This window comes from Pseudomonas sp. MWU15-20650 (assembly GCF_023242475.1).
GTDB lineage: Bacteria > Pseudomonadota > Gammaproteobacteria > Pseudomonadales > Pseudomonadaceae > Aquipseudomonas.
Genome location: NZ_JALJFG010000011.1, coordinates 57,672 through 115,342 on the forward strand (window position 1 = coordinate 57,672; position 57,671 = coordinate 115,342).

General features: G+C 62.1%; 41 protein-coding genes (1 of these 41 only partly in view). 19 read left to right on the top strand and 22 right to left on the bottom strand.

What is annotated here, in order from left to right:
• The 4 genes from M5B43_RS11770 to M5B43_RS11785 form a co-directional block, all read right to left on the bottom strand.
• Positions 1–1,505, bottom strand: partial view of an iron ABC transporter permease gene (locus M5B43_RS11770; RefSeq protein ID WP_248750268.1) — the 5' portion only. The gene continues 52 nt to the left of window position 1, outside the view; 1,505 of the gene's 1,557 nt are visible here — the first part of the coding sequence; it begins with the start codon at positions 1,503–1,505; its stop codon lies beyond the left edge, outside the window.
• 45 nt (positions 1,506–1,550) lie between these two features.
• A complete protein-coding gene (locus tag M5B43_RS11775) occupies positions 1,551–2,564 on the bottom strand; it encodes an iron ABC transporter substrate-binding protein (protein WP_248750269.1) in 1,014 nt (337 codons plus the stop codon).
• 189 nt (positions 2,565–2,753) lie between these two features.
• Positions 2,754–4,112, bottom strand: coding sequence for an ATP-binding protein (locus M5B43_RS11780; protein ID WP_248750270.1), 1,359 nt, complete (start codon positions 4,110–4,112; stop codon positions 2,754–2,756).
• Positions 4,090–4,782: a response regulator transcription factor gene (locus tag M5B43_RS11785; RefSeq protein ID WP_248750271.1), complete on the bottom strand. Its 693-nt coding sequence runs from the start codon at positions 4,780–4,782 to the stop codon at positions 4,090–4,092. The genes M5B43_RS11780 and M5B43_RS11785 overlap by 23 nt, the downstream gene beginning before the upstream one ends.
• Positions 4,783–4,899: 117 nt before the next feature.
• Between M5B43_RS11785 and M5B43_RS11790 the strand changes: the two genes are divergently transcribed.
• The 5 genes from M5B43_RS11790 to M5B43_RS11810 all read left to right on the top strand — a co-directional run bounded on the left by M5B43_RS11790 (position 4,900) and on the right by M5B43_RS11810 (position 12,589).
• Positions 4,900–5,577: a response regulator transcription factor gene (locus M5B43_RS11790; RefSeq protein ID WP_248750272.1), complete on the top strand. Its 678-nt coding sequence runs from the start codon at positions 4,900–4,902 to the stop codon at positions 5,575–5,577.
• Between the two features lie 109 nt (positions 5,578–5,686).
• The gene (locus M5B43_RS11795) at positions 5,687–7,057 is read left to right on the top strand and encodes an efflux transporter outer membrane subunit (protein WP_248750273.1); all 1,371 of its coding nucleotides are present in this window, start codon (positions 5,687–5,689) and stop codon (positions 7,055–7,057) included.
• Positions 7,054–8,217: an efflux RND transporter periplasmic adaptor subunit gene (locus M5B43_RS11800; RefSeq protein ID WP_248750274.1), complete on the top strand. Its 1,164-nt coding sequence runs from the start codon at positions 7,054–7,056 to the stop codon at positions 8,215–8,217. The genes M5B43_RS11795 and M5B43_RS11800 overlap by 4 nt, the downstream gene beginning before the upstream one ends.
• Complete coding sequence (locus tag M5B43_RS11805; protein ID WP_248750275.1) at positions 8,214–11,291, top strand: efflux RND transporter permease subunit; 3,078 nt, start codon at positions 8,214–8,216, stop codon at positions 11,289–11,291. The genes M5B43_RS11800 and M5B43_RS11805 overlap by 4 nt, the downstream gene beginning before the upstream one ends.
• A gap of 26 nt (positions 11,292–11,317) precedes the next feature.
• A complete protein-coding gene (locus M5B43_RS11810) occupies positions 11,318–12,589 on the top strand; it encodes a HAMP domain-containing sensor histidine kinase (protein ID WP_248750334.1) in 1,272 nt (423 codons plus the stop codon).
• A gap of 6 nt (positions 12,590–12,595) precedes the next feature.
• Here M5B43_RS11810 and M5B43_RS11815 read toward each other — a convergent pair whose 3' ends face one another.
• The 7 genes from M5B43_RS11815 to M5B43_RS11845 form a co-directional block, all read right to left on the bottom strand.
• A complete protein-coding gene (locus tag M5B43_RS11815) occupies positions 12,596–13,945 on the bottom strand; it encodes a cytochrome c (protein ID WP_248750276.1) in 1,350 nt (449 codons plus the stop codon).
• 16 nt (positions 13,946–13,961) lie between these two features.
• Complete coding sequence (locus tag M5B43_RS11820) at positions 13,962–16,211, bottom strand: molybdopterin cofactor-binding domain-containing protein (protein ID WP_248750277.1); 2,250 nt, start codon at positions 16,209–16,211, stop codon at positions 13,962–13,964.
• Positions 16,211–16,666 (bottom strand): (2Fe-2S)-binding protein, encoded by a 456-nt coding sequence (locus M5B43_RS11825; protein ID WP_248750278.1) that lies wholly within the window; start codon positions 16,664–16,666, stop codon positions 16,211–16,213. The genes M5B43_RS11820 and M5B43_RS11825 overlap by 1 nt, the downstream gene beginning before the upstream one ends.
• A gap of 216 nt (positions 16,667–16,882) precedes the next feature.
• Entirely contained in the window at positions 16,883–17,215 is a 333-nt protein-coding gene (locus M5B43_RS11830) for an isochorismate lyase (RefSeq protein WP_248750279.1), read from the bottom strand.
• A 32-nt stretch (positions 17,216–17,247) separates the two neighbouring features.
• Positions 17,248–18,474: a histidine decarboxylase gene (locus M5B43_RS11835; protein WP_248750280.1), complete on the bottom strand. Its 1,227-nt coding sequence runs from the start codon at positions 18,472–18,474 to the stop codon at positions 17,248–17,250.
• Positions 18,475–18,513: 39 nt separating this feature from the next.
• Positions 18,514–20,349, bottom strand: a complete 1,836-nt coding sequence (locus M5B43_RS11840) for a (2,3-dihydroxybenzoyl)adenylate synthase (protein ID WP_248750281.1) — start codon at positions 20,347–20,349, stop codon at positions 18,514–18,516.
• A 25-nt stretch (positions 20,350–20,374) separates the two neighbouring features.
• The gene (locus M5B43_RS11845; RefSeq protein WP_248750282.1) at positions 20,375–21,520 is read right to left on the bottom strand and encodes an isochorismate synthase MenF; all 1,146 of its coding nucleotides are present in this window, start codon (positions 21,518–21,520) and stop codon (positions 20,375–20,377) included.
• Between the two features lie 161 nt (positions 21,521–21,681).
• Between M5B43_RS11845 and M5B43_RS11850 the strand changes: the two genes are divergently transcribed.
• The gene (locus tag M5B43_RS11850) at positions 21,682–26,025 is read left to right on the top strand and encodes an amino acid adenylation domain-containing protein (protein WP_248750283.1); all 4,344 of its coding nucleotides are present in this window, start codon (positions 21,682–21,684) and stop codon (positions 26,023–26,025) included.
• 76 nt (positions 26,026–26,101) lie between these two features.
• Entirely contained in the window at positions 26,102–27,421 is a 1,320-nt protein-coding gene (gene basC / locus M5B43_RS11855) for a putative histamine N-monooxygenase (protein WP_248750284.1), read from the top strand.
• Between the two features lie 58 nt (positions 27,422–27,479).
• Here basC and M5B43_RS11860 read toward each other — a convergent pair whose 3' ends face one another.
• Positions 27,480–29,621: a condensation domain-containing protein gene (locus M5B43_RS11860; RefSeq protein WP_248750285.1), complete on the bottom strand. Its 2,142-nt coding sequence runs from the start codon at positions 29,619–29,621 to the stop codon at positions 27,480–27,482.
• 229 nt (positions 29,622–29,850) lie between these two features.
• Between M5B43_RS11860 and M5B43_RS11865 the strand changes: the two genes are divergently transcribed.
• The 8 genes from M5B43_RS11865 (at position 29,851) to M5B43_RS11900 (ending at position 40,131) form a co-directional block, all read left to right on the top strand.
• Positions 29,851–30,369 (top strand): sigma-70 family RNA polymerase sigma factor, encoded by a 519-nt coding sequence (locus tag M5B43_RS11865; protein WP_248750286.1) that lies wholly within the window; start codon positions 29,851–29,853, stop codon positions 30,367–30,369.
• A 144-nt stretch (positions 30,370–30,513) separates the two neighbouring features.
• Positions 30,514–32,304 (top strand): ABC transporter ATP-binding protein, encoded by a 1,791-nt coding sequence (locus M5B43_RS11870; RefSeq protein WP_248750287.1) that lies wholly within the window; start codon positions 30,514–30,516, stop codon positions 32,302–32,304.
• Complete coding sequence (locus M5B43_RS11875; protein ID WP_248750288.1) at positions 32,298–34,067, top strand: ABC transporter ATP-binding protein; 1,770 nt, start codon at positions 32,298–32,300, stop codon at positions 34,065–34,067. The genes M5B43_RS11870 and M5B43_RS11875 overlap by 7 nt, the downstream gene beginning before the upstream one ends.
• The gene (locus tag M5B43_RS11880) at positions 34,064–35,008 is read left to right on the top strand and encodes an iron chelate uptake ABC transporter family permease subunit (protein WP_283099457.1); all 945 of its coding nucleotides are present in this window, start codon (positions 34,064–34,066) and stop codon (positions 35,006–35,008) included. Before M5B43_RS11875 ends, M5B43_RS11880 begins: the two co-directional genes overlap by 4 nt.
• Complete coding sequence (locus M5B43_RS11885; RefSeq protein WP_248750289.1) at positions 35,005–35,955, top strand: iron chelate uptake ABC transporter family permease subunit; 951 nt, start codon at positions 35,005–35,007, stop codon at positions 35,953–35,955. The genes M5B43_RS11880 and M5B43_RS11885 overlap by 4 nt, the downstream gene beginning before the upstream one ends.
• Positions 35,952–36,734 carry an ATP-binding cassette domain-containing protein gene (locus M5B43_RS11890; protein WP_248750290.1) on the top strand — a complete coding sequence of 261 codons (783 nt, stop codon included), beginning with the start codon at positions 35,952–35,954 and terminating at the stop codon, positions 36,732–36,734. The genes M5B43_RS11885 and M5B43_RS11890 overlap by 4 nt, the downstream gene beginning before the upstream one ends.
• Positions 36,731–37,714, top strand: coding sequence for a siderophore ABC transporter substrate-binding protein (locus M5B43_RS11895; RefSeq protein WP_248750291.1), 984 nt, complete (start codon positions 36,731–36,733; stop codon positions 37,712–37,714). The genes M5B43_RS11890 and M5B43_RS11895 overlap by 4 nt, the downstream gene beginning before the upstream one ends.
• 149 nt (positions 37,715–37,863) lie before the next feature.
• Positions 37,864–40,131 carry a TonB-dependent siderophore receptor gene (locus M5B43_RS11900; protein ID WP_248750292.1) on the top strand — a complete coding sequence of 756 codons (2,268 nt, stop codon included), beginning with the start codon at positions 37,864–37,866 and terminating at the stop codon, positions 40,129–40,131.
• Here M5B43_RS11900 and M5B43_RS11905 read toward each other — a convergent pair.
• A complete protein-coding gene (locus M5B43_RS11905) occupies positions 40,128–41,135 on the bottom strand; it encodes a LysR family transcriptional regulator (RefSeq protein ID WP_248750293.1) in 1,008 nt (335 codons plus the stop codon). The two genes, M5B43_RS11900 and M5B43_RS11905, sit on opposite strands and share 4 nt — an antisense overlap.
• A gap of 109 nt (positions 41,136–41,244) precedes the next feature.
• On the opposite strand from M5B43_RS11905, the gene M5B43_RS11910 reads away from it, so the two are divergent.
• Both M5B43_RS11910 and M5B43_RS11915 read left to right on the top strand, forming a co-directional pair.
• The gene (locus M5B43_RS11910) at positions 41,245–42,744 is read left to right on the top strand and encodes a CoA-acylating methylmalonate-semialdehyde dehydrogenase (RefSeq protein ID WP_248750294.1); all 1,500 of its coding nucleotides are present in this window, start codon (positions 41,245–41,247) and stop codon (positions 42,742–42,744) included.
• A 248-nt stretch (positions 42,745–42,992) separates the two neighbouring features.
• Positions 42,993–43,769, top strand: a complete 777-nt coding sequence (locus tag M5B43_RS11915; protein ID WP_248750295.1) for an ABC transporter substrate-binding protein — start codon at positions 42,993–42,995, stop codon at positions 43,767–43,769.
• A 159-nt stretch (positions 43,770–43,928) separates the two neighbouring features.
• Here the strand turns inward: M5B43_RS11915 and M5B43_RS11920 are convergent, their stop codons facing one another.
• Both M5B43_RS11920 and M5B43_RS11925 read right to left on the bottom strand, forming a co-directional pair.
• Positions 43,929–44,555, bottom strand: coding sequence for a PAS domain-containing protein (locus M5B43_RS11920; protein ID WP_248750296.1), 627 nt, complete (start codon positions 44,553–44,555; stop codon positions 43,929–43,931).
• The gene (locus M5B43_RS11925) at positions 44,555–45,688 is read right to left on the bottom strand and encodes an FAD-binding oxidoreductase (RefSeq protein ID WP_248750297.1); all 1,134 of its coding nucleotides are present in this window, start codon (positions 45,686–45,688) and stop codon (positions 44,555–44,557) included. The genes M5B43_RS11920 and M5B43_RS11925 overlap by 1 nt, the downstream gene beginning before the upstream one ends.
• A 260-nt stretch (positions 45,689–45,948) precedes the next feature.
• Between M5B43_RS11925 and M5B43_RS11930 the strand changes: the two genes are divergently transcribed.
• Positions 45,949–46,692 carry a hypothetical protein gene (locus M5B43_RS11930; protein WP_248750298.1) on the top strand — a complete coding sequence of 248 codons (744 nt, stop codon included), beginning with the start codon at positions 45,949–45,951 and terminating at the stop codon, positions 46,690–46,692.
• A gap of 72 nt (positions 46,693–46,764) precedes the next feature.
• On the opposite strand, the gene M5B43_RS11935 is transcribed toward M5B43_RS11930, so the two are convergent.
• The 5 genes from M5B43_RS11935 to xylA form a co-directional block, all read right to left on the bottom strand.
• Positions 46,765–47,037, bottom strand: a complete 273-nt coding sequence (locus M5B43_RS11935) for a hypothetical protein (protein WP_248750299.1) — start codon at positions 47,035–47,037, stop codon at positions 46,765–46,767.
• Between the two features lie 348 nt (positions 47,038–47,385).
• Positions 47,386–48,522, bottom strand: a complete 1,137-nt coding sequence (locus M5B43_RS11940) for a sugar ABC transporter permease (RefSeq protein WP_248750300.1) — start codon at positions 48,520–48,522, stop codon at positions 47,386–47,388.
• Positions 48,523–50,070, bottom strand: coding sequence for a D-xylose ABC transporter ATP-binding protein (gene xylG, locus M5B43_RS11945; RefSeq protein WP_248750301.1), 1,548 nt, complete (start codon positions 50,068–50,070; stop codon positions 48,523–48,525).
• Between the two features lie 5 nt (positions 50,071–50,075).
• The gene (gene xylF, locus M5B43_RS11950; protein WP_248750302.1) at positions 50,076–51,077 is read right to left on the bottom strand and encodes a D-xylose ABC transporter substrate-binding protein; all 1,002 of its coding nucleotides are present in this window, start codon (positions 51,075–51,077) and stop codon (positions 50,076–50,078) included.
• 191 nt (positions 51,078–51,268) lie between these two features.
• The gene (gene xylA / locus M5B43_RS11955) at positions 51,269–52,585 is read right to left on the bottom strand and encodes a xylose isomerase (protein ID WP_248750303.1); all 1,317 of its coding nucleotides are present in this window, start codon (positions 52,583–52,585) and stop codon (positions 51,269–51,271) included.
• Between the two features lie 139 nt (positions 52,586–52,724).
• Between xylA and M5B43_RS11960 the strand changes: the two genes are divergently transcribed.
• Complete coding sequence (locus M5B43_RS11960; protein WP_248750304.1) at positions 52,725–53,900, top strand: XylR family transcriptional regulator; 1,176 nt, start codon at positions 52,725–52,727, stop codon at positions 53,898–53,900.
• Here the strand turns inward: M5B43_RS11960 and M5B43_RS11965 are convergent.
• Together M5B43_RS11965 and M5B43_RS11970 are read right to left on the bottom strand one after the other, a co-directional pair.
• A complete protein-coding gene (locus tag M5B43_RS11965; protein ID WP_248750305.1) occupies positions 53,897–55,162 on the bottom strand; it encodes a carbohydrate porin in 1,266 nt (421 codons plus the stop codon). The genes M5B43_RS11960 and M5B43_RS11965 overlap by 4 nt on opposite strands.
• A 56-nt stretch (positions 55,163–55,218) precedes the next feature.
• The gene (locus M5B43_RS11970; protein ID WP_248750306.1) at positions 55,219–57,627 is read right to left on the bottom strand and encodes a glucose/quinate/shikimate family membrane-bound PQQ-dependent dehydrogenase; all 2,409 of its coding nucleotides are present in this window, start codon (positions 57,625–57,627) and stop codon (positions 55,219–55,221) included.
• Between the last annotated feature and the right edge of the window lie 44 nt (positions 57,628–57,671).

Sequence of the window (57,671 nt, forward strand, 5' to 3'; positions counted from 1 at the left end):
AGTGACAGCAGGATCATGATCAACGCGTAAGGCGCCGCTGCGGCGTAGTCGATCTCGCTGGTCATTGCCCAGAAACCGGTGGCCAGGGTGCGCGTGCCGTTTGGTGCCAACAATAACGTGGCCGTCAGTTCATTGGTGATCGCCAGGAACACCAAGGCGGCACCGGCCGCTGCTGCCGGTGCGGCCAGGCGCAGGGTGATCAACCAGAGCGCGCGCCCGGGTGAGCGGCCGAGGCTGCGGGCCATGTTTTCCAGCTCCACCGGGGCCTGGGCGATACCGGCGCGCAAACTCACCAGTGCCCGTGGCAAGAACATCAGCAGGTAGGCGAGCAGCACCGTAATTGTGGTTTGGTAGATCGGCCGGGCGAAATGGATGGTCACCGTGACCAACGCCAGGGCCACGACGATGCCGGGCAACGAACTGGTGATGTAGTTGCAGCTTTCCAGGATGCGCTGCAAGCGCCCCGGCGCCCGAATCGACAGCCAGGCAATCGGCACCGCCGCGCAGGTGGTCAGCACGGCGCCGGCGACGCCGAGCAGCACGGTTTGCTCCAGCGCCGGCAGTAATTCGCTGAACTGCCAGACCTCGCGGCCACCGGCGATCAGCCATTTGCCCAACGTGATCAACGGCACGCCCAGGGCCAGCGCACAGGTCACGCCTTGCAGGCCCAGGGCAAGCAGGGTGGTGCGCGGGCCCAAGGTGATGATGCGCTGTTCCCGGGCACTGCCGGAGCCGACCCGCGCATACCGCGCATGGCCGCGAGCAGCGGACTCCGTCACCAGCATGGCCAGGCAGCACAGGGCCAGGATCGCCGCCAGCATATTGGCTGCAGGGCCATTAAAGGTCGATTTGAACTGATCGAAAATCGCGGTGGTGAAGGTGTCAAAACGGATCATTGCGTACAGGCCATATTCGGCCAGCAAATGCAGGCCCACCAGCAATGCTCCGCCGCAGATCGCCAGGCGCAGTTGCGGCAGCACCACGCGCCGGAACACCGCCCAAGGCTTGAGGCCCAGGGACTCGGCCACGTCTTCAATGGCCGGATCAAGCCGGCGCAGTGTCGCCGCCACCGGCAGGTACAGAAAGGGGAAATAGGCAATCACCGACACCAGCACGCCTGCCGGTAAACCATGGATCGACGGCACCAGGCTGACCCAGGCGTAACTGTGCACGAACGCCGGCACCGCCAGCGGCGCGACCGCCAACAGCGACCATGCGCGTCGCCCCGGCAGGTTGCTGCGCTCGGTCAACCACGCCAGCGCAGTGCCCAGCACCACGCACAAGGGCAGGGTGAACAGCACCAGCAGCACGGTGTTGACCAATAACTCGCCCACCCGTGGGCGCCACACCAACGCTTCGATCTGCGCCCAGCCGATTTGCCATGACACGCCGATCACAAAGGCAATCGGCAGGAGTGCCAACAGCGACACCAGCACCGACAAACTTGTGACCCACGTGCCCCCGCGGCGGCTGAACAGGCCGCGGGCGCGTCGTTGTGGTTGCATGGGTATCGCCTGGGCGATACCGGGCAGTGGGGGTTGCGGCAGCAATCAGAGCAGTCCGGCTTGGGTCATCAGCTCGACCGCTTTTTTGCTGTTGAGTTTGGACGCATCGACCTTCGGGGCGTCCAGTTGTGCCAGTGGCACCAGCTTGGGGTTCGATTGGGCATTCTGGCCGACGGCGTATTCGAACGAATTGCCGTCCTTGAGGATGGCCTGGCCTTCTTTGCCGGTGATCCATTTCAAGAATGCCTGGGCCTGCTCCTGATGTTTGCTGGAGGCCAGCACACCGCCGCCGGAGATGCTCACAAACGCGCCCGGGTCTTGGTGCTTGAAGTAGTGCAGACGGGTGTTCTTGCTGTTTTCGCCGGTCTTGGATTGATCGACCAGGCTGTAGTAGTGATAAATCACGCCGCTGTCGATTTGGCCGGCGTTCACGGCTTTGAGCACCGCGCTGTTGCCACGGTAAATGGACGCGTTGGCTTTCATCGCCTTGAGCCAATCGAGGGTGGCGGCTTCGCCTTTGAGTTCCAGTACGGCGGCGACGATAGCCTGGAAGTCGGCACCGGCCGGCGATGCAGCCCAACGGCCTTTCCAGCTTGGCGCGGCGAGGTCGAGCAGGGATTTGGGCAGGTCGGCTTCTTTGAGTTTGCTCGGGTTGTACACAAACACCGTGGAGCGCGCGGCAATGCCGAGCCATTTGCCGTGAGCCGGGCGATAGGCCGCGTCTACTTGGGTCAGGGTGGTCGGTGCCACGGGGGCGAACAGGCCGGCGTTGTCCACCAGCACCATGGCCGGGGAGTTTTCGGTGAGGAACACATCCGCCGGGGAAGCGGCGCCTTCCTGCACGATCTGGTTGCCCATTTCGGTGTCGTCGCCGTTGCGCAGGGTCACCGGGATCCCGGTTTCCTGGGTGAAACCTTCGACCCACGCCTTGGTGAGGCTTTCGTGCTGAGCGTTGTACACCACGATGCCAGCCGTATCACCGGCATACACATGGCCTGCACTGACCAGTGCGGCGGCGATCAGGGCTTTCTTGACGAACGAAGGAAATCGGGTGGTCATGTGGCGGGCGCTCCGGTGTTTTAGGGATGCAGGAGAAGTCCGTAAAGGTCGCTTGATAGTAGACCAATAGGAATCATTTGCATGTTTGGGCGCGGCGAATGTAGAGGCGCAGATGAGAAAAAAACGTCAAATAAATGTGATGAGGATGGTAAAACGATCGTTCCCGGGCGGGAACGATCAGGCACGGCGTTACGCCTTGTTCACTAGCTCTACCCGGCACCCAGGCGCCGCGTCACTGACGGTCAGTTGCAGATCATGCAACCGCGCTACCGCCGCGACCATGCTCAGCCCCAGGCCATTGCCCGGTGTATGCCGGCTGGCTTCGGCACGGTACAGCCGGCGCAGCACGGCCTGGCGTTCGGCTTCGGGGATACCGGGGCCGTTGTCGGTCACCTGCAGCCCAACACCGGATGCTGTCGCCATGATGTTCACCCGCACCTGGCTGTGTTCGGGGGAAAACTTGATCGCGTTGTCGAGCAGGTTGCACAGGGCATCGAACAATAACTGCGCATCCCCGGCGAGGGTTGCCGGGGTCGGGCTGGTCGCGACGCTGAGGTGTATGCCGCGCTCTTCGGCCAACGGTTCGTACAGTTCGGCGGCGTCGGCGGCGATCAGGTTGAGATCCACGGGAGCAAAGTGGCTACGGCGCGCGCTGTTTTCGATCTCGGAGATGCGCAGCAGTGCCTTGAAGGTCAGCAACAAGCCCTTGGCTTCGCTCAGGGCGGCCTCGACGCTGGCGGCGTAGTCCGCAGGGCCCATGTCGCGCCGTTGGGCGCGTTCCAGGCCGGCGATCAGGCGGGTCAGCGGGGTGCGCAGGTCATGGGCAATGTCATCGCACACGCCCTTGACCTCGCTCATCAGGCGCTCCAGTTCATCGAGCATGCCGTTGACCACGCGCGCCAGGCGGTCGATGTCGTCGTTATTGCCGCGCACCGGCAGGCGGCCGGTCAGGTCGCCTTCGACAATGCCCTTGATGGCGCGGCTGACCTTGTCCAGGCGCCGGTGTGCCGAATAACCCAGTACCACCGCGCCGACCAGGCCCACCAACAACAGCAGCAGGCCACCGGAGATCAGGGCGTTGATCAGCAGCTCGTCGAACTCGCGAATGTCATGCACATCCTGCGCGACCAGCAGCAGCTTGCCGTCATCCAGGCGATGCACGATAAACCGCACCGGGCGGTGGTGCCCGTTGGCCCGCAGCCAGCGAAACTCCTGGGGTTTGTCCAGGGCCGTATACGGCGGCAACTCACGGATCTCGCCGGCAATGTATTGCCCTTGAGCATCGAACAAGCTGTGCGGCAGGCGGGCTTCAGTGTCTTGGGCGGCGTGTTTGCGCAGTTCGTGCAAACGCAACTCGGGGTCCTGGGCGCTGCGGTTTTCCACCTGGCGATACAACGCGATATCCGCCTCGGTCTTGAGGTAGAACGCGGTTTGCCAATAGATGTAGCCGAACAGCGCCAGGAACGAGCAGCCGAACAGGCCCAGGAACAACAGGCCGGTGCGAAAACTGATGGTGCGTGGGATTTCACTCAGGCGAACGGAGGACATAGCCGGCTCCCCGTACGGTGTGGATCATCTGCCCTTCGCCTTCGCCGTCGATTTTGCGCCGCAGGCGGCCGATGTGCACTTCGATGACATTGGTGCGCTCGTCATAGCTGTAGTTCCACACGGCTTCAAACAGCATGGTGCGGGTAATGACTTGACCCGCGTTGCGCATCAGGTGTTCGAGCAGGGCGTATTCGCGAGGGACCAGTTCGATCACCCGCTCACCACGCCGGACGGTGCGGCGCAGCAAGTCGACTTCCAGGTTGGCCACCCGCAGGTGCGTTTCCTGCGCCGGGGCCGAAGGTTCGCCGCGACGGCGGTTCAGCGCATCCAGGCGCGCGGTCAGCTCGATGAACTCGAAGGGTTTGGTCAGGTAGTCGTCGCCACCGGCGCGTAACCCGCGCACGCGCTCATCCAGGGCGCTCAACGCGCTGAGGATCAGCACCGGCGTGGTGGTGCCCGCCGCGCGCAGGGCGGTGAGCACGCCCAGGCCATCGACGCCACCGGGCAGCATGCGGTCGAGCACGATCAGGTCGAAGGGCTCGCTCAAGGCTTTGAGCAGGCCGTCGCGGCCGTTCAGTACGGTGGTTACGCTGAAACCGTAGTCACTGAGGGCCAGTTCGATTTCGCGGGCGGTGGTTGCGTCGTCTTCAACGACCAGAACATGAGTCATGGCAAGAGAACCGGTCACGTCTTCAGGGCAGAGGTGGCATAGTGTGGCAAAGCCTGCGGTGACGCCACGTTCCCGCTGGATAAATTAAAGTTTAGATTCGAGCCGGGGGACGCAACCGTGCGCATTCTTGTGGTTGAAGACGACGAACCGACCGCCACCTACCTGCTGCGCGGGCTCACGGAAAGCGGGCATGTGGTCGATGTCGCCGCTGACGGCACCAGCGGCCTGGGCCTGGCCCTGGAAGGTATTCACGATGCCTTGATTGTGGACCGGCGTTTGCCCGGCCTGGACGGTATCGAGCTGGTCAAGGCGTTGCGGGCGCGCCAGTCGCGGGTACCGGTGCTGATGCTCAGCGCCCAGTCGTCGACCCAGGACAAGGTCGAGGGCCTGCAAGCCGGTTGCGACGATTACCTGGCCAAGCCTTATGCCTTTGCCGAAGTGCTGGCGCGGCTTGATGCGTTGCTGCGCGGCCGCGACCAGCCGGGCAGCCCGGCGCGCACCCTGCAAGTGGGTGAATTGCTGCTCGATTGCGCGACCCGCACCGCTGTGCGCCAGGGCCGCACCATTGCCTTGCAACACCGCGAAGCCCTGCTGTTGGAAAAGCTCATGCGCCACAGCGGCCAGGTGGTGACGCGCGACATGTTGCTCGACAGTGCCTGGGACTACGACTTCGACCCTAACGATAACGTGATCGACAAACACATCCATCGTCTGCGGCGCAAACTGGACGAGGGCTTCGACTACTCGCTGATTAAGACCATTGCCGGTGCCGGCTATAGTTTCCAGGCTTCTTAAATAAAAGTTTATCGACGGACGAACGCCCTGGCAGGCGCCTCTGGCTATCTTTGCCGCATTCGTGGAGTGATCCACAGCGGCTTTAGCGGGGGAACGCGTGCCCAAGTCAGTGACAAGTACCTTTTTGTGGGCGGTCGGCCTGCTGCTCGGCGGCTGCTCGATGGTGCCCGATTACCGCACGCCCGGCTTGCCCCTGGCCCCGCAGTGGGAGGCTGCGCAGCCGGCGCAAGCGGCGTCGGGGGGCGCCTGGTGGCGAGAGTTCCACAGCCCTGAGCTGGACCAACTGATCGCCCGTGGCCTGGCCAGCAACTACACGCTCAAGGCGGCGGTCAGCCGTATTGACGAGGCGCGTGCCTCGGCGCAGGTAACCGGTGCGGCGCAGTATCCGGCACTCAACCTGGGCGGTAATTTCCAGCGCCAGAACAACTATGGCACTACGCAAAAACGCAGTGTGTTCGCAGAGGCCACCTATGAGCTGGATTTCTGGGGCAAACAGCGCGCCGCGGCGGACTCGGCCGATGCGCTGGCCAAGGCCACGGTCTTCGACGCGCGCACCTTGCGCATGACCTTGAGTGCAAGCATCGCCGACAGTTACTTCCAGGTCTTGTCGCTGCAAGAGCGCTTGCGCCTGGCCCAATCCATCGCCGACGACGCGCGCCAAGTGCTCGAGCTGGTCGAGGTGCAGGCCAGCCAGGGCGCCGTGTCCAACCTGGAAGTGGCGCAGCAGCGCAACGCCATGCAGACCTTTGAAGCGGCGATGCCGCCGCTGCGCCAGCAGCGTGACCAGGCCCTGTATCAATTGGCGGTGCTGGTGGGCGCACCTCCTGAGGGTTTCCACTTGCAGGGCGAGGGGCTCAAGGGCTTGCAAGTGCCGCAACCGGCCAGCGGCTTGCCGATAGGTCTGTTGCGCCAGCGTCCGGATATTCAAGCCGCCGAAGCTCGGCTGGTATCGGCCAATTTCGACGTGGGCGTGGCCCGTGCGGCGTTTCTGCCCAACCTGTCCCTGGACCTGCTGGGCGGTATCGACACGCTCGCCGGCGGGCAAATCTGGAGTGCCGTCGGCACCCTGAGCCAACCGTTGTTCCAGGGGGGCCAGCTCAAGGGGCAACTGCATTTCGATCAGGCCCATGTGCAAGAACTCACGGCCAGTTACCGCGAGTCGATCATCGAAGCGCTGCAAGACGTGGAAACCCAGCTCAGTGCCGCCCGTGAGCTGGACAAGAGCTACACGCTGAACCAGTCCGCCGTGGCCTCGGCCCGTGAAGCCGCGCGCCTGGCCCAGGTGCGTTATCGCTTGGGCTCCACCGACTTCCAGACGTTGTTGATCGTCGAACGTACCCAATACCAGGCCGAAGACAGCTTGCTCCAGGTGCGCCTGCAACATTTGCAGGCCGCCGTCGGTTTGTTTCGCGCCTTGGGCGGGGATTTTTCCGCCGCCAGCCTCGCTTCCCAATCTCCTGTACAGGTGGCTCAGCCATGAGTGTCTTGAATTCACGTCGTCGCCTGGTCATGGGCGCCCTGGTTCTGCTGTCGTTGGCGCTTGTCGCTGGGGGTGTCCAATGGATCCGTCGGGCCCAGGCCGCGCCGTTGCAGGTTGAAGCGAGTGCCGTGCCGGTGCACCTGTCGGCGGTGAGCCGTCAGGATTTGCCGATCTGGATCAGTGCGATTGGCAACGTGCAGGCCCTCAACAGCGTGAATGTGCGGGTACGGGTCGACGGTGAACTGCAAAAAGTCTTGTTCAATGAAGGCCAGATGGTCAGCGCCGGCAGTCTGCTGGCGGTGATCGACCCGCGGGTGTACCAGGCGCAAGTGGCTCAGGCCCAGGCACTGGTCGCCAAGGATCAGGCGCAACTGGCCAACCTGCGCGTCAACCTGGACCGCGCGAGCAAACTGGCCGCCGCCAAGGCCGGCCCGACCCAGGATGTGGACACGTTCCGCGCCCAACTGGCCGCGCAATTGGCCACCGTGCAGGCCGACCAGGCCGCGCTGGACAGTGCGCGCCTGCAATTGGAGTTCACCCAGGTCAAGGCACCCTTTACCGGGCGCACCGGCCAGCGCTTGCTGGACGTAGGCGCTATCGCCCACGGGGCTGAGGCCACGGGGCTGGTGACGATTACCCAGATGAACCCTATTTCGGTGGCGTTTGCCGTGTCCCAGGATGACCTGGCCGAGATCCTGGCTGAGAACGCCAAGGGCGCGTTGCAAGTGGTGGCAATGACCCGTGATGGTCGCCAGGCCCTGGCCAAGGGGCAATTGAGTTTTATCGACAGCCAGGTGGCCGCCGCCAGCGGGCAAGTGCAACTCAAGGCGCAGTTCGATAACGCGACCGGCCAGCTATGGCCCGGCGAATTGGTCAGTGCGCGCCTGTTGGTGCAGACCCGCCAGGACGCGACGGTGGTGCCGGCGGAGGCGGTGCAGTTCGGTCGCCAGGGTAACTTCGTGTATGTGGTGGGCGACGACCAGCGCGTACAGCCACGGTGGGTCGACGCAGGTGCTGTGGTCGACGGCAAGCAGTGGATACGCCAAGGGCTCAGCGCCGGGGAAACCGTGGTGGTGCAAGGCCAGTCGCGGGTGGCGCCCGGGGTCAAGGTGACGCCGGCCGATACCGACACTGCCGCACTCGTCGAGGCCCGGCCATGAAGGGCCTGGCCGGTTTGATCCAGCGTCGCGTGGGCCTCAGCCTGTTGGCGGTGGGGGTGATGTTGCTGGGCGCGTTTGCGTACTTTCATCTGCCGGTGGCGCCGTTGCCCACGGTGGACTTTCCAACCATCCAGGTCACCGCCAAACTCTCCGGCGCCAGTGCCGAGACCATGGCTTCGTCGGTGGCAACGCCCCTGGAACGGGCGTTTGCCGCCGTGCCGCAAGTCACCTCGATGACCTCCTCGAGTGCCGCCGGCAAGACACAGATTGTCCTGCAATTCGACCTCAATCGTGACATCGACGGTGCCGCCCAGGACGTACAGACCGCGATCAACACGGCCACCCCGAACCTGCCAAAGACCATGTCCAGTGCGCCGACCTTCAACAAGGTCAACCCCGCCGAAGGCACGGTGTTGTCGCTGGCGGTGACGTCTCCCACGCGTACCTTGCCGGAGCTGGACCGCTACGCCGACAACTACATCGCCCAGCGCTTGTCGCAAATGCCGGGTGTGGGCCTGGTGGATTTCCACGGTGAGCAGAAACCCGCCGTACGTGTACAGATTGACCCGGATGCGCTCGCCGCCCGTGGCCTGACCCTGGAGGACGTGCGCAGTGTCATCGGGGTCAGCACCCTCGACCAGCCCAAAGGCAGCCTCGACGGCCCGACCCGTTCCATCACCCTCGGAGCGACCGACCAGTTACTTGACCCGCAGCACTACCGTGACCAGGTCATCGCCTATAAAAATGGCATGCCGATCAAGCTGGGCGACCTGGGCCGGGTGATTGCCGGGGCGGAAGACACCCAGCAAGCCGCCCAGCTGGGGCGTGAACCGACGGTCATCGTCGATATTCACAAGCAACCGGGCTTCAACCTGTTATCGACCATTGCCACGCTCAAGGCCAAGTTGCCCGAACTCACCGCCTCCTTGCCACGGGATGTGCAGGTGCAAGTGGTCGGTGATCGCACCCAGACCATCGAAGCTTCGGTCAACGACATGCAATTTACCTTGTTGTTGTCCATCGCCCTGGTCGTCGTGGTGATCTTTATATTCCTGCGCAAGGCCACGGCGACGCTGATTCCCAGCCTGACCATCCCGTTGTCGCTGATGGCGACTTTCGGGGTGATGTACCTGTTGGGCTACAGCCTCGACAACCTGTCGATCATGGGCCTGGCGATTGCCGTGGGGTTTGTGGTGGACGACGCCATCGTGGTGATGGAAAACATCGTGCGTCACCTGGAGATGGGCAAGTCCCGCGTGCAAGCGGCGGTGGATGGACTGCGTGAGGTGGCGTTTACCATTGTCTCGATGACGGTGTCCTTGATTGCCGTGTTCCTGCCGATCCTGTTGATGTCGGGGATTGTCGGGCGCTTGATGCGCGAGTTTGCGGTGACCGTCAGCGTGGCGATCATCATGTCGTGCATCGTGTCGCTGACCCTCACGCCCATGCTCTGCGCCTGGCTGCTCAAACCCCATGCCACGCACGAAGAAGGCCGCTTCGCACGGGCCTGCGAGCGAGCCTTCGACCGCTTGCACGACGGCTACCGGCGCAGCCTGGATTGGGTGCTGGAGCACCAGCGCATCACCTTGGCGGTCGCCGTTGCCACGTTGGCTGCCACGGCGGTGCTGTATGTCGGCATCCCCAAAGGTTTCTTCCCGCAGCAGGATAACGGCCTGATCCAGGGCGTGGCGGAGGCGGCGCCGGATATATCGCCGCTGGCCATGCGCGCCCAGGTCAACCGTGCCGCCGAAGTGATCGGCCAGGACCCGGCCGTGGCGCGGGTGTACTTCTGGATCGGCCCCAACCCTACTGTGAGCCAAGGCAAGGTGATGATTAACCTCAAGCCCTTCAGCGAACGCACCGCCAGTGCCGCCGAAGTGATTCGTCGCTTGCAGCCGGCGTTGGATCGCCTGGATGGCGTCAAGGTGTTCATGCAGGCCAACCAGGATATCCAGATTGGTGGGCGCGCCAGCAAGACCCAGTACCAGTACACCTTGCAGGACCCGGATAGCGTCGAGCTGGACCACTGGAGCGGCGTGCTGCTGGCCAAGCTCAAGACGTTGCCGCAGTTGCAGCACGTGACCTCCGACCAGCAACAGGCCATCGCCCAATCGACCCTGGTGATCGACCGCCCGACGGCGGCGCGTATGGGCGTCACGGTGCAGGCCATTGATGATGTGCTGTATGACGCCTTTGGCCAGCGGCAGGTTGCGACGATGTTCACCCAGCTCGACCAGAACCATGTGATCCTCGAGCTCGACCCGAGCTGGCTGACCTCCACGGCCACCCTGGAACACCTGTTTGTGCGCGCCAGCGGCGGTGGCCTGGTGCCGCTGAGCCTGTTGGCGAGTGTGCAGACCGAACAGGTGCCGATCATCATTAACCACCAGGGCGTGTTTCCGGCCATCACCTTGTCGTTCGATCTGGCGCCGGGCCAGGCCCTGAGCGCGGCCGTGGACGCAATCAACCAGGCGGCCCTCGCGGTGTCGTTGCCGGACACCGTGGTTGGCAGCTTCCAGGGCACGGCCCAAGCGTTCCAGGACTCGTTGAAGTCGCAGCCGTGGTTGATCCTGGCGGCGATCCTGACGGTGTACATCGTGCTCGGTGTGCTCTACGAAAATGCGATTCACCCGCTGACAATTATTTCGACCTTGCCATCCGCCGGTTTCGGCGCGTTGCTCGCGCTGCTGCTCTGCGGCCAGGACCTGTCGGTGCTGGGCATGATCGGCATCATCTTGCTGATCGGTATCGTCAAGAAGAACGCGATCATGATTGTCGACTTCACGTTGCAGGCCCAGCAGCAGGGCCTGTCGCCCCGTGATGCAGTGCGCGAAGCGTGTTTGCTGCGCCTGCGGCCGATCCTCATGACCTCCCTGGCGGCGCTGTTGGGGGCGGTGCCGCTGGCGTTTGGGCATGGCGCCGGCTCCGAGTTGCGTCAACCCCTGGGGATCGCCATTGTGGGCGGGCTGGCGGTTTCGCAGATTCTCACGCTCTACACCACGCCCGTGGTCTATCTTTGGTTCGAACGGCGTCGCCGTAAGGTATTATCCGGCCCATTGGATATTGCCGTTTGAACGCGCTAGTGGAACCACGCATGGGTATGGATTTCAGGCAAAGCCTGGCGAAACGGATCGTGACGGTTTTTGCGCTGATGAGCGCTTTCGTCGCGGGGGTATTTGCAGCAGGGATTATCGCCACCGTGCATGTGGTGGAACACAAACTTACCAGTGCCGACCTGGGTGGCGGGTTGAACCGCCTGTTGCGCCAGGACGACGCCGCAGAATGGAACCACCGCCCGGAAAAAGACGAACTGTTTTTCGCCCAGGGCGAGCAGGGCGACATGGCCCTCGACCCGACGCTGGCCGGGCTGGCGCCGGGGTTCCAGGAGATTGAATACCAGGGGCAAGCCTACTACGCGGTGTCGCAGGTGGTCGACGGGCGCCAATACGTGTTGCTGCGCAATCAGGACAGCTTCGAGCAGCGCGAGCGCGTGCTGCTCGCGGTGGTGGCGGTGGGTTTTATCCTGAGCATCTTGTTGGCGATCCTGCTGGGCCGCTTGTTGGCACGCAAGGTGATGGCGCCGGTGATCCGCCTGGCGTTCCAGGTGCGCCATCGTGACCAGTTGCTGGACATGGCGCCGCCGTTGCACCCGGATTACGCAGTGGATGAAGTGGGTGAGTTGGCCCTGTCGTTCGACAAGACCCTGGGACGCCTTCGCGCGGCGCTGAGCCGAGAGAAGCTGTTCACCAGTGATGTCAGCCACGAATTGCGTACGCCGTTGATGGTGTTGGCCAGCTCCTGCGAATTGTTGCTCAGCGACCCGTCCCTGGATCAGCGTTCAGTGGCCCAGGTCGGCCGTATTGCCCGGGCCAGCGATGAAATGCGGCAACTGGTGGAAACCTTCCTGATGTTGGCACGCGCCTCGGATGCCCGAGGCAACGGTGCCCAGGCCACCTTGAAAGAGGTGGCGGATGCCCTTGTGGAGATCTGGGGGCGCTTGATTCGCGAAAAAGGCCTCGAATTCATCTATGTCAGCGAGCTCGCCTCACCCCAGCAGTACAACCTGACGTTCCTGCAATCGGTCCTGGGCAACCTGCTGCGCAACGCCTGGCACTACACCGACCGTGGCTTTATTCGCCTGACCCTGGGCGAACACGGCTTCAGCGTGGAAGACAGCGGCATCGGGATTCCCGATGACAAGCGCGAGGCGATGTTCCAGCCGTTTGTCAGGGGCGAGCAAAGCCGCGGGGAGGGGTTGGGGTTGGGCCTGTCGTTGGTTCAGCGTATCTGCGGCATCCAACAGTGGAAGGTTGAACTCACCGCCAGGCAGCCCAATGGCTGTTGTTTTTCGGTGGACCTGGCGGCGGGGTAACTTCTTTTAGCGCATGTGCAGGATGATCGGGCTGCTGCTGGCCGGGTCGGTATGCCCGCGCAGCGTACCGACTGCTTTGGCATCCACCGCGCCACCCTGGTTGCCCCAGGTGCTGCGCACGTAGGTCAGGACCTGGGCGATTTGCGCGTCGGACAACTGTTCGCGAAAAGCGGGCATGCGGTAGGCGTCCGGCATGCCGGCGGCCACGATGCGTTGCGAGCCGTTGAGGGTGATGTTGATCGCCGAAGCACTTTCCTTTGCCAACGCCGAGGTCGCGCCGGCCAAGGGCGGCATCCACTCGGGCTGGCCCTTGCCGTCAAGGCCGTGGCAGGAGGCGCAGCGGGTCACGTAGGTGTGTGCGCCGGGCGTGTCCTGCTGGGGGGTGTTGGCGGACACGGCCTGGTACTGCCAGGGTGTGCCGTCGCGCTGTGGGTCGCCGGGCAGTGATTTAAGGTAATGGGCGATTGCGGCCAGGTCGTCGTCGGCCATGAACTGGGTTGAGTTGTTGAACGCTTCAGTCATCGAGCCGTAGACCACGGCATGCTGGTTGCGCCCGGTCTTGAGGAATTGCACGATCTGCGGCTCGCTCCAGCGCCCCAGCCCGGTGTTGGCGTCTTGGCGCAGGCTGGGGGCGTACCAGCCGTCGAGCAGGGCGCCGGCGAGGAACGGCGCGCCGGATTCGTCCAGGGCTTTTTCGTTGAAGGCCAGGCCGCGCGGTGTGTGGCAACTGCCGCAGTGGCCCGGGCCCTGGACGATGTAGGCGCCTCGGTTCCACAACGCATCCTGGCCAGGCTTGGCGGCGTAGGGGGCGGTTGGGGCGAATACGCCATTCCACAGTGCAATCGGCCAGCGCAGATTGAGTGGCCAAGGGATATCGCTGGGAATGTTGGGTTGGTTGGCCGGTTGCACGCCTTTCATGAAAAATGCGTACAGCGCGCGCATATCGTCGTCACTGAGCTTCACATAAGAGGGGTAGGGCATGGCCGGGTAAAGCCGCCGACCTCCCGGCGCCACGCCGTGGCGTACCGCGCGGTCGAAGTCGGCCAGGCTGTAGGCGCCGATGCCGGTGTTGCGATCCGGGGTGATGTTGGTGGCGTGAATCGCGCCCAGGGGCGTGGCCATCTCCAGGCCACCGGCAAAGGGCGCCTTGCCCGGCAGGCTGTGGCAGGCCACGCAGTCGCTCAAGCGGGCGACATATTCGCCGCGACTGACCAAGGCAGGGTCGACACTGGCGACTTGTTGCTGCTCAAAAGGCGAGGCGGGCTGGCGGGTGACATACCAGGCCAGCAGGCCTGCTGCGACCAGGCAGGGCAGCACCAGCCAGCCTGCGGTTCTTGCGAATCGGCGGTTGTTCATGGGCGTTCCCTGTCGGTTAGCTGAAGGTGTAGCGGCTCAATGGCAGGCTGCGGATGCGCTGGCCGGTCAGTTGCGCCACCGCATTGGCCACTGCTGGCGCGACGGCGGGCAGTGGGGGCTCGCCGATGCCGCCCATTTTTTCGCCACTCTCGACGATCCGCACGTGCACCCGCGCCATACGCGAAGGCGGCAAGACCGGGTAAAGGTCGTAATTGCGCGCCCGTGGCTTGCCGTCCACGTACACCGCTTCTTCCAGCAATGCTTGCGACAGCCCCAAGGCCACGGCCCCGTTGACCTGCGCCTCGATAATCGCCGGGTTGACGATGCTGCCCGGGTCAATGGCCTCCCAAATGTCATGCACCTTGACCTGGCCGTTTTCGATCGAGACTTCGGCGATCACCGCAGCGTGGGAGCCGAATGGCGAGGCCATGGCGACACCACGGGCACGGCGGGTGCCGTCTTCGGCGGTGAAGGGGCCACGTTTCCAGCCACCGGACAGCTCGCCTACCGCTTGCAGCAGGGTGGTCAGCCGTGGGTTGTCGCGTAGCAGGTGCAGGCGCAGATCAAAGGGGTCATGGCCGCCCTTGTCCGCCAGTTCGTCGAGGAACGCTTCGTAGAAGAAGTCATTGAGCGAATTGCCCACTGAACGCCAATAGCCGAGCATCACCGGGCCTTTGACGTAGATCTGCGCGATACGCTTGTTGGGGATTGCGTAGGCTTTGCCCGACAGCCCTTCGACGGCCGTAGGGTCGACTTTGTCGCCCTGTTTGCCCGCGAGGGCTTCGGTAGGGCCTTCGGTGGCGCTGACCGCCTCGATGGCCACCGGCAAGCCCTGGGCGTCCAGCGCGGCGCGGAACTTGACCACGGCGACCGGGCGCAGCACATCGCGCAGGAATTCTTCTTCGCGGCTCCAGATCAGCTTGATCGGCCGCCCCACAGCCTTGGCCAGTGCGATGGCCTGCGGATAGGGGTTGGCCGAGTCATAAAGGAAGTGCCGGCCAAAAAAGCCGCCCAGCAGCGGTGAGTGCAGGGTGATTTTCGCGGGGTCGAGGCCGGTACGCTTGGCGATGTCGGCGCGGAACATGTCGGGCGCCTGGTTGGGCAACCACACCTCCAGCGTACCGTCGGGGTTGAAGCGTGCCAGGGCCGAGGGTGGCTCCAGCTGGGCGTGGTTGAGGTATTGGTTGTGATAGGTGGCTTCGACGTTGGTCTTGGCGCCGGCCAGTGCGGCGGCTACATCGCCTGCGGTTTCGTCGTCGCGGGCCGGGCCCTGCTGAGCGGCGAGAAAGTCGCGGTGCTTGTCACTGGAGAAGTCGGCGGGCATGACCCGCAGCGTCGAGTCGGCCGCCGCTTCCTGCCATTCGACCTGGATCGCTTCGACCGCGCGCTTGGCGTGCCACCAGCGTTCGGCAACCACGGCCACTGCGCCGGGCAGTTGATGAACGGAATGCACGCCCTTCATGGCCTCGACTTGCGCCTGGTTGCGCAGGCTGCCCACGGTCATGCCCAGGCGTGGTGCATGCTGGACTGCAGCGTGGAGCATGCCGTCTACCTTCAGGTCGATGCTGTACTGTGCCTTGCCGGTGGATTTGTCATAGGCGTCCAGGCGTTTCACCGGCTTGCCGATCCAGCGGAACTGGCTGGGGGCGCGCAGGGTGATGGTGGTAGGGTCAGGCACCGGCATGTCCAGGGCGCGGCCGGCCAGTTCACCGTAGCCCAGTGAGCGGCCGGAGGCGGCGTGCACCACGCGGCCAGGTTGCGTGGACAGTTCGGCCAGCGGTACACCCAATTGTTCTGCACCGGCCTTCAGCATCATGGCGCGGGCGAGGGCGCCGAGGCGCCGCATGGTCGGGTAGCTCATGCGTACCGACATGCTGCCGCCGGTGATGCGCAGGCCGTTTTCCATCACCACGTAGGCTTCGCCGGGCGGCGCACTTTCAACCATGAAGGTCGCGGGGTCGGCATCCAGCTCTTCGCCGACGATCTGCGCCATGGCGGTGTGGGTGCCTTGCCCGCCTTCCATGAAGGGGCTGAGCAGGCGCACGGTGCCGTCCGGGCGAATCTCCAGGAATGCCGGCACCTGGGTTCCGCGTTCTGCGGTGGCGGTTGAGGCGGCATATACCCTGGCCGAGCCCAGCGGCAGGCCAAAACCGATCACCAGCGCACCCACGGCCGTACCGACCAGGAAGCGACGGCGTGACACGTTGATGGGCTCGCTCAATGGCATATCCGCCATGGCTGCAAAGGCGTCGTTGCGCGTATTCATCAGGCGCTCACCGATTGGGCCAGGGCATGGACGGCAGTGTGGATGGCGTTGTAGGTGCCGCAGCGGCACAGGTTGATCATCGCCGCGTCGATTTGCGCCTCCGTGGGCGAGGGGGTGTGTTTGAGCAAGGCGGTGGCGGCCATGACCTGCCCGGACTGGCAGTAGCCGCATTGCGCCACTTGGTGTTCGACCCAGGCGGCGACTACGCGCTTGCCGACCTCGTCGGTTTCAACGGCTTCGATGGTGGTGATTTCGCGTCCGACCACGCCCGCCACTGGCGTGACGCAGGACCGCACGACATTCCCGTCTACCAGCACCGAGCAAGCCCCGCATTGGGCCAGGCCGCAGCCGTACTTGGTACCGGTCAGCCCCAGGTCGTCGCGGATCACCCACAGCAATGGCGTGTCGGCGTCGGCATCGACTTGATAGGTCTTTTGGTTAATTCGAAGTTCCATCGCTCACCTGCTGATCATCGGTTGATGGTGCTGTATTTTTTTATGAGGTATCGCTCAACTCTAGACCACCGGGCAAGGGCCATCTATCCGATGGTCGAGAAGATCGGAGTATCAGGCAAGTATTCGAGAGGATTGGGCTACAGAGGGGCGGGGGGGCACTGGGTTATTCAAGTCCAGCCAGGCTGCTGGACTTGAATCGGTCGTGCGGCTGGGGCTTCAGCCGGCTTTTTCGTTGCTGCGCTGCGGGTAAGTGGCCTGCCAGTGCAGGATCTGCTGCTGGATGTTCCAGTGAATGATGTGTTCGTAGAGCTTTTCGACAAAGGCCACCTCGAACCCGGCGTCGACGGCCCATTCGCGACGGTCTTGCAACATCGCCGCCACCCGCTCCGGAGCGGGGATGGCTTGCTCATTGGCTTTGAATTGCACGGCGGCTTTTACATAACCCAGGCGTTGTTGCAGTGCGTCGAGGATCTGGCGGTCGAAAAAGTCGATGCCCGCGCGGATGTCATTGAGGCTCTCGCAGGCCTGTGGTGCTTTAAGTGGCGACATGGTGCGTGTCTCTATTGAAGATGAACAGGGGGTCAGATCACGTCGAATCGTGGGCATGCAGCCCTGGCGGCAAGGGCCGGGCGCTGTTCGTGAGCGCCTGGACGGGCATGGGCTTTGCCCAAACTCCAGGCATCGGTTTGATGCTCGGCGATGACTTCGTCGATCAAGGCGTCGATCATGCTGCTGTCGTGATGGTGAGGGGTGGTGATCAAGTGTGCGGTATTGCCGGACGTCGCCAGGCAATACTTTTTTGCGATCCGCTGCGAGGGGCAGGGGAAAACCACGGTGATGGAATTCTCGTTGCGCCAGGCATCAATACCGGCGGCCTGGAAGCGATCCACCGCGTACTGGGCCTGTTCCAGGCATTGGTGGATACGCCGGCGCCAGTCGGCAAACGAGTGGCTGCGCAGTGCCGCCCACATCATCAGCGGGGTGTGGCCATTGCGCGAGCCGCTGATGGTTTTGTCATGGGCCAGGATGTAGTCCACTTCCACCGAGATACGGGCAACGTCTTTACGCTTGGCCACCACGATGCCGCAGGGTATCGGTGAGCCGATCATCTTGTGCCCGGAGACGCAGATCGAATCGATACCGTCGGCGAACGAGAAGGGTTGCGGGTGGTCGACGAAGGGCAGGATCATCCCGCTCAACGCTGCGTCTGCGTGCAGGTAATAGTCGCGACGGGCAATGCCTGCCTGTTGCAGGCGTTGCTGGAGGGTGGCGATGTTATCGACGGCGCCGCGCATCGTCGTACCGATGTTGGCGAAGATGATGGGGTGACGCTCCTGGTCGGCGGCGATCTTGGCCATCAGGTCGTCATAGTCGATTTCGCCATTGGCCTGTGATTCGACGGCACGGCATTTGATCCGTAGCAACTTGACGATCTTCGCCACGGAGTAATGGGTGTCCTTGGAGTAATACAGGGTGCCGTCCGGGAACAGTTCGCGGGCCAGATAGCAGCCAAACATATTGCCTTCCGTGCCGCCGTTGGTGACGTAGCCCCAGCTGTCCTCGAGGGCGATCTCGAACAGCTCCGAGAAGTACGTCATGACGTCCTTCTCGAAGTCGAACGAGTTCAGCACATAGTTGCTGTACTCGTTCCAGTCCCCGCAGTTGTTGATCGAAAACTGCAGGAAACGGTGCAACTGGGAATAGTCAAAGTCGGCCGATTCGGGGTAGCCGATGTTGAAATACTGGTTTGTCACGCAGTGCTGCCAGAAGCGTTCAAGCTTGTTTTGGTCGGCCGTGGATAACGTCATTTCTAACTCCTTTTAAATCGACTTGGCGACGCTGCCCGGTCAGGCCGCTTTTTGTCGTGTGTCTACCAGCGCCCACCAGCTGGCGAGCGTGGGCGAATCGGCCAGCTCTTCAAAGCTGACGGCGATGCCGCGCTCCTTGAGTTCCGCGGCGAGTTTCATCACTTGAAGGGAGTCGAGGCCGTAGAAAATCAGGTTTTCTTCAGGGTCCAGCTCGTCGCCGTCTTCAATCAGTTGCAGGACGCGGGTGTGCAGCCAGGAGCGGGTGGTTTCTGCGGCGAGGAGTTGGCGCAGCTGCTTTTTATCGATCTTGCCCACGGCCGTGAGCGGCATGCTGTCGATGAGGCGGATACGGTCCGGCAATTTGTACTCGGCGATACCGAGCTCCATCAGATGGCGCCGCAAGACGGGGGGCTTGAGGTTGGGGTTACGCGACACGACGAAGGCGCAGCTCTTTTCTCCCAGCCTTTCGTCGGGCATGGCCACGAGGCCGGCGTGGGTCACGTCAGGGTGCAGGATGATCAGGTGCTCGATTTCTTCCGAGGCGACTTTTTCACCGCCGCGATTGATCTGGTCCTTGACCCTGCCGACCACGCGCAGGTCGCCGCTGGGTGTGCGTTGAACCAGATCGCCGGAGTAGTAGTAACCCTCATTGTCGAAGGCTTGGGCATTCTGTTCGGGGCTGCGGTAGTAGCCGCAGAAGGTGTAGGGACCGCGGGTGGCCAGCATGCCCGGTTCGCCATCCGGCACGGGGATACCTTGCTCATCGACGATTTTGATTTCGTCACCCGGGCTGATCGGGCGGCCTTGGGTGGTGAATATCTGCTCGTCGGTGTCATCCAGCCGGGTGTAGTTGATCAAACCCTCGGCCATGCCGAATACCTGCTGCAATTGGCAGCCGAGCACGCTCGGGACCTGGCGGGCCAGCGAGTCGGCAAAGCAGGCGCCGCCCACCTGGAGGAATTCCAGCGATTGCAACGGCTCGGTGTGCTCGGGCGCGGCCTGCAGCCACAACGCGACGGCGCTGGGCACCAGGGCGACGGTGTTCACTTCATGGCGCTGGATCAATGAAAAACAGGTGAGCGGTTCCGGGCTCGGGGCCATGATGATCGTGCCGCCTGCATACAGGACGCCGAGGGCACCCGGTGAGCTGAGCAGGAAGTTATGCGCCGCCGGCAGCGCGCACAGGAAGCGGGTTTGTGCCGTCAGGCCACAGATCTCGGCACTGGCGCGGGCGTTGTAGTGGTAGTCGTTGTGGGTGCGCGGGATGAGTTTGGGGGTGCCGGTGCTGCCGCCTGACAGCTGGAAAAGCGCCACCTCATCGGCTGCGCTGGGGGAGAAGTCTACGTGGCTGTCGCTTGGGGTCTGGATCCAGGCCGTGAGGTTGTGCTCGGGACGCTGTTCGCCCAGCAGGAGGGTGACCTGTGGGCTTGAGCCGACTTCCTTGAGGTCGGCGAGGTAGCCGTCGTCGCGAAACACTTCATGCTCGCGGGAGGCGACCAGCAACCTTGGCGTGATTTGTTCGGCGTAGCGCTTGAGTTCCAGTTTGCGGTGGCTGTAGAGCGCATTGAGGGGGGCAATCCCCGCTTTGAACAGCGCGAACAGGACAATGTAGAACTCCGCGATATTCGGCAATTGCACCAAGGCGGTGTCGCCTTGGCCAAGCCCGCTCGCCGCCAGGCGCGAGGCCAGGTTGGAGGACAGTTGATCGAGCTCGCCGTAGCTGAGCCGCCGATCCCCGCAAATAATCGCGGTGGCCAAAGGCTGCGACTGGCTGCGTGCCTGGAGCAGGTGGGTGAGGGGTTGGTCGATCCAATAGCCTTTTTCCCGATAGTGCTGTGCTCTGTCGAGGGGCCAGTGCGTGAATTCTATAGTCATGAAGGTCACTGCTCAAAAGTGGAAATTAGTGGGCCAATCCGCATGCACGCAGCATGGTGCCAAGCTTGGTCTGGACTTCTGCCCATTCGGCGTCGGGGCTGGAGGCTTCGACGACGCCGGCGCCGGCGAACAGGCGGACCTGGTTGCGCTTGATGGTGCCGCAACGGATGGTCACCACCCATTCGCCGTTACCCTGGGCATCGCACCAGCCCACCATGCCGGTGAACAGGCCACGTTCGAAGGGCTCGACGAAGCGGATCAGGCGCCGGGCACGCTCGGTGGGGAAACCACACACGGCAGGGGTCGGGTGCAGGCGGCAGGCTAACTGCAAGGCCGAGACAGTGGGGTCGGCCAAGCGGCCTTCGATGCGGGTGGAGAGGTGCCAGAGCGCAGGCGTGCTGATCAGGCTGGGACGTTGGGGCACGTTAAGTTGCGTGCACAGTTCCCCGAGTTGGCTGGCAATGTCCTCGGTCACCAGGCGGTGCTCGTAGTGGTCCTTTTCCGAGTTGGATAACCAGTCTGCGTTGCGCTGGTCCGCTTGCGGGTCGGCCATGCGTTTGGCCGAGCCTGCCAACGGGTTGGAGATGAAGTTCAGGCCATCTTTATGGATCAGCAACTCAGGGCTGACACCGATCAACGTCGCACCGTCCGGCATGGGCACGCGGAAGTGATAACCGCCTGGGTTCTGCGCCCGCAGGTTATTTTGCATGGCGCCTACATCGACATCCTGCGCAAACAACAACTCGCGCTGCACCGAAAGCACGGCTTTGCGCACGTCGCTGTGGCGGAAGTTGACGATGGCGTGTTCGACCGCGCGCTTGAAGCCTTGCTCGTCCGGTATGTTCTTTTGTTCAAGCAGCTCGGGAAGGCTGGCGACCGTGGTTTTCACCGCGCCGCGTCGGGCCTGCCATTCGGCGTGTTCGGGGATGTAGAGGCAGGACGCTTCTGCGGGGTCGAAGGGGATGGCGCCCACGACAATCGGGTTGGCTTGGCCTGCTCTGCGTGCCTGATCGAAGGCGTGTGTCAGGGTTTTTTGGAACAGACTTGCCGCGTTTTCGCCGTCGATGGCCGGTGTTTCGATTCTTTGCAGCATGCCGCTGACAGCGAGTTCGCGGTCACCGGAAGTGAATGAAAAACTCTCTTTGGCATCAAGCTGTTGCACCTCATCCATGTCATTCGTCCTAAGGGTGCCCGTTCTCATTTGCAGAAAGCCTCCGTGGCTTGTGATCAAAAAAATACGACTTGAATTATAATCATTATCGTTTTTAATAGGTGACGCTAATCATTTAGATTTGTCAATCACATGAGTGAGCCATGAGAGAGTTAACTTCAATGCAAGCCGCCTGTTGGATCGGGCGCACTGCTCATGCGTCTTTAGGGAGAGTTTCGGCTCATCTTTATGCCGAGTTCGATGGCCATGCCATTGCGCTGGGTCGGCTGCGCGAGGCACTTGAACGGGTATGCCAAGTGCATCCCATGCTACGGGTCAGGGTGAGCGCAGAAGGGCTGCAATCCATCGCGCCGATGGACCAGGCACCCCGGTTGGAGGTTGAAGACCTGCGCGCGATGACCGCGCAGGAGGCGACGCTTCACCTGCTGGCCAAACGTGACACGTGGACACACCAGCAGCTGGACCTCGGCCATGAGCCGGGCGCGCGGTTTGGCGTGAGCTTGTTGGCAGGCGATGGTTTTCGCTTGCATGTCGATACGGACATGATCGCTGTCGACCCCTCGAGCGTGCGCACGCTGATGGAAGACCTCGCACGTTTTTATGAACGGCCCGATGACGCGGTGCCGCACACCCCATCTTTCTTCGAATGGCATGATAAGGCACGTGCCGACACCTCCCTCAAGGCGGCTCGTGATCGTGACCGTGCCTGGTGGCGGGAGCGTCTGGCTGAGGTTGCGCCGGCACCGACCTTGCCCTTTCTTGAACACTCGGCAGGCCCGGCCCAAAGCCATCGCTTGACGACCTGGCTCAGTCCGGCCGAGCGCCAGGCGTTGCAGCATCTGGCGCGCGAACGTCGGATGACGCTGTCGACCTTGATGATGGGGCTCTTTGCAGCGGTGCTCGGGGCCAAGACCGGGGACCGGGCTTTTCGCCTGAATGTACCGACGTTCTGGCGTCAGCCATTGGTGGATGAGGTCGACAGAGTGGTTGGCGATTTTGCCAATGTGTTGATTCTTGATGTGGATACCGAGTCGGCCCGCACGCCGGCTGCGCTGTGCGAGCAGCTGGCAAAAAAGATGGTCCGCCTGCTTGAACATTGCGCTTACCCTGGGGTGAACGTGATGCGCGATCTTTCCCGTCATCAGGGTTCACCGCAACTGGCACCGCTGGTGTTTACCGCTGCACTGGACATGCCGGGTGGCGACCTGTTTTCGGACCGTGTGCGGCGTGTGTTCGGCCCGATGACCTGGGTCATTTCCCAAGGCCCTCAGGTGGCGCTCGATGCACAGATAGCCTGCGCCGATGGCGGTATCCTGATCAATTGGGACATCCGCCTGGATGCCCTGCCGTTGGCGTGGGTTTCTGAGTTCTTCGACCGCTTCGTGGCGATCACGCGCGAGGTGGCAGCCAATGCCGCTGCGCTTGATCAACCAATCAGCGCCAGCACCTCAAGCCGCACGCTGGCTCAGCAACCCTTGTCTGCCTTGCAGCAGGCTTACCTGCTGGGCCGTGGCACGCAGGTGCCCTTGGGCGGTGTGGCGATGCAGGAGTTCCGGGAATATCACGGGCGCATCGCCCCAGCCTTGTTGCGAAGCCGCCTGGCCGCGATGGTCCAGCGCCATGCCAGCCTGCGCACACGGATCGATGCGCACAATCTTGTGTCTTGCGTCAGCGAAGAGGCCCGAGTCAACCTGCACGAGGTCGATCTTACGACGCTGTCACTGGCGGCGGCGCTGACCCATATCGACGAACGCCGCGAAGCTTATGCCCACGGGATCTTCGAGCTCGACCGTTCGCCCTGGGACGTGACGGTATTCCACCTGCCCGACGGTCTGTTGACGGTCTTCGTGCGTCTGGATGCATTGATTCTCGACGGACGCTCTATTGCTGCGTTGCTGGTCGAGTTGTTCGACGGTGTAGTCGACGACGAGTCCGTTGGCGAGCTGGCGTCGGTGCCGACAGACCTGGCCGAGCAGCGCAAGGTCGATGCTGTGTATTGGAAAACCAAGCTCGCAGCGGTGAGCGGCGTGCCACGCCTGCCCTGGCGCGTGCCGCTGGACCAGGTGCGTGCCTCGCGCTATGAACGCCAGAGCCGGCAAGTGCCCATGGTGCAGTTCAAGGCATTCTGCAAACTGGGCGCCCGGCAGCGCTTGTTCAAGAATTCGGCGTTGATGGCGCTGGTGCTCGAAGTGCTTTCACACTGGGTCGAGGAGGGCGGGCTGTGCGTGGCCGTGCCGGTTGCCCCGCAAACAGGCGGCGCCTTTGCCAACCGTTCGAGCTTTATCGCGATCAACCGATGCGATGCGCCGAGCACCTTTGCCGAGCGCGCGGCGAAACTGCAAGTGGATGTGCTAGAGGGGCTGCAGCACTTGGCCTTCTCGGGTGTGGACCTCGCCCGGCTGCTGTTCGAGTCCCACGGTCCCGGGCCGGTGCTGCCGGTGGTCATCACCAATGGGTTCTCCTGGCCGGTATCGGCGGCAGACAGCCCCATGCGCCCGCAGGGCGGGCTGACCCAGACGCCCCAGGTGGCCATGGATATTCGTTTCTCGGCCAACGCCGAGGGCGCGCTGGTGCTGGATATCGACTATGCACGCGAGGTGCTGGACCCCGCGCTGATCCGCGATATTCTGGATGCCCTTGAAAAGGCCATCCACCAGGTTGCAACCACCGGCGTGTTCGCCGTCGATGCCGCCGCGATGATCGACACCCATCATTATCGCCTCAATAGCCCGGCCACTGAGGCATGCCAGGAAGGCTTCCTGGCGCACATCGCCCGGCACATTTTTAACCCCGCCAACCAGCGCATTGCGCTGATCAGCGGCGAACGGCAAATCAGTTATGCCGAACTGGGTGAGGGTGTGTCCCGTGTCATCGCGGCATTGAGGGCGCGCGGCATTGCTCAGGGCCACGTGGTCGCCATCTGCCTGCCACGTAGCCCTGAGCACACCCTGGTGACGCTGGCGTGTGCGTTGACGGGCGTGATCTGGGTGCCCATCGACGCCTCGGCGCCGGGCGAGCGTCGCGCGTATCTGCTGGATAACTGCCGCCCTGATCTGGTGGTGGTCAGCCACGGAGAAGGGGGCGCGCACCCGCAGGCGACGCCCGATGAGCTGTTGGCTGGGCCGGCAGCCTGCCCGCCAACGCTGGATGATCGCTCCTTGAGCGAAGCGCCGGCGTATTACCTCTACACCTCGGGCACCACCGGCAAGCCAAAATGTGTGGTCCTGTGCAACCGCGCCACGGCCAATGTCATCGGCAGCACCCTGGCGCACTGGGGTGTGCAAGAGACCGATGTATTCATGTCGGTGACCCCGTTGCACCACGATATGTCGGTGTTCGACGTATTCGGTTGCCTCACCGCAGGCGCCACACTGGTGTTGCCAGGTGCTGGCGAAGAAAAGGACGCAGTGCGCTGGAACCAGCTGATTGCCAGGCACCACGTGACGTTGTGGTGTTCCGTGCCTGCCATTCTTGAAATGCTCCTCTCTTGCCGTGGCACCCATGGCCTGGACAGCCTGCGTCTGATTGCCCAAGGCGGCGACTACATCAAGCCGGGGGTGATCGCCGAGTTGCGCGCGCTGCTGCCATCCGCTCGCCTGGTTTCCCTGGGAGGGCCGACCGAGACCACCATCTGGAGTATCTGGCACGACATCGGTCCACAGGATCAGGCGCACATTCCGTACGGACGACCTTTGCCAGGTAATCGCTACTTTGTGCTTGACCCCCAAGGGTGTCACTGCCCAGCGGGCGTCGTCGGCCGAATTCACACAGCCGGCGTCAACCTGGCACTGGGGTACCTGGAAAACGGCGAGCTGGCACAGAGCGAATTCATCACGGTCACGGATGAGCATGGCCAGCCTGTTCGTGCGTTTCGTACCGGTGATTGTGGACGCTATCGCCGCGACGGCACGTTGCTCTTCGACAGCCGCGTCAATGGCTACGTGAAGGTGCGGGGCGTGCGAGTTTCGCTGCCGGACATCGAGATCGAGCTGATCAAGCATCCTGGCGTCAGGCACGTGTTGGTCGTGGACTATGGCGAGCAGCGCGAGGGTGAGGTCAGCATCGGTGCGTTGTATGTCGCGGCCGCGGACGCCGCGCCGCTGACGGCCACCGTATTGCGCCACTTTGCCCGCGAGCATCTGCCGCAGTCCCATGTCCCCACACGGTTTTTGAACGTCGATGAATTGCCGCTTTCGCAAAACGGCAAGCCCGATCGTCAGCGCGCCCGCAGCCTGCTGCTGGAACCCCTCGAGGACGAACTCCAGGCTGCGTCGGCGCCGCCTAACAAAGTCCTGGCGATCTACCTCAGCGTGCTGGGCCGCGTGCCAGACGACGCCGCGGATGCTGCCGTGGATTTCATCAGCCTGGGGTTGCGCCCTCAGCATTTGAAAGCCATTGCCGCGCGGTTTCAGGAGGAGCTTTCGGTGGTGCTTTCACCCGGGCAACTACTACGTTGCCGTAACGCACAAGACGTTGAACACCTGCTCGCCACCTTGGCGGCATGAGTACAAATAAAGCGAGAGGGGCGCCTGCACGGCGCCCACGCATAACCCCACAGCAGTACCCAGGGAGACGGATTGGATGAAGGATTTACCCACTGTAGATATCGCCGGTGTTGGCATCGGGCCTTTTAACCTGGGGCTCGCCGCGTTGTTGTCCAAACACCCCGATATCACCAGCATTTTCCTGGATCGCAAGGCGGAATTTCGTTGGCACGAAGGGCTGCTATTGCCCGGGACCACGTTGCAAGTGCCGTTCCTGGCCGACCTGGTCACGATGGCCGATCCCACCCACGAATTGAGCTATTTGAACTACTTGCACCAGCACGACCGCCTGTACCCGTTCTACTACTACGAAAACTTCCAGGTGCCACGCCGCGAGTACGACCATTACTGTCGGTGGGCATCGCAACAGTTGCCTACGTGTCACTTTGGCGAAGACATTTGTGATGTAACCTATGAGGCGGGGGCGGGGCGGTTCCTGATTGAAAGCCAGTCCGTGTCAGGTTTCAAACGGCACTACACCAGCCGTAACCTGGCGGTGGGGGTGGGGACGACACCGCTGTTGCCCCAGTGGGCGCAGGTGAAAAGTACCGCGCCGATCATGCATTCAGCCGAGTTTGGCAAGCGCCAGGAGCAATTGGCGAAATGCCGGCGTGTCACCGTGATTGGCTCCGGCCAAAGTGCGGCCGAGTGCGTACTGGCGTTGTTCAGCGAACTGAAGCCCGAACGCATCGCGGCGGGCGCTTCGATTCGCTGGATCACCCGTTCACCAGGCTTCCATCCCATGGAGTATTCGAAACTGGGGCAGGAATGCTTTACGCCGTCCTACATGGAGTACTTCCACAGCCTTCCACGGGAGCGTCGCCGCGAAGTCGTGGCCAAGCAAGGGTTGCTGTACAAAGGCATCAGTTTTTCGACCATCGGCGACATTTACGACCTGATCTATGAGCGTTCGATCGGCGGCAGCGACCCCGGCCTGACCCTGCTGTCGAACTGTGAAGTGGAGACGGTCGACGACATCGACGGTACGTTGCACATCGCCTATCGACACCGCGAGTTGGATCGGTCCAGCAGCCTGGAAGCCGATGCGATTGTGGCGGCCACCGGCTACGGGCATGCCTGGCCACAGTGGTTTGAGCGGCTCAAGGGCACGGTGCTAGAGACTGATGAGTACGGCGACTGTATTGTCGAAGACGACTTTACCGCGCGCCGTTGTGACGAGGGGGCAGGGCGCATTTTTGTGCAGAACGCGGAGATCTTCCAGCATGGTGTGGGCTCGCCGGACCTGGGCATTGCGGCGATTCGCAACGCGACCATTGCCAACCAACTGCTCGGCCGCCAGCACTACCGCCTGCCCAAGCGGTCATCGTTCCAGCGCTACGGCATGCACGAGGATTGACACCTGACAGGCCGGGCCTTGGCAAAGCCGAACGCTTTGACAAGGCCCTGCGCGAGGGTCAGATGCGGATGTGGTCCAGGGCGATGGCATCGGCCCCCGGTGTCGAAAACAGCGCGAACATCTGCTCGATCATTGCGCTCATGCGCGCCATCTGTTCTGCACTGTAGCGGTCCGAGCGGTACGTGATCACCAGGCGTAGCGCGCGGTTGCCATCGATCATGTTTTCCATGATTTCGAATTGAATACCGAACATCGACTGGTTCTTGTCCGGGTCAATCTGGCGGTAACGGATGGCTCCGGTATCGGGGGTGTGCAAGGCACCATTCAAGGCGTTATTGGCATGAATCTGGATGTACACGTCGAACAGCAGGCCGTCGGCCGGTGTCATGCCCAGTGCCTGTTGAATCTGCTCCATCGGCACGTCGGCGTAGGCCATGGAGTCGTTGATCAGGCGGCTGACGCTTTCAATCATTGCGCCAACTGCCTGCTGCGGGTCGAATTGCACACGATGCGCCACCATCGTGGTGAAGTAACCAACCGTGTCGTAATACGCAGGGTCGGTTCGACCAGAGGCCGACGTACCAATCACCAGGTCTTTGAGGCCGGCGAGTTTATGCAGGGACAGCACGATCGCCGAATACACCACGCCAAACAGCGAGGCGTTGTTTTGTCGGGCGAAGGCATACAGGTGATCGATGGTGTCTTGGGCAGGTTTGATTTCGAACCACTGTGCCTTCGTCGAGGCCTGCTCGGCCGGTTGGCCGGAGGCGGGCAGCGTCAGGCCGCGGGTTGCGTCACGCAGCATGTTCGTCCAGTAATCAAGGTGCTGCTGGTTGATGCCGGTGGCCTGTTGCCGCAGGGCGAACTCATGGAATGAAGGGGCCGGGCTTTTCCAGAGCGGCACTCTATCGGCCGCGCGGGCCAGGTACGCCTGGGCCAGCTCTTCCATCATGACGTTCAGTGACCATTCATCAATTGCCATGTGATGCACGAGCAGCGACAGGGTCTGACGCTGGCGTTGCGCGTCTTCAATAAAGCGAACCCTGAGGGGCAGTTCACGGGTCAGGTCGAACTGATACGCAGCTTCGCTTTGCAGGGTTGCGCCCCGGCTTTCATGGCTTGGCCAGAACCACTTGTAACGGGACAACTGCGAGGCCGGCACGATCTGCTGGTACGCCTCATTACCGTCGAAGTGGAAGGTGCTGCGCAGGCTGGCGTGGCGCTCCAGCAGGTCATGGAACGCTTGCTCGAACAGCGCTTCATCGACCTTGTCGAGAAACTCCATGGCAAATGGCAGGTTGAAAATCGTACCGAACTCAAAGGCCGCATAAGCGCGCCCGAGTGAGGCTTGGGCCAGTGCGAAGGGGGCTGTCTGTACGTCGTGCGGCAAGGCGTCGCCAGTTGCTGGTGCATCGGCTTTAGCGATAAGCCGGGCGCGCGCGGCCAGGGCTGCTGCCGACGGTGCGCTGAAAAAATCATTGAACTGGACTTCGATGCCATGGCTGCTCAACAGCTTGCCGATGATGCGGGTCGCGAGCAGGGAGTGGCCTCCAAAGTCGAAGAAGTCATCCGTCGCGGCCATGCCGGGTTCCGCGAGGGCCTGGCGGAACTCATTCAGGATAGTGGCGGTGATGGCGGGGTCATTCGCCTGGGCAATCGGTGCGCCAGCCGTTTCGCCATTGTCGGCCGGGCGATGCAGCCAGGGTCGTGGGACATCACGGATGGGATGGCCGGTGTAGGTGGTCAGGGCCTGGCGGTAAAGGTCGTGCGCCTGGCAGGTGTGGTCGAGGATTTTATGCAGCATCAACGCCAGGATCGGCGCCTGCGTGGTTTGCACAATCAGCGCCTTGAACGGCGGCTGGCTCTGTGCGTCCCAGGGGGCCGCTTGCTCAGCTTGCAGATGGTCGCTGGCGTCGCCCGGCAAATGAATGCGTTCAACGCAGGATTGCCAGTCATTCGCCTGGAGTTTGTCGACCTCGCCGTCATCGTTGAAGGCGTAGCGAGTGTTCAGGTCGGGCAAGGATTCGATAACAGCCTGTAAGGCTGATTCCAGTCGTGAAAGGTCGATGTCCGTGTCGAGTTGCCAGGCGCTCAAATGCTTGAGCGTGCGCTCGGGATATTGCTGCTGCAAGAGCCAGATATTTTCTTCGTAATCGTTGGCAGATCGCTGCGATAACGTATCTGGAGTGAGTTCCATCATGGAAATTTCCCGCCTTATCAAACTGAACAGTAAGAAGTAGAGGTGGCACCAAGTGCCGGCAGACCCATCCTCGGTCTGGTGTAACGCCTGGGATCCCGGGCGTCAGAGGACGTGCAACGCAGGGCGCGTTGCAGGGGCATTATTTACACCGTATGATCACAAATAATAATCATACATATTCGCATTAGTCAAAAGCTGGTCGCGAGTGGAATTTCTCAGGAGAGGTGTTGTGAACAACGGAGCGTTCGCGTCCAAACAGCAATTTGAGCAGCTGTACGTCGACCATCACCGCTGGTTGTGCAGCCTGTTGCGTCGCAAGTTGGGCAACTCGGTCGATGCCGCGGACCTGGCCCATGACGTTTACCTCAACCTCATCAAAAAAGGCCAGGTGCCTTCCCATGAAGACTCGCGCTGCCACCTGACCCAAATCGCCAAAGGCATGGTGATCGACTTGTATCGCCGCCGTCGCCTGGAAGCCAGCCACCTGGAAGGGTTGATGCAACAGGCCGAGCCCCAGGTGCCGTCCGAAGAGATCCGCGCACTGGCCACCGAAGCCCTGGTGCAAATCGATGGCGCCCTGCACGCCAATCCTCCCAAGGCCCGTGAAGCCCTGTTGCTGTGCAAGCTGCACGGCATGGGCTACCGGGATATCGCCGCCGAATTGAAGGTGTCGGTGTCTTCCGTCGAAAAGTACATCGCGGCGGGGCTTAGGGCCTGTCGCCCCTTCGTGTCGGCGGCCGGTCTGTGAAACGGCAAACAGATTAATCGGTTGTTCGATTGAGGGTTTTGCCGCGGCGTTCGGAATACACAGTACGCACCGCGTAAAACGCTCGGACGCAAAGCAAGCCAGGCAGGCCGTAAGGCCACCGGCAGTGGTTATTCAGGAGAACTCATGAGTGTTAAAGACAACCCCGCCACCGGCTCGGTGTCCCAGGTATTACGCCCTATACGCGGGCGACTGATTGTCGCTGCGGTACTGGCCGCCGTCGGCACTCTATTGACGATGGTGCCCCTGGCCGGTATTGCCCACATCGCTCAACTGGCCCTGGGGCAGGCAGAGACGGCAACCAGCTGGAGCCAGTTGCAAGGGCCGATCTGGCGTGTGGTGGGTATCAGCCTGGGGTGCCTGTTCGTTGGCATGACTCTGATCTCGATGGGCGAGATGGTTGCGCACCTGGCCGATAATCAGATTACCGGCCACCTGCGCCTGGCCATTACCCGCCGGCTGGCCAAGGTGCCGCTGGGCTGGTTTACCAGCCGTGCATCGGGGGAAGTCAAGCAGGCCATGCAGGATGACATCGGTACGTTGCACAGCCTGACGGCGCACTTTTTCACCACCCTCGGCCGTACTCTCGGGGCGGTGTTGGCTGCGGTGGTGTACCTGTTTGCGATGGATTGGCGCATGGCGATTGTTTCCCTGCTGCCATTCCCACTGTTCTTCCTGTTTTTCACGCGGGCGACCAAGGCCAGCGGCGCAAACATGCAAGCGTTCGGCGCCGGCATGGCGCGTATCAACAATGCGGTGGTCGAGTTCGTCAACGGGATCCCCGTGGTCAAGGCTTTCGGTGCCGAGGGCAAGGCCCATGGCAGCTACCGCAGTGCGGTCGATGCCTTCGCCCTGGCGTTTACCGACTTCACCCGGCCACTGGTCAGTGCCATGGCCAACGCCCATGCCATGATCACGCCGGTTGCGGTACTCGGCGTGGTCTTGGCCTTCGGTACGTGGCTGGTGAGCCTGGGTTGGATCACCCCGGTAGAGGTACTGCCGTTTGCCTTGGTGGCGCCAGGCATCTGTGCGCCATTGCTGTTGTTGAGCTACATCACCCACGACCTGAACAACGCGACCGCGGCGGCCCAACGGGTGCAACGGCTGCTGGAAACCCCGGTGCTTGAAACCCAGGCCGGCGAACCTGCACGGTTGCCCGACAGCGCCGAAATTTGCGTCGAACAAGTGGGCTATAGCTACGACGGCGAGCACCCCGTGCTCCAGGACCTGAACTTCACCCTCAAACCCGGCACGGTCACGGCGATCGTCGGCGCGTCCGGCTCCGGCAAGTCGACGTTGGCGCGCCTGCTGCTGCGCTTTTTCGATCCGACTCACGGGCGCATCACCCTGGGCGGCGTCGACCTGAAGCAGATCGAGAGCGCGCAGCTGTACCGGCGCATCGGTTTCGTGCTGCAGGAGGTCCGCCTGATCCACGCCAGCCTGCGCGACAACATCGCCTTGGGCCGCCCCTCGGCCAGCCAGCACGACATCGAAGCCGCCGCGCGTATCGCGAACATCCACGACCGCATCCTGGCTCTGCCACGCGGCTATGACGCGGTGATCGGTGAGGACGTACAGCTCTCCGGCGGCGAGTTGCAACGCGTGAGTATCGCCCGCGCCGTGTTGCTCGACCCGCCGGTACTGGTGCTGGACGAAGCCACGGCGGCGGCCGACGCCGAGAACGAGGTGAAGCTGCAGCAAGCCCTGTCGCGGTTCGCCCAGGGTCGCACCTTGATGGTGATCGCCCATCGGCTCGATACGGTGATGCACGCCGACCAGATCATCCTGATCGACAACGGCACGATCTGCGAACAAGGCACGCACCACCAACTGCTCGCGCGCAAAGGCCGCTACGCCAGGCTATGGGCGTTGGGGGGTTATGAACAGGCCAAGGAACAGGCGGTACCGACATGCTGAAAACCTTTATTCAACTGCTGGGCGAAGACGCCCCGGTATTGCGCCGCTACCTGGCGATGACGCTGGTCTACGGCCTGCTCTGTGGGCTGACCATCATCACCTTGGTGCCGGTTCTCAGCAGCCTGCTGGGTGGCGACACCCACACCGCCGGGCAATGGTTGATCGCCTTGGCGGTCGGCGTGGGGGTGTGTTGGGCACTGCGGCGCACCGTGGAAAAAGCCGGCATTCGCGTTGGCATTGCGGTGCTCCAGCGTGGTCGCCATCGGCTGGGTGACCACGTGGCGCGTTTGCCCGTGGGTTGGTTCACCGCACAAAACACCGCGCGGCTCAGCCATATCGCCACCCAGGGCATGATGGAAATGGCACAGCTTCCCGCGCACGTGTTCACGCCACTGATCACGGGTGTGGTGACGCCGTTAGTGATGCTGCTGGCGTTGTTCGCGCTGCATTGGCCAATGGGCCTGGTTGCACTGGCGACGTTGCCGGTGCTGCTTGGGGTCTTTGTGTTGACCGCGCGCCTGGGGCAGCGGGCAGACCAGGACTTCCAACACAACGCGGCCCTCACCAGCCAGCGCATGGTCGAGTTCGCCCAGGCGCAATCGGTGCTGCGTGCCTTCAACGGCGAGGCGGGCGGTACGCAGTTCCTGGAGCAGGCCATCGGTCGCCAGCAGCAGGCGGCCAAGCGCTTGATTCACGTCTCGGCGATGTCGGTGGTGTTCAACGCCTGGGCCGTGCAGGTTGGTTTCGCGGCCCTGCTCGTGGCTGCCACGCTGTGGTTGGGTGAGCTGTTGGGTGCAAGCCTGGCGCCGGGTTCGGTGATCGCGGTGATGGTTGCGCTGCTGCTGGTCACCCGCTTTATCGACCCGCTGCTGGAAGTGGCGGGTTACAGCGAAGTGCTGCGTGGTGCGCGCAGCCAATTGGGCGCTGTGCGGGAGATCTTTGCAGTCCGGCCTCTGCCCGAACCCCAAGCGCCTCAGGCGCCCGTGGGTGGCTGCGTCGAACTGCGCAACGTCAGCTTTCGCTATGCCGAGGGCCAGGCGGATGTGTTGCGTGATGTCAGCCTGCGTATCGAGCCCGGCAGCATGACTGCCCTGGTCGGGGCTTCCGGTTCGGGCAAGACCACGCTGGTGCGGTTGATCGCGCGGTTCTTCGATGTCACCCAAGGCAGTGTGATCGTCGGTGGGGTGGACGTACGGCAAATGTCCGGCGAGCAACTGGCGGGCCAGATCAGCCAGATCTTCCAGGATGCCTACCTGTTCCAGGGCAGCATCGCCGACAATATTCGCATCGGTAAACCGTCTGCCAGCGACGCCCAAGTGATGGAAGCGGCGCGACAAGCCGGCGTGGCGGAGATCATCGAGCGCCTGCCCCAAGGCTTGGACACGCCGGTGGGCGAGGGTGGGGCGCGCTTGTCCGGCGGCGAGCGGCAGCGAATCTCCATCGCCCGTGCGTTGATCAAGGATGCGTCGATCCTGTTGGTCGATGAGGCTACCGCCGCGCTCGATGCCGAGAACCAGGCGGCCATCGCCGAGGCGCTGGCGCGTTTGCGCGGCACGCGTACCTTGATCGTCATCGCACACCAACTCTCGACCGTGGCCATGGCCGACCAGATTCTGGTGCTCGATAACGGCCAGGTCAGCGAGCAGGGCTCCCACGCGCAATTGAGCGCCAAGCCTGGGCTCTACGCGCACTTTCTGGCCCAGCGCCGGGCGGCGAAGGGCTGGCGGATTGCCGGGGCGCTTGGCGGTGAGGACGCTTCTTGAGTCGTGCAGCCTTACTGATCCTGTTTGGCGTGCTGTGCTGCCTGTCGTTGATGGTGGGGGTCAAACAGGTCTCGTGGGCTGAGCTTTTCAGCTTTTCCGACGATGCCTGGCTGACACTCACGGCCAGCCGGCTGCCGCGCCTCGCCGCGTTGATTCTCACCGGGGTCGGGCTGGCCGTGTGCGGCGTGATCCTGCAGCAGATCGTGCGTAACCGGTTCGTCGAGCCTGGCACATCCGGTGGGCTGGATGCCGCCAAGCTGGGCATTCTGATCTCTCTCACGGTGGCTCCGGCGGCTGGCGCGGCCGGGCGGATGCTGTTCGCCTTGGTGTTCTGTTTCGCCGCGAGCCTGATCTATGTCGCGATCATCCGGCGCATCCAGTTCAAGAACACGGTGATGGTGCCGGTCATCGGCCTGATGTACGGCAGCGTCTTGAGCGCCATCGCCGAGTTCTACGCGTACCGTCACAACATTCTGCAGAGCATGCAAGGCTGGATGCTGGGCGACTTCTCGAAGATCGTGCAGGGCAACTACGAGATCATCTACCTGATCCTGCCCATCGTCGTGCTCACCTACCTGTATGCGCACCGGTTTACCGTGCTGGGCATGGGCGAGGGCATGGCCACCAGCCTGGGCCTGAATTACGCCGCCAATGCGGCCCTGGGCCTGATGCTCGTGGCGGTGACCGTCTCGGCCACGGTGATTACCGTGGGCGCGATCCCCTTTGTCGGGCTGGTGATTCCCAACCTGGTGGCCCTGCATTACGGCGAAAACCTGGAACGCACATTGCCCATCGTCGCCCTGTGCGGCGCGTCGTTGCTGTTGGCCTGTGACATCCTCGGCCGCCTGTTGATCTACCCCTTTGAAGTGCCCATCGGCCTGACCGCCGGCTGTGTCGGCGGCGTCGTGTTCCTGGTGCTGCTGATCAGGAAATACACATGAAGCGTATGGCAACCCGTTACGGCCCCTGGCTGCTGGTCCTGATACTGGCGCTCGCCTTCCTGTTGCTGGGCTCGGGCCTGGACTTCAGCTATGTGATCCCCAAGCGCTTCACCCGGCTGGCGGCGATGTGCATTGCCGGTGTATGCATTGCGTATTCATCGGTGATTTTCCAGACCATTGCCGGCAACCGCATACTGACGCCGGCCATCATGGGCTATGAAGCCATTTACCTGTTGTTCCAGGCGCTGCTGATCCTGGTGCTGGGCACTCACAGCCTGGTGCTGCTGGGGCGCGACGGTAATGTCTTGTTGTCGGTGCTGTTGATGCTCGGGTATTCCTGGCTGGTGCACCGCTGGCTGTTCCGCGACGGCAGCCACAACGTGTATTTGCTGCTGTTGCTGGGGTTGGTGCTGAGCATGGTAATGGGCACCTTTACCCAATTTATCCAGCTGAAGATCAGCCCGGGCGAGTTCTCGATTTTCCAGGGCTTCAACTATGCCTCCTTCAACAAGGCCCAACCTGGGCAAGTGATCTATTCGGGTGTGCTGGTGGCGGCGGTGTGTTTCATCGCCCAGCGCACCTTGCCGGTACTCGATGTGTTGTCGTTGGGGCGTGACCAGGCCATTTCCCTGGGGGTCGATTACCCGCGCAGCGTGCGCCTGCAACTGGCACTCATCGCCGTGCTCGTGGCGGTGTCTACCAGCCTGGTGGGGCCGACAGCGTTCATGGGGGTGTTCGTGGCGAACATCGCTTATGCGCTGGCTCGAACCACACGCCATCAGGTCACGTTACCGCTTGGCTGCGCCATCGCCATCGGCATTTTCATCATCGCCCAGTACCTGGTCGAGCAACTGTTCAACTACAACACCTCCGTCAGCATCCTCATCAACCTGGTGTGTGGTGGGTATTTCCTCGCGCTGATGATCCGAACCCGAGGCACTCCATGATCTCCCTGCATCACGTTTACAAAGCCTATGGTGCCAAGCCGGTACTCAGTGACGTCAGCGTGCAGTTCCCTCCGGGCCAGGTGACGTCGCTGATCGGCCCCAATGGCGCGGGCAAATCCACGCTGCTGATGTTGATCGCGCGCCTGCTGACGCCCACGCGGGGCGAGGTGTTGATCGGCGGGCGGCGCATCTCGGACGTGCCCGTGCGCGACTATGCCCAGCGCGTCGCCACCTTGCGCCAGTCGCCGGATTTCAACCTGCGCCTCACCGTTGAAGAGCTGGTTGCCTTCGGGCGATTCCCCTACAGCCGTGGAGCGTTGACTGCCCATGATCGCCAAGTGATCGACGAGGCCATCGAATTCTTGTCGTTGCAGCCTCTGCGCCTTTGCTACATCGACGAGCTCAGCGGCGGGCAGCGACAGATGGCGTTTCTAGCGATGACCATCGCCCAGCAAACGGACTACCTGCTGCTGGATGAACCGCTCAACAACCTGGACATGAAGCACGGCGTGCAAATCATGCGCGCCCTGCGCCGTTTGTGTGATGAACAAGGCCGCACGGTGATCCTGGTGGTGCATGACATCAACTTCGCCGCCAATTATTCCGACCACATCGTGGCCATGAAAGGCGGCACCGTCCACCGCCACGGCCCCGTGGAGCAGGTGGTGACCGAGGCCAACCTGCGCGAGCTGTTTGACCTGGATTTCGAAATCCTGCAGAGCGAACAAGGGTTCGTCTGCAACTACTTCAACCCATCACCGTCAAGGGAACTGATATGAGCACTGTTCACCCCCACAGAATCTGCGCGCTGCTGCTGGCAATGGCCGTCGCGGCGGGTTTGCAAGGTTGCGACAAGCCGACCGCAGAGGCCAAGGTGCCGGCGGCCGCCCAGGCACACTACGAGCCGATCACCATCGAGCACCCGCTGGGGACCACCGTGGTGTCCAAGTTGCCTGAGCGCGTGGTGGCCTTTGACATGAGCGAACTCGATACCCTTGATCAATTGGGCGCGCCCGTGGTGGGTATCGCCAAGGACTACGTCGCCAGCTTCCTCACCCGTTACCGTGACGATGCGAATGTCGCGGACGTGGGCGCCACCATCCAGCCCAACCTGGAGCGGTTGCATGCGCTCAAGCCCGACCTGATCCTGATCTCCCCACTCCAGGCCCAAAGCTACCAGGCCCTCAGTGAGATCGCCCCAACCGTGTATGACGATGTGGACTTGACCAACAAGACCGGCAACCTCATCGAGACGGCCAAGGCCCACTTGACCCTGCTGGGGCGCATTCTCGACAAACCCGAGCTGGCGCGTCAGAAGGTCGCGGAAATGGACGCCAAGGTCGAACAGACTCGCCGCGTCACGGACGGGCGTCCGGAGAAAGCGCTGATCGTGTTGCATAACAATGGTGCCTTCACCTCCTACGGCGTGAAGTCGCGCTACGGTTTTGTCTTCGACACCCTGGGCGTGAAACCGGCCAGCACCGATATCGAAGCCGGTTTGCATGGCCAGCCGATTTCCAATGAATTCATCCAGCAAGCCGACCCCGACATTCTCTACGTCATCGACCGTACGGCGGTGATGGAGCATCGCCCGGCGCTGGACATCCAGAGCCTGGACAACCCGCTGCTGCGCAAGACCAAAGCCTGGAACAACGGGCGTGTAATCTTCGTCGATGCCCAGACCTGGTACCTGTGCACCGCCAGCGTGACCTGCCTCAACCGCATGGCTGACGAAGTGGTCCAGGGCTACAAGGGCTGATTCAACGCGCGTGTTCGTTGCCTTCAAGGCCGTTGCCGTTCAGGTTTCGGCCTTTTTAGGAATATTTATCATTTAGATTGAGGGTTTGTGGTTCTGGTACGGAAACCTAATGAATGCACTTCACTACTTCGCATCGAAAGGAATCCAGTATGTCGGAACACGGCCGCCCAACTCGCGCCAACCCTGATGTATCGCCCGCATCACAGCGTACTTTTCCATTCACCTTGAACCGCACGTTTTCTGCCGTGCAGATGGCACTGCTGCTGGGGTTGAGCGGGGCGGTGTGCGCGGCCCCTGAGACCGAGCCGTCACAGCAGCCGCGGGCAGAGGCTGGCAAAGACAGCCTGGTGCTGTCCGAAACCACGATTGAGGGCCAAATGCTCACCGCCGATGACTTGCCGCCGGCCTATGCCGGCGGGCAGGTTGCCACGGGGAGCCGGGTCGGGCTGCTGGGCAACAAGGACTTCATGGAGACGCCGTTCAACGCCATCAGCTACACCGATGAGTTTGTGCGTAACCACCAGGCCAAGGACATTGGCTCGGTGATTGGCGCCACCGATCCCTCGGTCAACGTGCCTTCCAAGCGCGCTATCCTCGAAACCTTCTTTGTTCGGGGCTTCAATACCGGCGCCAACGACATCACCTACAACGGCCTGGTCGGCATGGCGCCGAACCTGCGGGGCGCGACCGAACTGGCCGAACGCATCGAAGTGCTCAAGGGCCCCTCCGCGCTGCTCAACGGCATGCCGCCCGATGGCAGTGTCGCCGGCAGCATTAACATGGTGCCCAAGCGCGCCGCTGATGAGCCCCTGACACGGCTGACCACCAGCTACGAGTCCAACGGGTTATACGGTGCCCACGCTGACGTGGGGCGACGTTTCGGTGAACAGAACCAGTTTGGTATTCGCTATAACGGCGTCTATCGCAATGGCGACACCAATGTGGACGACCAGAAACAAAAGATGCAGCTCAACGCCTTGGGCCTGGATTGGCGTACCGAGCGTGTGCGCCTGTCGTTGGACGCCTACAAACAGCGCGAACGCCTGGATGGCGTCAACTATTTCGGTATTGCCTCGATCTCCCCAACGGTCAATAAAGTGCCCAGCCCGAAGAAAGGCACTAACTCCCTGGCCCCGGACTGGGCCTACACCATCAACGACACCGAAACGGTGCTGGTCCGTGGCGAGGTCGACTTGAATGAATCGCTGACCGCCTTTGCAGCCTATGGGCAGCGCGACGGCGGGCGTAATGCGCTGATGACCCGCGACACGCTGATCAACAACGCCGGCGACATCAACGTCCTGGCCTATCGTTCGGACGGGCAGGGCACCCAGAAATCCGGCGAGGCAGGTCTCAAGGGCGTCTTCGACACCGGCCCGGTCGGCCACGCCTGGTCGTTGGCGGCGACTCAATACAAGTCGCAGATGCGTTACAAGGATCTGCAAATCCCCAATTATGTGGTCACCAACTACGACAACCTCGACTTCGGCCCAACGCCGGACTTGAGCAAGTACGGTGCGGTCACTTCGCGCAGTGAAGCCAAGCTCAAGAGTTTTGCGTTTCTCGACACCTTGTCGTTCCTCGAGGGGCGTGTGCAGTGGACCGTGGGCTGGCGTAACCAGACCGTTGAAAGCGCTTCCCTGACACCGGCTCGTGTCAAGACCTCCCGTTACAGCGATAGCCGTGTTTCGCCGGCCACCGCATTGCTGGTCAAGGTGACCGACGATGTCTCGGTCTATGCGAACTACATCGAAGGCCTGTCCCAGGGCAGCACAGCACCCACCACCGCGAATAACTCGGGTGAAATCCTGGCGCCCTATCAGACCAAGCAGTATGAGGTGGGAGCCAAGTTTGACCTGGGCAGCTTCGCCACTACATTGGCGTTGTTCCAGATCGAAAAACCCAGTGCCTACACCGACCCGACCACCAACATTTATGGCCTGAACGGCGAACAGCGTAACCGTGGCCTGGAGTGGAATTTCTTCGGCGAGGCTCAACCGGGTCTGCGTTTGATGGGCGGCGCGTCGTACACCAAGGCAGAGCTGACCAAGGCACTGGTCAAACGCAACGAGGGCAACCAAGTGACTGGCGTACCGAAGATCATCGCCAAGCTGGGGGCCGAGTATGACCTGCAGGCCGTGCCTGGGTTGACCCTGACCGCCGGCACCCAGTACATCGGTAGCCGTTACGTCACGGACGACCATCGCATGGAGTTACCGTCGTACACGGTCTTTGACGTCGGTGGTCGCTACACCACCAAGGTCATGTCCAAGCCGGTCACCTTGCGTGCGAACGTGGAGAACGTGGCTAACCGCGCGTACTGGATCGGTTCCTACAACGGCGGCGATGGCAGCGGCCTGTCCGGTGGCCTGGGCACGCCGCGCACGCTGCAACTGTCGGCATCGGTGGATTTCTAACCGTCGGCCCTAAGGTGCGGGAGCGTTTTTGCCGCACCTTTTTCAGCAGTGCCCCCGCCGACCGGCTCAACGGTGTATTGAAAGCCCCCCGACAACTTGTCCTTTAGAAAGCCCACTAACGCACTGACCGATCTTGGTACATGGGGCGAGTACGGGCGGATCAAATAAATTTCATCGGCAAACGCCCCTTTGAGCGTCCAGTCCTTGAGCACCTGCACCAGCTTGCCACTGGCGAGCGCGGCATAGGCGCTGAAATCCGGCAGCAGGGCGATGCCCAAATGGCTGAGTGCCGAATCACGCAACGCTTCGCTGTTGTTCGTGGAAAAACTGCCCGAGATGGGCACGGTCACTCGCTTGACCTCTTTTGTACCGTGCTCGAAGGTCCAGGCCGGCTGATCGGTTCCGCGTGGATAGTAGAGGCAATTGTGGGCGGTGAGATCGCCGGGTTCACGGGGTTCGCCGTGAAGTTGCAGGTAGTCCCGCGTGGCGACCAGCATCGACGAGGTGTCGCATAACTTCCACGCCACATGGGTTTCCGGCACCTGGAAACCGTGCCGCACTGCCAGGTCATAGCCCTCGGCCGCCAGCGAGCTCAAGGCGTCCGACACGTCCAGTTGAATCCGCACTTGCGGGTGTTGCCGCAGGAATTGCGACAGGTGAGGCACCAGTTGTTGCCGGGCGAACGCCACCGGTGCGGTCAGGCGCACCAGCCCGCGAATCTCCCCGGCAGCGTCACGCACCGAGGAGAAACTGCGAGCGATGTGGGCGTAGGCGCTGCGCACTTCGCGGGTTAACGACTGCCCCGCATCGGTCAGCCGCACACTGCGGGTGGTGCGGGTCACCAGCCGGGTGCCGGTGGCTTTCTCCAGGTCGCAAATGCGCTGGCTGACTGCCGACTTGCTCACGCCCAAGCGCGCCGCGGCGGCGGTGTAGGTGCCTTGTTCCTCCAGTACCGACAGCCAGTGAATGTGAGTCCACAGCCCTTCGATCTCGGCCTTTTCCATGGTTGTATTGTTCGCATATGAAGACAATAAGTTCTGGATTCTGCTCTGGTTTGGAACAAATCGAAAGCCTATCGTGTGTCCCAACGCCACTCACCTGGGATCAACTGCCATGACCACCACGATCGAGCACTACATCAATGACCAGCGCGTGAGCCGCGATGATCGCTATCAGGACGTCTACAACCCGGCCACTGGCGCCGTGACCGGCCGTGTTGCCTTGGCCAGCCGCCAGACCGTGTCCGAAGCCGTCGCCGCCGCCCAGGCTGCGTTCGCCGGCTGGGCCGACACTCCGCCAATCCGCCGTGCCCGCGTGCTGTTCGAATACCTGCACCTGCTGCGTGAGCGCAAGGACGACCTGGCACGCATCATTGTCGCCGAGCACGGCAAGGTCTTTACCGACGCCCAGGGTGAGGTCGACCGGGGTATCGATATTCTCGAATTCGCCTGTGGTATTCCCAACCTGCTCAAGGGCGAACATTCCGACCAGGTCTCCCGTGGCATGGACAACTGGACGATGCGCCAGCCCCTGGGCGTGGTGGCCGGCGTCACGCCGTTCAACTTCCCGGTGATGGTGCCGATGTGGATGTACCCCATCGCCATCGCGGCAGGCAACACCTTCATCCTCAAGCCAAGCCCCACCGACCCGAGCGCTTCGTTGTTCATGGCCGAGCTGCTGCGTGAAGCGGGCTTGCCCACAGGCGTGTTCAACGTGGTGCAGGGTGACAAGGAATCGGTGGACGCACTGCTCGAACACCCCGACGTCAAGGCCGTGAGTTTTGTCGGCTCCACGCCAATTGCCCAATACATCTATGAAACCGGCGCCCGCCACGGCAAGCGCGTGCAGGGCCTGGGCGGCGCGAAAAACCATATGGTGGTGATGCCCGACGCGGACATCGACCGCACCGTCGATGCTCTGATGGGCGCCGCTTACGGCAGTGCCGGCGAGCGTTGCATGGCGATCTCGGTGGCGGTGCTGGTGGGCGATGTGGGAGACAAGGTGATCGCCGCTTTGACCGAACGCGCCAAGCAACTGCGTATCACCGACGGGCGCGACCTCAAGGCCGAAATGGGCCCGGTCGTATCGCGGGCAGCGTTGGAGCGCATCAGTGGCTACATCGAGCAGGGCGTAAAAGCGGGCGCGCACCTGTTGCTCGACGGCCGTGACTACACACCGTCCGAACCCGGTTTGGAAAATGGTTTCTGGCTGGGCGCGACCTTGTTCGACCACGTGACTCAAGACATGAGCATCTACCGCGAAGAGATCTTCGGCCCGGTGCTGGCCTGTGTACGGGTTAACGATTTTGCCGAAGCGGTGAAGCTGGTCAATGACCACGAGTTCGGCAACGGCGTCAGCTGTTTTACCCGCGACGGCAACATCGCCCGCGAGTTTGCGCGGCGTATCGAAGTGGGCATGGTTGGCATCAACGTACCGATCCCGGTGCCGATGGCCTGGCATGGTTTTGGTGGCTGGAAGAAGAGCCTGTTCGGCGACATGCATGCCTATGGCACCGAGGGTGTACGGTTCTACACCAAGCAGAAGTCGATCATGCAGCGTTGGTCGGAGAGCATTGAGCAGGGCGCGGAGTTTGCGATGCCGGTATCGAAGTAGGGTTTAACCTGCGTCGCAGGGCTTGAATGTGCGAGGGCGCTTGCCCCCGATAGCGGAGTGTCAGTCACTGTATCTGTGTCTGAAACACCGCCATCGGGAGCAAGCCTCCTCGCACTTTTTTTGCTGGTTTGCTGAATTGACGGATTGAACATAAAAGTCCAGTATGGATTTATAAGTACAAAAGTGCTTTCCCCGCGTTCCCTTTCTTCACTCTTGCCAAACCAACAACAACTTGCGAGAACCCGCTCATGAAGAAACGCCACCTTATCCCCGCCCTGGCCCTGAGCCTGTTCGCCTCCAGCCACCTGCTGGCCGCCGAGAGAACCCTGCGCATTGGCATCGAGGCTGCTTACCCACCGTTCGCGTCCAAGACTCAAGACGGCAAGATCGTTGGGTTCGACTACGACATCGGCAATGCCCTCTGCGCCCAAATGAAAGTCAAATGCGTGTGGGTAGAAGGGGAGTTCGATGGCCTGATTCCTTCCCTCAAAGTGAAGAAAATCGACATGGCGTTGTCGTCCATGACCATCAACGAAGACCGTAAGACGTCGGTGGACTTCACCCACAAGTACTACTTCACCTCGTCACGCCTGGTGATGAAGGACGGCGCGGTGGTGGATGACCAGTACGCCAGCCTCAAGGGCAAGACCATCGGCGTACAACGCGCCACCACCACTGACCGCTATGCCACCGAGGTGTTTGAACCCAAGGGCATCAACGTCAAGCGCTACAGCAACAATGAAGAAATCTACATGGACCTGGCGGCGGGGCGCCTGGATGCGATCTTTGCCGATACCATCCCGCTCACTGACTTCCTGTCGATGCCGCGCGGCCAGGGCTACGCCTTTGTCGGCCCGGAACTCAAGGACCCGAAATACGTAGGAGAGGGCGCGGGGATTGCCGTGCGCAAAGGCAATACGGCGCTGGTCAGCGAGTTGAACACGGCCATCGACGGCATTCGCGCCAATGGCGAATACCAGAAGATTTCACAGCACTACTTCAAGACCGATATCTACGGCGACTGAAGCAGGGAAGGACGCGGTCAATGTGGGAGCTGTCGAGCTTTAGCGAGGCTGCGAAAGCGGTGGGTCAGGCTCTGAAAATGTTGACCCTGCCGGCCCCTTCGCAGCCTCGCCGGGGCTCGACAGCTCCCACAGGGTATCGGCGCTGTCATCAGAAAGAGGTCAACCCTTTAGTTCCTTCAAATGCTTGTAGACCGTCGCCCGGCCCATGCCCAGCACATTGGCCACGTAGTTGGAGGCGCTCTTGCCCTTGAAAGCGCCTTCGGCATGCAGCGCCAGCACCAACTCGCGTTTATGGTCACGGTTGAGCACGTTCAGGCTCAACTGACGCTCGCGCAGCCAGGCATGCAAAAAGGTATTGATCCGTTCCTGCCAGTCATCGCGAAACAACGCCTTCGGCTGCGCGATCAGCTTGCTTGGCGACAGGAACAGGTCCAGCGCGGCCTTGGCGTTTTCGAACAACGAGATATTCAGGTTGATGCACAGCACGGCGAGACGGCGGCCTTTAGTGTCGTGCAGTACGCTGCTCAGGCTGCGAATTTTCTGACCGTCCCAATTGAGCTTTTCGTAAGGGCCGATATTCACCTCGCTCACGTCGCCGTCGAGCATGTCCTCCAGCGCCGAGTCGTCACCGACGCTGCGTTTGGACAGGTTGTTGGCGATGTAATCGACGGTTTGCGTGCGCAGGTCATGCAGGACGACTTCCGCGTGGGGAAAAAACAGCGTGGCGATCGCATCGGCGATCACGCGAAAGTTCTGCATCACCTTGTCGTGTTCAGCGGTGTTCATCAATGCGGCTCCAGGCGGACGGGGGAGAGCCTGCCAGCGTCCAGGCCGAACCGCGTGAGAGGCTCGGGCAGCGGTGCGCCGCGCACCAGTGCGGCACTCGCCTGGCCCATGGCCGGCGATGTCTGGATGCCGTAGCCGCCTTGTGCCGCGACCCAGAACAGCCCTGGCACCACGGGGTCGAAGCCGCACAGCAAATTGCCGTCGGGGACGAAACTGCGCAGGCCGGCCCAGGTCCGCGTTGGGCGGCGGATGCTCAGGGTGGTGGCTTCCTCGATCTGGTAGATGCCCATGGCGATGTCCAATTCTTCGGGCTGTACATCCTGCGGCTCCACCGGGTCGGCGTTGGCCGGCGAGCCGAGGAACATGCCCGCATCGGGCTTTATGTAGAACGCTTCGTCCAGGGCCACCAGCATCGGCCAGTCATGGGTGTCCTGGCCCTCGGGCCCGGCGAAGATAAATGCCGAGCGCCGCTTGGGCTGCAAGCCGATGGACGCCGCGCCGGCCAGCCCGCCGATGTGATCGGCCCAGGCGCCGGCGGCGTTGATAATGAGGGGGGCAGTGAATGTAGCGTCCTGGGTACGCACCTGCCACAGGCCGTCGGCGTCGCGGCTCAAGCCCAGCACATGGCTGTCGGTGCGCACCTGGCCCTGGTTGCGACGGATGCCGCGCAAATAGCCCTGGTGCAGGGCATCGGTGTCGATATCGCTGGCGGTTGGATCATAAATCGCACCGTGGACCTTGTCGCGGCGCAGGATCGGCAAGCGAGCACACGCTTGGTCGGCACTCAGGCGTTCGACTTGCGCTACGGTGGCTTTGGCGCTCAGGTATTGGCTTTCCAGTTCCGCCGGGTCGCCGTTGAAATCGACCGTCAGTTCGCCGCGTGGCGTGAGCAATGGATGCTCGCAAAAGCCTGCCGGCGGGTGATCGAAAAACTCACGGCTGGCCAGGGTCAACGCCCGCACCTGCGGGGTGCCATACGCGGCGGTATACAATGCCGCCGAGCGCCCGGTGGAGTGATAGCCCGGGTGACTTTCGCGCTCCAGCACCAGCACTGTGCCGTGTTGCGACAACCAGAAACCCGTGGAGGCGCCTGCAATGCCGCCGCCGATGATGATGAAGTCTGCCTGGCTCATGAATGTCTCCTGAAAAAGGGGGATCAGCGCTGGAGTGGGTACAGGGCATTGGCCAGTGCGATGTCTCCGAGGTAAACTTATTTGTCCATTATGGACTTTTGGTGTTTCTTCGCAATATCCCTCGGAAAAAATCCCGTAGATCGGTTGGTACAGGGAGCCGGTGCGCAAGTGCACGCAGTTCGCTTGCTCGGCGCGTAGGAAGTGGGCACGCTCATGCAGGTAGCAGATACGACCAAGATCATAAATAAGGAAGCACTACGTTGAGTTGGGAAAAAGTCGGAAAATTTCTGGTGGCCTTGCTGGCTTGCATGGCGTCCATCACCGCGATTTATGTGGCGTTTAAGGACGACACCAAACTTGAAGCCGATCTCTCTTACCATTACCAGAGCACGCCCAGCCAATTCTCCGAGCGCCTGGCTAAAGCGGGTGAAACGCTCAAATATGGCACTGTCTATGACAGCATTAAACGGGTCGCTGGCGATGCGCTGAGCCATGAACAGATCGATAAGATGGTTGACCTAGTCCAGGCACCTTATCTCTCGATCTTCGACAAGCCTTTCCAAAAAGGGCCCGACAACTACCCGGTCAGGCTATTCATCCATTTGCAGAACACCGGTAGCAAGGTGGTCAAGGACGTTCATATCAAGCTGCCCGCCAAGGGGCTGGTGCAGATCAGGGATGACTCACACAACGAAACGGTGAAGCCCGAACTGACCAGCAGCGTGGAGATCCCTTCGATTGTGCAAAATGGCGTCTACAAACTCTGGATTTATTTTGAGGGTGATCTGGAAGCACTCAAGGCGCAAGGCGTGCATATCGGCTCCAGCGATGGTGTGGCGCAGGTTCGGGTGTATGAGGAAGTGATCGGCTTCAAGGCGCACGTAGCTGAAAACACGGGCGTGTTGATGGCGATGCTAGTGGCCTTGTTGGTTGCTGTCCTGATGGCGCTTTATTTAGTGGTTACCACTCATGAAACGGCGGATGGGACTGCGCAGAATGCTTGACGGTGTGAGCGTCCAGTTAAGCCAATTGGCCCCACTGTAGGAGCGAGCAAGCTCGCTCCTACAAAAGTGGCGCTATCGCGGTTTCATGCACTCGATAGAGCAGTCCACCGTGGTCTTGGCAATTTCCAGCAAATGCCACACCGCCAGGATCTTCGCCCGCTCGGGGCTTTGCAGCAGCTCGCCGCAGTCCAGTGCGGTTGCTGAGGCGCTGTCGAGCAGGGCATCTTCGAAGCCCAGGTCTTCGTTGACGCAGTGAAAGCCTTGGGTGGGCAGGTAGTGGTCGATGGCGCGGTCTTTTGCGGGATCGTGGGGTGGCGGCTGTACGCAGGTTGGTCGACCGGCCAAAAGGCAAAATCCAGCGCACCCGAGGGCGCCCTGCGCACAGCCACCCTAAAACCCTGGTGGGTCATGCGCCTTTTGGAATACCGGGCGATTAAACCCGATCACTGAATTGGCAGTGACGGACCGCACAAGGCGGCAGGGATTGTCCTGAAATTTAAAGGGATACCCCTTGCCGGCCCTTTAAAAACCATGACCAAATGCCACTCACCCCAATGTTGAAATACTGACAAATGTGGGAGGGGGCTTGCTCCCGATGGCGGTGGGTCAGTCACTAATGTGCTGACTGACACTCCCTCATCGGGAGCAAGCCCCCTCCCACAAAAGTTATGCGGTGGCTGCAAAAAATTGAGTTCAGCGCCTTCCCACCCGCGTACTCACATCCACCCACACCGCCAACACCAAAATGCTGCCCTTCACAATCATCTGCCAGTAACTGTCCACGTCCAGCATCGACATCCCATTATCCAGGCTGGTAATCACCAACGCCCCGAGCAACGCGCCATACACCGTGCCCGAACCACCGCGCATCGACGTACCGCCAATAAAACACGCGGCGATGGCGTCGAGTTCGCCCATATTTCCCGCCGACGGGGAGCCGGCGGCGAGGCGCGCGGTGTTGACCAGGCCGGCGAGGGCGCACATCACGCCCATGATGCCGAAGATCCACAGTTTCACCGCCTGCACATTGATGCCCGACAGCCGCGTGGCTTCCATATTGCTGCCCACCGCGTACACCCGCCGGCCAAAAACGGTCTGGCGGGTGACGTAACTGAACACGCCAAGCAGCACCAGCAACAGCAGCACCGGCACCGGGATGCCGTCGTAGCGGTTGAGGGTGGTGACAAACCCGGCGAGCACTGCGCCGATCAGCACTACACGTAACCCGTCACGCATTAACGAGTGCGCGGCCAAGCCATGCAGCGCGCGGTTACGCCGTTGTTTCCAGGTCAAAAAAAGCGTCAGCGCGAACAGCACTACACCCAGCCCTGTGCCCACCGTGTGAGGCAAGTAGCCCTGGCCCACATACACCAGCGATGGCGACACCGGCGCAATGGTGGTGCCCCCGGTAATCCCCAGCAGAATCCCGCGAAATGCCAGCATGCCGCCCAGGCCGACAATAAACGACGGGATGCGCAGGTAGGCCGTCATATAGCCGTTGGCCAAGCCGATCATCAAGCCGCACAGCGCCACCAGGCTGAGGTTGGCCAGCAGCGGCACGTGATAGACCACGTCAAGAATCGCCGCCAGCCCGCCCAACAGCCCGAGCAACGAGCCCACGGACAAATCGATCTCGCCGCTGATGATCACCAGCACCATGCCGCACGCCAATATCCCGGTGATCGACATCTGCCGCAGCAGGTTAGAGAGGTTGCGCGGCGTAACAAACCCGCCCTCGGTCTGCCAACTGAAAAACAACCAGATGAACGCCACGGCGATCACCAGCGCGAGCATTTTGTAGCGGGTGAAAAGGTGTTTGACCTGGTTCATCTACGCGGTCTTCCGATTATTTTTGTTTTGGCTGAGGGCCGCGGCGAGCACCTGTTCCTGGCTCAGCCCCTCGTTGATGAAGTCACCGCGCAGTTGGCCGTCGCCGATCACCAGCACGCGGTCTGATACGCCGAGGACTTCGGCCAGCTCCGAGGAGACCATGATGATTGATACGCCCTCGGCCGCCAGTGCGCCCATCAGTTTGTAGATCTCATACTTGGCGCCCACATCCACACCGCGCGTGGGTTCGTCGAGGATCAGCACCTTGGGCTTGGCCATCAGCATTTTCGCCAGCACGGCTTTTTGTTGATTGCCGCCGGACAGGCTGGTGATCGGCAGGAACGGGCTGGCGGTCTTGAGGTGCATGCGTGCGATTTGCCGGTCGATGCTGCCCAGTTCGGCCTCGGCGTCGATGCGGCTCAGGTGCGCGTAGGTGTCGAGCACCACCAGGGTGATGTTATGGCCCACGCCCAGGTCGGGAATGATGCCTTGGCGCTTGCGGTCCTCAGGCACCATGCACAGCCCGGCACGGATCGACTTGAGCGGTGTGCGCGTATCGATGACCTGGCCGTCCAGCCGCACCTCGGCGCTGTAGCGGCCGGGGTAGGCGCCGAACAGCGCCGACACCAGCTCGGTGCGCCCGGCACCGACAAGACCTGCGATGCCAAGGATTTCGCCGCGTTTAAGCACAAAGGAAATATCATCGACGCGCTTGCGCCTGGGATTATCGACGTCGTAGCAGGTGACGTTGCGCGCTTCGAACATCACCTCGCCCACCTCATGCGGTTCGGTGGGGTAGAGGTTGCTCATCTCGCGGCCGACCATCTGCGTGATGATCCGCGCAATGTCCATGTCCGCCATGGCCGTGGTCGCGATGTGCTTGCCATCGCGAATCACTGCGATGGTGTCACACACTGCTGCCACTTCATCGAGCTTGTGCGAGATGTACACGCAGGCCACGCCCTTGGCCTTCAGGCCCTGGATGATGCCCAGCAGCACCTCGATTTCCGAGCGGGTCAACGCCGAAGAAGGCTCATCAAGAATCAACAGGCGCGCCTGCTTGTTGAGGGCCTTGGCGATTTCCACCAACTGCTGGTAGCCGCCGCCATACTGCGACACCGGCAGGGCGACGTTCATGTCCGGCACCTTGAGCTCACGCATCAGCGCTTCGGCGCGTTGCAGCATCGCCGGGTAGTTCATGCGCCCGCCGGGCAGGGTCAGCTCGTGGCCCATGAAGATGTTCTCGGCCACCGACAGGTCCGGCACCAGGGTCAGTTCCTGGTGAATGATGACGATGCCGGCGGCCTCGGTATCACGGATAGACTGGGCTTTAAGCGGTTGCCCGTCCCAGAGGATTTCACCCTCCCAGGTCCCATACGGATACACCGCCGACAACACCTTCATCAAGGTGGACTTACCGGCACCGTTCTCGCCGCACAGACCGACGCATTCCCCCGGACGTACCTTGATATCGATGCCATTGAGGGCATTGACACCGCCAAAGCTTTTGACGATGCCGTTCATTTGCAGCAGGTAATCGTTGGCCATGGCGGTCACTGCCCGGCGATCTGCTCTTTGGTATAAAACCCGTCCTTCTCCAACACGTCGATATTGGCCTTGGTCAGCGGCGTCGGGGTGAGCAGGATGGTGTCGACTTTCTTGCTGCCGTTGTCGTACTGCGAGCTATACGTCGGCTTTTCACTGCGTGCCAACTGCACCGAGAGCTTGGCGGCTTCGGTGGCGATCAGCTTGAGCGGCTTGTAGACGGTCATGGTCTGGGTGCCGTCGATCACGCGCTTGATGGCCGCCAGGTCGGCGTCCTGGCCGGAGATCGGCACCTTGCCCGCCAGTTTCTGTGCAGCCAGGGCCTGGATGGCGCCGCCGGCTGTGGCGTCGTTGGAGGCGACGATGGCGTCGATCTTGTTGTCATTACGGGTCAGGGCGTTTTCGACGATGCTCAAGGCTTCGGTGGGGTTCCATTCCTTGACCCATTGCTGGCCGACAATCTTGATATCGCCCTTGTCGATAGCCGGTTGCAGCACCTTCATCTGGCCTTCGCGCAGCACCTTGGCGTTGTTGTCCGTCGGCGCGCCACCGAGCAGGAAGTAATTGCCCTTGGGCGCCGCTTGCAGCACGCCGTTGGCCTGCATCTCGCCGACTTTTTCGTTATCGAAGGAAATGTACGCGTCGATATCCGCGTTGAGGATCAGGCGGTCATAAGACACCACCTTGATCCCGGCTTTCTTGGCTTCGGCGACTGCGTTGGTCAGCACCGTGGCGTTGAACGGCACTATTACGATCACATCCACGCCCCGGGAGATCAGGTTTTCGATCTGCGAGATCTGCTTTTGCTCGTTGGCATCGGCGGACTGCACGAACACTTTGGCGTCGAGTTTTTCCGCCGCCGCGACGAAATAGTCACGGTCGCGGGACCAGCGCTCCAGGCGCAGATCATCGATGGAAAAACCGATTTTAGGATGGGCCGGATCGGCGATCACCGGCAACGCGAGCAGGGCCAGGGCAGTGGCGAGCAGGGTGCGTTTGAATGACTTCATGGTGGTGCGTCCTTTTATTGTTGTTGGAAAGACACTGGGTGAAGACTCTAGGCGAACACTGGAGTTGTGGCTAACGGATGAGTGATGTGTAGGAGCGAGCTTGCTCGCGAAAAACCCATAGGCGACGCATTTATTCAGGAAACATGCGTTATCGTTGACGATTTTCGCGAGCAGGCTCGCTCGCCAGACTGTCACCGGTAAATAAACCGGTTGACCACCCCCTCCAGCATCTCCTGTCGGCCACTCACGGCCTGCGGGTTCAGTTCATGGGCAAACGCATGTTCGGCCAGCGACTCCAGGCTGAACTCTCCGGCCAGCACAGCTTGGCCCAGCGGCTGCTGCCAGCCGGCATAGCGCTGGTCCTTGAACTGCTGCAACTGGTCGTTTTGCACCATTGCCGCCGCACGTTCGAGTGCCAGGGCGAGTACATCCATGGCGGCCACATGCCCGTGGAACAAGTCCACCTCGTCCAGGCTCTGGCGCCGCACCTTGGAGTCGAAGTTATAGCCGCCGTTCTTGAAGCCCCCGGCCTTGAGGATTTCATAGGTGGCCAGGGTCATCTCCTCGACGCTGTTGGGGAACTGGTCAGTGTCCCAGCCGTTCTGCGGGTCACCGCGGTTGGCATCGATGCTGCCGAAGATCCCCAGCGACACGGCGGTGGCGATCTCATGATGAAAACTGTGCCCGGCCAATGTTGCGTGGTTGGCCTCGATATTTACCTTGATCTCCTGCTCCAGGCCGTACTCATGCAGGAAGCCGAACACCGTGGCGCTGTCGTAATCGTACTGGTGCTTGGTCGGCTCCTGGGGTTTGGGCTCAATCAGCAGGTCGCCCTTGAAACCGATCTTGTGCTTGTGCTCCACCACCATGCGCATAAAGCGTCCGAGCTGCTCGCGCTCGCGCTTGAGGTCGGTGTTGAGCAAGGTTTCATAGCCCTCGCGACCGCCCCACAGCACATAGTTGGCACCCTTGAGCCGCAGGGTGGCATTCATCGCACTGAACACCTGGGCGGCAGCGAAGGCGAACACTTGCGGGTCCGGGTTGCTCGCGGCCCCGGCGGCAAAGCGCGGGTTGCTGAAACAGTTGGCGGTGCCCCACAGCAACTGGATGCCGGTCTGTTCTTGATGACGCTCCAGGTGATCGACCATCTGTGCAAAGTGGTTGCGATACTCCTTGAGCGAGCTGCCCTCCGGTGCCACATCGGTGTCGTGAAAGCTGTAGTAGTCGATGCCCAGCTTGGAGAAAAACTCAAAGGCGGCCTGCGCCTTGCCGATCGCCAACTCCATCGGGTCGCCACTGCGCTGCCATGGGCGCTTGAAGGTGCCCATGCCAAACATATCCGCCCCCGGCCACACCAAGGTATGCCAATAACAAGCGGCCATGCGCAGGTGTTCACGCATGGGTTTGCCGAGGATCAGCTTGTTGGCGTCGTAGTGACGAAAGGCGAGGGCGGAGTCGCTGTCGGGACCTTCGAAGCGAACCTTGTCGACACCGGGGAAGTACGGCATGGCGTTTTCCTTATTGTTCTTGGCGGTGTCTGGATACTAGCAACGGCACCTGGGCTGCTGATTATGAAAATCACCAAGGTGTAGTGCGATTTTGTGCAGTGAGGTCTAGTCTGTCCCGACCGGCCCCAGGACAAAAACAATGAAAACCCTACCGCCCGTGCACCGCATTGCCTTGCTCTTCAACGGCAGCAAAATCTACGACCGTGGCATCATCACCGGCATTGGCAATTACCTGAGCAGCACCCGCGCGTCCTGGGACCTGTTCCTGGAAGAGGATTTTCTCTGCCGCCTGCGCGGTATCGAGCGTTGGCAGGGCGACGGCATCATTGCTGACTTCGATGACCCGCTGATTGGCGAGGCGCTGGCCGGGAGCAAGCTGCCGGTGGTGGCGGTGGGTGGTTCCTATGAAGACGCAAGCGCGTACCCCAGGGGCATTCCCTATGTGGCCACCGATAACCACGCCTTGATGAAGCTGGCCTACGAGCATTTGATCGAGGCCGGGCTGACACGCTTTGCCTGTTTCAGCCTACCCGAAGCCCAAGCCAATCGCTGGGCCCAGGAGCGCGAGAAAGCCTTTCGCCGCTTGATGCAGCGCGATGGTTTGCAGGTGCAGATCTATCGCGGTTTGGGCACCAGCGCACCGTTGTGGGACAGCGCGGTGGAGCAGCAGATTGCCTGGCTGCACAGCCTGCCCAAGCCTATCGGCATTGTCGCGGTTACCGATGCCCGCGCCCGACAGTTGCTGCAGGCTTGCCTGACGGCGGGCATTGCGGTGCCGGAAGAGGTCGCCTTGATCGGCATCGACAACGACCCGCTGACCCGCACCCTGACGCGGGTGCCGCTGAGTTCGGTGATCCAGGGCACCGAGACCATGGGCCGTACCGCCGCGGCCTTGCTGCACCAGATGCTGCATGGCAAGCCCTGTACCGGCACGCAGGTGCTGGTGCCGCCGGACGCCATCAACGTGCAAGCCTCCAGCCTGCATCAGCCCCTGGGCAACCCCTACGTGATGCAGGCGTTGCTGTTTATCCGGCAGTACGCTTGCCAGGGCATCAAGACCGACCAGGTCGCCGCCTATGTCGGTGTCTCACGCTCCTCGCTGGAAGCGCACTTTCGCAAGGTGCGCGGGTGCAGCGTGCATGACGAGATCCTGCGTTTCAAACTGGCGGCTGCCGCCAAGGGTCTGGAGAACCACGCGCTGGCGATTGCCGATATTGCTCAGAGCTGTGGGTTCAAGTCGGCGCAATACCTGCACGCGGTGTTTCGTCGCGAATTCGGTTGTACGCCGAGGCAATACCAGCAGGGCAGCGCTTAGAACACTGCCTTGACCTGCAAACCGAGCACCAGCGCGTTGTCGATGTTCTCCCCGGAAAACGCTCCCGGTTCGATGATGTATTGCACATCCGGGCGCAACGTCAGCCACGGTGTGGCCTGGTAGCCATAGCTGAGCTCGATGAGCTGTTCGGCATTGTTCAGGTTGGGGTAGTCGGTACCTGCGTTGAACGCCGCCAATTCCTGCACCTCACGGCTGCGCGGGTTCGGTACCGCGCGGCCATAACCCAGGGCGACGGTATCGCGCGGGCGGCCTTCGAAGGGCTTGTACAACACCACGCCTGCGCCATACCACCGGCTGAACGGCGAGGCCGCTTCGCTGGCGGCGGAGTACTGGCCGAAAGCGTGCAGCACGCGGCCAGACGAGGACGTGGACGCCCACACGGCCTGGTCGATCAACAGGTAGTGACCACCGCGGCCATTCACCTTTTTGTCGCTGTCGATGCGTTTCACGTCGGAGCTGTCGTAGTAATACCCCAGCTTGTACTCACCCGGCAGGGGGCCGGCGTGTTTGTAGACCAGCTCGATCGGCACCACGGTGCCGGTGGTACGTTTCGGGTCCAGATGCCAGGCGCGGCTGGAGTTGCCGTTGCTGTCCGGGTCGACATTGAACGCCGCTACACGCAATTGCCAGGACGGTGAAAAATCGTATTTCACCCGGGCCCCGAGGCGGGCGTTGGGGTAGTTGGTCCAACCGCTGCCGCCGGACATGTTCAGCGGGTGCCCGCAGAAACCGGCGTTCATGAAGTTGCACAGGATGCCGCTGTCGAGGCCGCCGAGGTCATTGCCCATGGCCATGTAGCCCAGCTTGACGTTCAGCGCCGGGGTGAACAGCGTGCGCTCATAGCTCAGTTCGGTGAGGCGGGTATAGAGGCCGCCATAGTTTTCCTGGATCGGCAGGCGGTTGCCCACCAGGTCTTCGGAGGCGCTGGTGCCGCGGCGGTCGTTGATCGTCAGCTGGATACGGTCGCCATGGTTCAGGCCGTACAGCTTGCCCAGGTCGAACTGTACGCCGAGTTTGATGTTTTGCGAGTAACGCGCCGCGCGGTGCAGGCCGCCGTCGGCGTTGTAGGCGGTTTCGCCGCTGTAGTCGCCGGTAAAGCGGATGCCTTGCTCGTCGAGTTCACGGCGCAGGCCGCCCCAGTCGCCGGTCAGGGTGGTGTCGTCGGCTTGGACGGGGAGGGCAGCAGCAAGGGCCAGGCCCAGCATCAGGCGCCCAAAAGACAGATGAGAAGTTGGGGTCATGCGGGATTTTCCAAACACAAAGCGCGGTGCGGGAGCACCGCGCGAACAGAGGGGGGTTACGGCAGGGCGTAGGCGATGACGTAGTCGCCACGGTCGGTGGACTGGCGGGCGCCGCCGGCGGTGATGACGATGTATTGCTTGCCGGTTTTCGGCGACACGTAGGTCATCGGGCCGCCCTGGCTGCCCACCGGCAGGCGGGCTTTCCAGATTTCATCACCGTTGCCGCTGTTGAAGGCGCGCAGGTAGAAATCCTGGGTGCCGGCGATAAAGATCAAACCGCCCTGGGTCGACAGCGTACCGCCGAGCGTCGGCAGGCCGATCTTGATCGGCAGGTGCATGCGGATGCCCAGGGGGCCGGTGTCTTCAACGGTGCCCACCGGGACTTGCCAGGCGACCTTTTGCGTCTTCATGTCGATGGCGGTCAGGGTGCCGAACGGCGGAGCCTGGCACGGGATGCCGGCCACCGACAGGAAGCGGTTTTTGTTCACCGCATACGGCGTGCCCTTGAGCGGTACGGCGCCCATGCCGGTGTTCAGCGCTTCGCCACCGGAAGACGCCTGGGCCTTGTTCTGCGAGGGAATCATCTGGATCCACAGGCCCAGGCGCATGTCGTTGACGAAGATAAAGCCATGCACCGGGTCGGTGGAAATACTGCCCCAGTTCATACCGCCCAGGGAGCCCGGGAAGCTCAGCGACTTGTCGGTGCCCGGCGCAGTGTACAAGCCGTCGTAGCGCATGCCCTTGAAGTCGATGCGGCACAGCAACTGGTCGTACGGCGTGGCGCCCCACATGTCCGACTCGCTCAGGGTTTGCGCGCCGATCTGTGGCATGCCCACGGATTTAGGCTGGGTCAGCGAGTAAGGTTCGTTGGGAATGTTCGCCGCCTTGACCGGCACTTCCTGCACGTCGGTCAGCGGCTTGCCGGTGGTGCGGTCGAGCACGTAGATCTGCCCGGCCTTGGTGCCGATCACCACCGCAGGTACGGCCTTGTCGCTGCCCGGCGGGGTGAAGTCGATCAGGCTCGGCTGCATCGGCAGGTCGAAGTCCCACAGGTCGTTGTGGACGGTCTGGTACACCCATTTTTCCGCGCCGGTAGAGGCGTCGAGTGCCAGTACCGAGGCGCCGTATTTGTGGTTGAGCTGGGTGCGCTCCACGCCATAGATGTCGGTGGAGGAGCTGCCCATCGGCAGGAAGACGGTATTCATCAACGGGTCATACGACATCGGCGCCCAGCTGTTGGGCGTGCTGCGCACATAGGTGCTGCCCGCTGCAGGGGCGTGCTTGTCTTCTGGGTTGCCCGGGTCGAAGGCCCAGCGCATTTGGCCGCTGATCACGTCGAAACCACGGATCACGCCGCCCGGCATATCGGTTTGTACGTTATCCGCCACGCGCCCGCCAACCACCACGGTAGTGCCGGCGATCAAGGGGGCGGAGGACAGTTGGTAGTAGCTGTCCGGCACATCGCCCAGGCCGGCTTTGAGGTCCACCTGGCCGTGGGTGCCGAAGTCTTCGCAGAATTTACCGGTGTCGGCATCCACGGCGATCAGGCGCGCATCAATGGTGTTGGTCAGCAGACGGCGCTGGCATTGCGCACCGGCCGGCACGCTGGCGGCAATGATCGGCGAGCTGTTGGGTTGGGTTGGCTGGGCAATCGGCGCGGTGGCGTCGAAATACGCCATGCCACGGCAACGTTGCCAGACGGCCGACTTGGCGTTGACCTCGTTCTTCCACAGCTCTTTGCCGGTGTCGGCGTCCAGTGCGATCAGGTTGTTGTGCGGGGTGCAGATGAACACCTTGTTGCCGATCTGCAGGGGCGTCAGTTGGTCTTCGGCACCGTTGCCGTCGCTGATGGCCACGTCGCCGGTGTGGTAGGTCCAGGCGACTTTGAGTTTATTCACGCTGTCGCGGTTGATCTGGTCCAGCGCAGCGAAGCGGCTGCCACCTTCGGTGTTGCCGTAGTGCGCCCAGTCTTTCTGTGCATCGGCTGCCGCCACGGGCGTGATGCCGGGGCCTTTGCCGGTCGGCGCCACGCTGGGGTGGGCGACAAACATATTGCCTGCGGCCACCGCCACGCCCACTGCCAAGACGGCGGCGATGCCATAGGCGCCGCGTGCAGGTCGGCCGACCAGCAGCGGGTACACCAGTGCGACCACCAGGCCGATCACGGCAAACATGAACAAGCGCGAGAACAGCGGCCAGAACACCAGGCCCACGTCCGCCAACGCCCAGATGGCCGTGCCCACCAGAAAGGCCGCGAACAGCCACGCGCCAGTCGGTTTGCGCCGGGCAATCAACAGGCCGGAAACGGCCATCGCCACACCGCCCGTCAGGAAGTACCAGGAACCGCCCAGGCTGACCAGTTTGGCGCCGCCAACGGCCAGGGCTACGCCGAGCAGGGCAATGACGATGCCCAGGCCCAGCAGGAGAAATCTTGAGGCGCCAGCGGCGCGCGATGCTCTTTTCATGTCGACAGGACTCGAGGGTGAGAGGGCAAAGACGCGATTTTAGC

Bases quoted from the DNA above. Each gene is read 5' to 3' on its own strand.
- M5B43_RS11875 (WP_248750288.1), top strand. From the start codon at position 32,298: ATGCTGAAAACCTTTATTCAACTGCTGGGCGAAGACGCCCCGGTATTG.
- M5B43_RS11850 (WP_248750283.1), top strand. From the start codon at position 21,682: ATGCAAGCCGCCTGTTGGATCGGGCGCACTGCTCATGCGTCTTTAGGG.
- M5B43_RS11815 (WP_248750276.1), bottom strand. From the start codon at position 13,945: ATGAACAACCGCCGATTCGCAAGAACCGCAGGCTGGCTGGTGCTGCCC.
- M5B43_RS11800 (WP_248750274.1), top strand. From the start codon at position 7,054: ATGAGTGTCTTGAATTCACGTCGTCGCCTGGTCATGGGCGCCCTGGTT.
- M5B43_RS11920 (WP_248750296.1), bottom strand. From the start codon at position 44,555: ATGAACACCGCTGAACACGACAAGGTGATGCAGAACTTTCGCGTGATC.
- M5B43_RS11845 (WP_248750282.1), bottom strand. From the start codon at position 21,520: ATGGATGAGGTGCAACAGCTTGATGCCAAAGAGAGTTTTTCATTCACT.
- M5B43_RS11890 (WP_248750290.1), top strand. From the start codon at position 35,952: ATGATCTCCCTGCATCACGTTTACAAAGCCTATGGTGCCAAGCCGGTA.
- M5B43_RS11775 (WP_248750269.1), bottom strand. From the start codon at position 2,564: ATGACCACCCGATTTCCTTCGTTCGTCAAGAAAGCCCTGATCGCCGCC.
- M5B43_RS11900 (WP_248750292.1), top strand. From the start codon at position 37,864: ATGTCGGAACACGGCCGCCCAACTCGCGCCAACCCTGATGTATCGCCC.
- M5B43_RS11825 (WP_248750278.1), bottom strand. From the start codon at position 16,666: ATGGAACTTCGAATTAACCAAAAGACCTATCAAGTCGATGCCGACGCC.
- M5B43_RS11870 (WP_248750287.1), top strand. From the start codon at position 30,514: ATGAGTGTTAAAGACAACCCCGCCACCGGCTCGGTGTCCCAGGTATTA.
- M5B43_RS11915 (WP_248750295.1), top strand. From the start codon at position 42,993: ATGAAGAAACGCCACCTTATCCCCGCCCTGGCCCTGAGCCTGTTCGCC.
- M5B43_RS11885 (WP_248750289.1), top strand. From the start codon at position 35,005: ATGAAGCGTATGGCAACCCGTTACGGCCCCTGGCTGCTGGTCCTGATA.
- M5B43_RS11810 (WP_248750334.1), top strand. From the start codon at position 11,318: ATGGATTTCAGGCAAAGCCTGGCGAAACGGATCGTGACGGTTTTTGCG.
- basC (WP_248750284.1), top strand. From the start codon at position 26,102: ATGAAGGATTTACCCACTGTAGATATCGCCGGTGTTGGCATCGGGCCT.
- M5B43_RS11840 (WP_248750281.1), bottom strand. From the start codon at position 20,349: ATGACTATAGAATTCACGCACTGGCCCCTCGACAGAGCACAGCACTAT.
- xylA (WP_248750303.1), bottom strand. From the start codon at position 52,585: ATGCCGTACTTCCCCGGTGTCGACAAGGTTCGCTTCGAAGGTCCCGAC.
- M5B43_RS11905 (WP_248750293.1), bottom strand. From the start codon at position 41,135: ATGGAAAAGGCCGAGATCGAAGGGCTGTGGACTCACATTCACTGGCTG.
- M5B43_RS11970 (WP_248750306.1), bottom strand. From the start codon at position 57,627: ATGAAAAGAGCATCGCGCGCCGCTGGCGCCTCAAGATTTCTCCTGCTG.
- M5B43_RS11780 (WP_248750270.1), bottom strand. From the start codon at position 4,112: ATGTCCTCCGTTCGCCTGAGTGAAATCCCACGCACCATCAGTTTTCGC.
- M5B43_RS11830 (WP_248750279.1), bottom strand. From the start codon at position 17,215: ATGTCGCCACTTAAAGCACCACAGGCCTGCGAGAGCCTCAATGACATC.
- M5B43_RS11940 (WP_248750300.1), bottom strand. From the start codon at position 48,522: ATGAACCAGGTCAAACACCTTTTCACCCGCTACAAAATGCTCGCGCTG.
- xylF (WP_248750302.1), bottom strand. From the start codon at position 51,077: ATGAAGTCATTCAAACGCACCCTGCTCGCCACTGCCCTGGCCCTGCTC.
- M5B43_RS11895 (WP_248750291.1), top strand. From the start codon at position 36,731: ATGAGCACTGTTCACCCCCACAGAATCTGCGCGCTGCTGCTGGCAATG.
- M5B43_RS11860 (WP_248750285.1), bottom strand. From the start codon at position 29,621: ATGATGGAACTCACTCCAGATACGTTATCGCAGCGATCTGCCAACGAT.
- M5B43_RS11785 (WP_248750271.1), bottom strand. From the start codon at position 4,782: ATGACTCATGTTCTGGTCGTTGAAGACGACGCAACCACCGCCCGCGAA.
- M5B43_RS11960 (WP_248750304.1), top strand. From the start codon at position 52,725: ATGAAAACCCTACCGCCCGTGCACCGCATTGCCTTGCTCTTCAACGGC.
- M5B43_RS11820 (WP_248750277.1), bottom strand. From the start codon at position 16,211: ATGAATACGCGCAACGACGCCTTTGCAGCCATGGCGGATATGCCATTG.
- M5B43_RS11910 (WP_248750294.1), top strand. From the start codon at position 41,245: ATGACCACCACGATCGAGCACTACATCAATGACCAGCGCGTGAGCCGC.
- M5B43_RS11835 (WP_248750280.1), bottom strand. From the start codon at position 18,474: ATGACGTTATCCACGGCCGACCAAAACAAGCTTGAACGCTTCTGGCAG.
- M5B43_RS11965 (WP_248750305.1), bottom strand. From the start codon at position 55,162: ATGACCCCAACTTCTCATCTGTCTTTTGGGCGCCTGATGCTGGGCCTG.
- M5B43_RS11925 (WP_248750297.1), bottom strand. From the start codon at position 45,688: ATGAGCCAGGCAGACTTCATCATCATCGGCGGCGGCATTGCAGGCGCC.
- xylG (WP_248750301.1), bottom strand. From the start codon at position 50,070: ATGGCCAACGATTACCTGCTGCAAATGAACGGCATCGTCAAAAGCTTT.
- M5B43_RS11805 (WP_248750275.1), top strand. From the start codon at position 8,214: ATGAAGGGCCTGGCCGGTTTGATCCAGCGTCGCGTGGGCCTCAGCCTG.